Source organism: Bradyrhizobium sp. WSM4874, assembly GCF_055811835.1.
In genome coordinates this window covers 82,582-136,868 of sequence record NZ_JBVVPR010000020.1, presented here as the reverse complement: position 1 = coordinate 136,868, position 54,287 = coordinate 82,582, and the positions used below count along the sequence as shown (strand labels likewise).

Sequence of the window (54,287 nt, the reverse complement as noted above, 5' to 3'; positions counted from 1 at the left end):
TTGCACGCCCGGTTCGGCGAGAGGGGCGCAGAAACCATCCGTCGCAAGACGGACAGGCGCTGTGCCCCTACTCTACCTGTTGTGTTTCGAGCCCGCGACCACCGCGGCCTCGATGGCGGTCTAAAGGCCGAAGACAATCGGCGACGCACCCGCTCGCGGGCCGGAGCGCAGCGGAGGACGTCGTTGCGGCGACTTTCTTGCCTCGCGAGGAATGGGCAAAGCCCAGGGGAAGAAAGTCGCAGCAACGGCGTTGCGGCTCAGACGATCGAGGCGTAGCCGGTCTTCGGCCAGATCAAGCCATCAAAGAGGCCACGTGGTCTGCGTGCTGAACGGCAATCTTGAGGAGAAGACTGGCGAATCTCGGTTCTGCTGAGCAAGGGATTGGTACGGTTCAGCGCAGAAAGAGAAACAATCTGCCGCAAAGGGCGATATCGTCCCGGAACGAACGATCGAACGGAGCGCGCCGCTCCACCGCAGCTATGTGGGCCAGACAGAGACCGGTACGGCTTGCTTAAGCGCCCCGAGGAGGAAACGCGGTTACCTCTCGCTCAAGCTCGTCGACCCCTCGTTCAACGTGACGCCCTGTGCCGTCTTGCTCGGCCGATGACGGCGACGAAGCCTCACCGCTCGTGCGCGGCGGCTGTGAGAACTGGTTCAGGCGCATTCTCCACTACCCCGGCCGACTCCGACGGGAGGGTGCCCGCGAACACGGTCAAGCGTGTCCATGCCGAGCCGCCGATGCAAACCGCTCCTAGGCACGCGAACGCCTCGCGCCAAGCCAATGAAGGCACCCCGATCTGCGACAGGGCAAAAATCACCTGATAGCCGGCGATCGCTGCGGGGACCGTGAATACGGTTGCGATCGCGACGCGCAAGGTCAAGGACCGACTAACGGCAACGGCGACCTGACCAGCGGCAAGCGTCAGCGTGCCAGAAGCAATTCCGATAAGCAGTGCGCCGAAGACGCCCGCGCCATGACGAAATGCCAACATCCCGACACTGAGTGCGACGAAAAACGGCAGGGCATACACAGCGAGCGCAAAGATCGCCCAGCAGAACAAGCCAATGCCGAGTGTGTTGAGAACAAGCCCAAGCGCGAGCATGGTGGTGGCTCCATGTGCACAGATGTACCGGTCGCGCCTTCCACCACCACCACGGCGCAGTTTCGGATGTATTGTCGAAACGAGGCGGAGTTGCGGCGTGCAACTCCACCTCGGCGTCTTCGAGGCGACGGCGCTCATGCGCCGCCGAACTTCCAGACCGGGATGCCGAGCCGCTTCGCCTTGTCGGCGAGATTGTCCTGAATTCCCGTGCCCGGGAAATGCATGACGCCGATCGGCAGGAGCTCGAGCAGTGCATCGTTGCGCTTGAACGGCGCCGCCTTGGCGTGCTTCGTCCAATCGGGCTTGAAGGCGATCTGTGGCACCTTGCGATTGGTCGCCCATTTCGCAGCGATCAGTTCAGCGCCTTTCGGGGAGCCGCCGTGGAGGAGGACCATGTCGGGGTGCTTGGCATAAACCTTGTCGAGGCGATCCCAGATGAGGTGGTGGTCTTTGAAGTCGAGTCCACCGGTGAGTGCGATTTTCGGTCCTGGTGGCAACATGACCTCAGTCTCGGCGCGGCGTTTTGCTGCGATGAAGTCACGGGAGTCGATCATTGCTGCGGTGAGCGTTCGGTGATTGACCAATGATCCCGACCGAGGACGCCAGGACGAGCCGGTGTGGACCTCAAATCGGTCAATGGCCTGATCCCGGAACAGTTCCAGGCAATTGCGGCGCTCGATCAGCGTAATGCCTTCGGCCGTGAGGCGCTCGAGTTCGACCGATCGCACTTCGGAGCCGTTCTGCTCGCGCTGGCTCTTATGCTGCGCTTGTTCGTTGTCATCGAGTTGGCGTTCGACGCGGTCGACGGCCCGATGGAACAGGTTGACGGTCGACCACAGCAGATCGTCAAGGTCCGGCTCAAGCCGCGTGTCATTCAGGGTCGCAACCAGGGCGTCGAAGATATCGGCCACGGCTCCGGCGATCTTCTTTCCTTCGGGAAGCGGTCTCGGATCGGGCTGATCGTCAAAGGGACGGTAGCCGAAGAGCTGTAACTCGGTGAGGACGTGGTCGGTCGGAGAAGAAGCATGCGGCGGTTCGATGTCGTCATGGTCGGTCATGAGAAGAGGTCCTTTGCCGGATCGGCCGCGACCATCGCGGCCTTCGTGGCGATCCTCTGACGGCAAGCGGAACGGGCCAGCACCCGAAAGGGCCGAAGCGGCAGCGGAGGATGGCGGAGGCCGGCTATTTTGCTTCGCGATGCAAAGCGCGTTGGCCAACCGCATGATGTGTCTTCACATCTCGGGCGCGCGGCGGAAAATAGCCGGACGCAGCCATTGCAGGCTCGGGCCGCTTGCCGTCCGATCGCCCTCTAGAAGGCCGTGGTCGCGTCCTCTTCCGCATGGTCCTCGCCTATGAGCGGCCTATCAACATCGATCGAAGCCCGGGAGCTATTCCGCCGCCATCGTTGACGAATGCAGGAAGCGGACGACATCCTCTGGTGCGAGCTGAAGCCGCAAGGCTGCTCGGAGGGCATCGAGACCGAAGACATGCAGATCTTCGTTGAAGTCGCCCAGCCGCGGCGATAGCGGGATCACTTCAATGCCGGCGTCTTCCGCGCGCTGCGTGAGAACCGCCTGCACAGCATCCCCTGCAGCATCAGCATCGCGCGCGATATAGAGCCGGCGCAGGCTCGACGGGAGCACTATGGCTGCGAGGTGATTGGCCGATAGTGCAGCAGCCATCGGCATAGTCGGCAGCACGTAACGTAGCGAAAGCATGGTTTCGATACCCTCCCCCGCAGCGAGCACGTCGTCCACCACGCCGAACCGAACGGCATTGCCGAGCAGGTCGCCCATGGCGCGTCGTGGGGTCTCGATCGGAGCCTTGCCGAGCCGCACGCGATCAAAGCCGTCCGGGTCAAGCCAGGTGCGATGTACGCCAGTGATCCGCCCATAAGGGTCCGTGACGCAGGCAATCATCGCCGGCCAGGTCTCGGGCGGCAGATGGTCGTCCGACCGATAGTAGCAGCGTGGATGGAAGCGCAGACTGCCACCATGGTGGATGCGGTCTATTCCGCGACGCTGCAAGCACCTCTCGGCTACCGTCCCTTCAATCGGTCTGGACATCGCAAAGAGCCGACGAGCCGCCTGTTGTGATCCGGTCGGCGCTGGCGAACGAACGGGTTTCGCGGTCAGTTGCTGCTCAGAACGAGGAAGCTTGAGAAAGCGCCTCGCCTCCTCGGCGACCTCACGAAAGTCTCGCAAGGCCAAGCTCTCGCGGATGATGTCAAGGAGATCACCATGCTCGCCGGTCGCAGCATCGGTCCACTTGCCGGCGGGGCCCTTCGGTGAGTCCTGAAGCCGCACGAACAACGAGCGGCCCGGGGTGTTATGGACGTCGCCGACCAACCAGTACCGCCCCGCCCGCTTACCATTGGAGAGATAGTATCGGCACACCGCCTCGGCCTCGCGCGCGAGGCGGCATGCCAGCTGAGAGGCACCGCGGGACATCACGCGGCCTCCCGCTCGCTGATGCGCGCGACGGGATAGTGCTCGAGCACCTTCGCCAGGATCGCGACGCCGCTCGCGTCCGTGGGCACGAACATGCGCAGCTTCCAGGAAATGATCTCGCCGAAGAGGCCGTACGCCCGGAGGCGGTCGCGCATCGTGTCGTTGAACCCAGACAGTTCGATGCGGTATGGGCCCATCACCCGGACGCGGCGGAGTTGGAGTCCTTCCGCAAGCTCGAGGACGGTCCGACCCTCCACGAGCGCGGCAAAGGCAGCGTTCGGCGTCAACACCGGCGCGTCCGCCGCAAGGACGTTCGCGACCCAGGTCGCCGAGACCTTGCGGCCGATGATCCGCTCGCCCGCATCGGTCTGAAGCCGATAGACGCGGGTCGATTCGTTCGGTAGCCGCTTCCAGATGGGTAATAGCAAGCCGGCCACGACATGGATCGTGCTGTCCGTGAACTCTGGGATCTCGGCTAGCTCCGCGAGCCAGGCCGCGGCGAAGCGTTCGCGGTCCGCCTCGATCCAACGGCTTTCCGCCATCATTCTTAAGGAGACGCTGTGCTGCTCCATCGGCCGGATCAGGCGGACGCGCCGCTCGATCTCGCCGTCGTCGAGCATGGTGCTCGGCGCCGCGACCTGCACGGCGGCTCGTCCCGAGCGCTCATTGACCAGCAGGACGGAATTGCGATCGGAAAGACGACCAAGAGCATCATCGAGGCTCACGGGATGATTACGCTGGCGCTGGTTGATCGTGAGCAGCCGGGTTTCGGCGCCAGTACCGGGATGGACATAAATCGTCCGCCGGTCGGCGACGACAAAGCTTTCGGCCCGGAGCGTTTCCAGCCCGACGTCATAGCTGCCCGATGAGATCGCGCCCTCGATTCGGGCGGTCAATAGCTGTTCGAACACGGTGAACAGGATGTTCTGAAGCTCGATCGTGAGCGCCAGCAACCTGTTCAGGAAAGTCGTGATCGGCGGCAGGTCATCCCTGAGTCCATTGGTGTCCGTTAGTTTCAGACCGGTCGCATCCTCGAACCTCTCGAGCGAGCATCCCTCGACCTTGCCGCGCGCCAGCAGCGTGTAGAGCTGCCGCAACGCGTCGCGGCCGTACTGGCTTTCGAGATTGTCCTCCGGCCGGAACAGGCCCTGGCCGCCGGTCTGGCGCTGGCCGCGCGTGATGGCGCCCAACGTGTCGAGCCGGCGGGCGATGGTGCTCAAGAAGCGCTTTTCGGCCTTGACGTCGGTTGCAATGGGACGAAACAGCGGCGGCTGCGCCTGGTTGGTCCGGTTGGTGCGGCCGAGCCCCTGGATCGCGGCATCCGCCTTCCAGCCGGGCTCAAGCAGATAGTGGACCCGCAGGCGGTGATTCCGCGCCGACAGCTCGGCATGGTAGCTCCTCCCCGTGCCGCCTGCGTCGGAGAACACAAGGATCCGCTTGACGTCATCCATGAAGGCCGAGGTCTCGGCGAGGTTGGCTGAACCGGCCCGGTTTTCGACGACCAGCCGGTCGCCCCTGCGAACGATGCGGCGCGAGCGGCCGGTCACCTCTGCGACCATATCGGTGCCGAAGCGCTGCACGATTTGATCCAGCGCCCCAGGCACCGGCGGCAACGAGGCGAGCTTCTCGATCAACCGATCGCGACGTGCGACGGCCTCCCGGCTCTCGACCGGTTGGCCGTCGCGATAAACGGGTCGGGAGCAGAGGTTGCCCTCCGAGTCCGTGAAGAGCTCGTAGAGCTGGACCGGAAAGGAATGGGCGAGATAGTCGAGAACATACTCGCGCGGGGTGATGTCGACCCGGACGTCGCCCCACTCCTCGGTCGGGATCCCGGCGAGTCGGCGCTCCATCAGCGCTTCGCCCGTCGAGACGATCTGGATGACGGCGGCATGGCCGGCGTCGAGGTCACACTCGATCGAGCGGATCAGCGACGGCGTCTTCATCGAGGTCAGGAGGTGGCCAAAGAAGCGCTGCTTGGCGCTCTCGAAAGCGGATCGCGCGGCCGATTTAGCCTGGGCGTTCAGCGTGCCGGTCTCGCCGGTGATGTTGGCGGCCCGCATTGCCGCATCGAGATTGTTATGGATAACACTGAACGCGCCGGCGTAAGCGTCGTAGATGCGAACCTGCTCGGGCGTAAGCTGGTGCTCGACGAGCTCGTACGCGACGCCCTCGTAGGATAGAGACCTCGCCGCATAGAGACCGAGCGCCTTGAGGTCGCGCGCGAGCACCTCCATAGCCGCGACGCCGCCCTCCTCGATTGCCTCGACGAACTCGGCCCGGGTCGCGAACGGGAAATCGGTGCCGGCCCATAGTCCCAGCCGCTGGGCGTAGGCTAGATTGTGCACGGTCGTGGCACCCGTCGCCGAGACATAGACGACACGGGCATTCGGCAGGGCGTGCTGGAGCCTCAGCCCCGCGCGCCCCTGCTGAGAGGCCGCCTGGTCGCCGCGCTCGCCCTTCTGGCCTGCCGCGTTCTGCATCGCGTGGCTCTCGTCGAAGACAATCACTCCGTCGAAGTCGGAGCCCAACCATTCAACGATCTGCCGAACGCGCGAAAGCTTCTCGCCGCGCTCATCGGTGCGCAGCGTAGCGTAGGTGGTAAATAGGACGCCTTCCGAAAGCCGGATCGGCATGCCTTGACGGAACCGAGATAACGGCGTCACGAGCAACCGCTCCATGCCGAGCGCGGACCAGTCACGCTGCGCGTCTTCGATCAACTTGTCGGACTTGCTGATCCAGACCGCGCGGCGGCGGCCCTTGAGCCAGTTGTCGACAAGGATGCCCGTGACCTGTCGTCCCTTGCCAGCGCCGGTGCCATCGCCCAAGAACCAGCCGCGCCGAAAGCGAACAGCATTGGCTGCATTGTCGCGTACGGCCGCCACAGCATCAAAGGTCGCATCCACCGTCCAGGACCCCGCCAGAAACTCGGAATGCGCCTCGCCGGCATAAATGACGCTCTCGAGCTGAGCGTCCGACAGGATGCCATCAGCCACGACATGGACCGGCAGATGTGGCCGGTAAGACGGCTTCGGCGGCGCGACCGAGGCCATCGCGGCGGACTGCACCAGCTTGGTCGGATGCGCATGCGCGTCCGGAATACGGATCGCCTGCAGTACGTATTCCTCATAAAGCGCGTCGGTCAGTCGAGCGCCTTCCGGAGGTGTCCAATCGACCGTCTCATAGGCGAGTTCGACGCCCTCTGGCGCTGCTGGGCTCGGAGTAGACGATGGGCGTGGCGCAGAGGCGCCGATGGATCGTGATATCGCAGGGCGCCAGATGGCGTCGATCACGACCGGCGCGACAACAGGCAGCCTCGGGGGCACATGCTGGGTCACCCAGTCAAGCAAGGTGGCGACATCGCTGGCCATGCCAAGTGAAGCGGGAAAGACATTCGGATCTGCGGCAGGCTGCTTGTCGATCACAAGCAGCCTTGTGTCGGTCTGCGTGCCGTGTTTCGCATAGACCGCACCATCGATGGCGGCACAAAACACCACTCGCCCGCGCTCCTGGAGGCGAACGAAGGCATCCCGCCATGCCGGATTGTCCGGCGCAAGGCTCGCGCTGGTAATGGCGACCAGACGTCCACCGCCGCAAAGACGGGCCAAGGCTGAGGCGATGTGCCGGAGCGCGGCATCCGCCATCCGCCGATCGACGTTCGCCAACGCCGAGAACGGAGGGTTCATCAGGACAACGCTCGGTACGACACCCGCATCGAGATGATCATCGATCTGCGCGGCGTCGAACCGCGTGACCTCAAGTTTAGGAAACAGTTGTTCGAGCAATGCCGCGCGGGGCTCAGCCAGCTCGTTCAATATCAGGGCCCCGCCGGCGAGCTCGGCAAAGACGGCGAGCAAGCCGGTCCCCGCAGAGGGCTCCAAGACCCGGTCGGACGGCGTGATGCCGGCCGCGGTGCATGCGGCAAGCCCTAGCGGGATCGGCGTTGAGAATTGTTGAAGGGCTTGGCTGTCCTCGGAGCGTCGCGTGTGGGTCGGCAGACAGCGCGTGATTTTCGCGAGCATGGGCAGCATCGCGGCCGGCGAGCCAGCCTTGGTCCGGATAGCCGGGCCGAACTTGCGAAGGAACAGGACGGTCGCCGCCTCGCAGGCGTCATAGGCGGTCTTCCAGTTCCAGGCGCCAGAGGCGTCGGAAGCGCCGAAGGCAGCTTCCATGGCGCCGCGCAGGACAGCGGCATCGATGCGACGGCCGCGCTCGAGATCAATCACGAGCTGTCGCGCGGCCCTGACGGCGGCGGAGGTGAGAGTTGCAGCGGCACGCATCGAGAGCGGCGCGGCGGCAGCGCCGCCGGCGAGAGATTCGGTCATGACAGGGTTCTTTCGGAGAGCAGGAATGGGTCGAACCATCAGGCGCTCTCCTCAAGACCCGACGGCTCAAACCCTTCCCGGCCCGGCTCTCCCTCTCAGTCCTCGCCCATAAAAATGGGGACCGGCGCGGCACACCGGTCCCCAAGCAATTGCTGGACGGCCACAGCCATCCTGTTCTAGATGTCACTCAGCCGCATCGAGCTGTTGCGGATCATCGTCGCTCGCGTTCTCCTGATCCTCATCCTCGGCGAGGAATTCGGGCAGCGGGCCCGCTTCACTCTCCTGCTCCACTGACGCCGCATTGGGATCGACCAGACGCAGCGGCTCCGGCAACCAGCCCGAACCATCGAGAAGACGCTCAGCCTCCTTGGCCATGTCGGCCTTCTTCAGGTGGTCGATCAATTGTGCGGAGGATTCGCCTCTTGCTTCCCGCACCGCCTCCAGAATGAGAGGCTTGGTGACGCGGCCGAGGTAGTTATCGACGGAGGGCTTCCACCCCGCTTGAACCATGTCGAGGTCGACAGCACGTGCGAGCACATCAGCCTGGTCGAGTCGGGTGCGGACACCGTGGGCGGAGACGCGGCCCTGATTGTAGCGGTTGGCCGGCTCATAGACGGCATTGACCGCAAATGACGCACAGTGAGCGAACAGGGATGCCTGCGCGGCGCCGTCGAGGGCTGAAAGAGCATCCCAGAGATCGCTCTCGCCCTTCGGCAAACGTGCCTTCCAGGACTCATGCCGCGCCTCAACGGCCTTCGCAGACGCGCTTTCCCTCAAGCCCGGCGCTTGAGCCGGAAAGGTGGGCGTCCGAAGTCCGATCTCAAGGCAGCTGCCGGACGATGCGAACCGGTAAAAGGCCGTCAGCACGAAGTTATGCAGCACCGCCTGGAAGGCGATCGCAGGATTTTCTGCCAGCGCATCCCGCAATGCCAGCGTGCGATGCGCCGTCAGCTCGGTGATCAGCCGATCCGGCAGAGGTTTTGTCGCGTCCTCATCATCTTCTTCCGCGTCAGTCGCGCCGCTAGCCACGGCGATGACCGTGCGTTGGACGGAAGGACCAGCCGCCTTCCCCTCGACCGATTGTGTGTCGGCGGCCTGCCTGACATCAGGATCGTCTGCCGGCACGTCATCCTCCGGCCGGATGTACCCCCGATCGACCGAGAGGCGCCCTTCGGAATCGATGCTGACGAAGACGCCGGCGCGGGCGATCTCGGCCGGATCGTAAATCATCGGTCGGTCCTCGAACGCGGCCAGTGCCGTCTCGATTTCGCCGAGACGCTGATCGACCTCATCGGGCAACTCGTCGACATCCTGATAATCGGATTCAAGCCTGGCTTGCTCCACGTTGAGGGCGTCGATGGCGGCCTGCTCATCCGGGGAGAGGTCGACAGGTTCGCCCTCGATTTCGCGCAGCCCCCCGGTATGACCGTAGGGAAATTCGACGGCGACCGAAATCCACTTCCAGCCTTCGGCTGCAATCGTCTCGGCTTCGGCTTTGAGCTTTTCCGTGACGAGACGATCAAGCAAGGCGACGTCCTGAAGCCAGCCGCCCTCGTCGTGCTCGAACAGATCCCGCAGCACGCCGCCACCCGCGTGCTGATAGGCATCGAGGCCCACAAACTGCGCCCGGCGATCGGACCCGCGCACGGTGTTCTCGGTGAGCATGCGGCGGATCTGGTATGGCTCGTCATAACCCGAACGGCTGACGTTCTCCCAGACTTGCTCCTGCCTGACGTGGTCGGCCGTCACAGAGAAGGCCATGAGCTGCTCGAGGGTCATGCCGTCTTCGGCATAGACCTCATGCAGCTTCGGCGAGACCGACGCCAGGCGGAGGCGCTGCTTGACGATCGCCGGGTTCACGAAATGGCGCGCGCCAATGTCTTCCTCGGTCATGCCGAGATCGCGGAGAGTTTGGAAGGCCCGAAACTGATCAAGCGGATGCAGGCCGATCCGCTCGTCGTTCTCCGCCACTGAATCGTCCTGGGCGATGCCCCCTTCGCGAACGACGCACGGCACCGCCTGCGTCTTGGACATCCGCTTCTGTTTCACCAGGAGTTCGAGAGCGCGATAGCGCCTGCCGCCCGCCGGCACCTCGAACATGCCGGTCTCGTTCCCATCTGCATCAACGACGGCCCGGACACTCAGACTTTGCAGAAGCGTACGCTGCGCGATGCTCTCGGCTAGCTGTTCGATCGAGACACCGGCCTTGACGCGGCGAACGTTCGACTGGCTGAGTACGAGCTTGTTGAACGGAATATCCCGGGAAGGCGACAGCGTGATCTTTTGTACGGCTTTCGTCATTTTGGCTCTCCACGACGGGCGGCCGTGAGACTCTCTCTCGGCTTCCAACCCGTCGCGAACAGCCTCCCCTCCTCTCACTCTCGCGCGGCGACTAGGCCAAGCATCATGCCGCCTCGTGGTCGGCGACAACCGAATCCGGCGACGCGGGCTCCATGGACTCGGGAACGAAGCCGAGCAAATAATCCGCGGCCTTGCTCGCCTGCGAGGCGGCTCGCACGATGGCGCGATTGTCTTCGCGCAGGACTTCGAGCCAGGAGCCGATATAGTCGGCATGGCGCACGGTTGGGACGATCCCGAGCGACGCGCAGCTGAACGCGGAGCTCAACTCGGCGACCAGTTCTTCGAAGGCATATTTCTTGGTACCGTAGGATCCGCTCTGGTCGCGGTTGAGCCGCGAGGGATGCCCGGTCGCATGACCGAGCTCATGCAATGCTGTGCGGTGCCAGTTGATGGGTTCAAAATAGGCCTGCGGCGGCGGAACCTGAACATAGTCTTCGGCTGTTGCATAGAATGCGCGATCTCCACCGATCCGAAATGGAATTCCGCTGGCCTTGATGAGGGCGTCAACCGTGGGTTCAATCAGGCCAGCCGGCGGTGGCGGAGCAGCGGTTGCGATGCCGTCTGGCAGTTCCTCGCACTGATCGACGTTGAAAACGGTAAATCGTTTGAGGAATGGAATCGCCTGCGCGTCTTCGCCGGCCTCCGCAGCGCGCCGTTTTTCGTCATCCGGCACGAAACGATCAGCGTAGACGACTGTGGTGCCTCGCTCTCCCTTGCGAACGTGGCCGCCAAGCGAGAGCGCCTGTCGAAATGTGAGCCAACTTTGCCCGGTAAATCCGCGTTCGATCACGGCTCCCCAGAGGATGAGGATGTTAACGCCACTGTATTGCCGGTTGGTCGACGCATTTTTCGGCATGGCCAGCGGCGCTTTCACCGCGGCCGAACCCCAGGGCTGAACCCAAGGGACGCGTCCGGCCTCGAGCTCGGCGATGATCTTGTCGGTGATTTCGTTATAGAGGTTCGACCGGTCCTGGCCGGCGCGCGCGCAAGCAGTACGGTTTGACATCGCGGGTCTCCGCGACGGGCGCCACGAGCCTCTCTCGCAGCTTGTAACCCGTCACGGAAAAACCCAGCCTGCACTCTTACTCTGAGCCTCTAGCGCAATCTGCCTTAGGCCGCAGGCCCGATCAGGCGTGCGCCCAAGGGCGCATCGCCTCAACGGAAAATGGCACCCGGAGAGCGTGAGCATAGCGACCCGAAGGGGCACGCGGGTCCGAGTGCAGCGACGAGACCGGTTAAAAGGGCACCCGGGAACGGGGCAGTGATAGCGATCGCCGCAGGCGGGCCCCTTTCCCGAGTGCCCCCGGCGAGGAGCACCAAAGGCCTAGCGCGAGGGATCGAAGCCGCAAGGCCGAGACGCTACGCGGCTCGGTTCACGAGAGCCCGGTGCGGCCCCGGCCGCGCGCGCCAAAACCTGAGCGAACGTGATGCAGGCAATGATACGAGAACCGCCCGGCATTCTCACAGGAGTCTCACAATTATGGAAGAGAGGCCTGTGGGCCGAGCGAAAGCGAAGATCACTCGCGGACGCGGCGAAAGAGGCACCCGCAGGAGGGTCAGCATAGCGCCTACGCGTAGCGGCGGGACCCGGGACCGAGTGCAGTCGTGAGACCCGTTAAAAAGACACCCGAGCTCGGGCATCGATAGCGACGCCGGAATGCAATGACGGCGCGACCCGAGAGCGAGTGCCTCCGGCGAGCGACTCAATACGGCTTCACGTCTCCTTGGTATCAATTTGCTTTTGTGATACCGTCTCACTCGTGCGCATGTCTATGCACGGCGTGGGCATGTTCACTGGAGCCAATTCTTATAGAGGACGACATGGCCAAGAAAGCGAAGAAGGCAAAGAAGACCGCGAAGGCAGCTACCAAGAAGGTGGCAAAGAAGACTTCAAAGAAAAAGAAGTAGTCGTATCGGCTACTGATCTGGTGCCGTCTCCGGGTCGCAACCCGGATGAAAAGCGAGACCTTCCAAAGGATATGAAGCGTCCTTTGCAGCCGTTCGGTATCGCGGCACGCTAAGATAAGGCCGGACCTTTGTGCAGGTGGCTGCTGCATAAAGGTCCGGTTTTTCGTTTCTGCCCGCAAAGCGTGATCTGCTCGTGCGCGAGGGATCGAAGCCGCAAGGCCGAGACGCTGCGCGGCTCGGTTCACGAGAGCCCGGTGCGGCGACAGCCGCACGCGCAAAACGGACAAGGAGCGACCACCTGAGCTCGGACGTCTGAAGCATCGGGAAAACGGCTTCTTCAGTTCGTTCTTGCCCACCCGAGCGCCCGGCCATAGCGATGGGGAACGTCTGCGGGACTAAACGATTCGTCTCAGCGTGGGAGAACCTTTGAATGCTGATGACCAAGCAGAGACGGCCGCCGATCCGCACCTTGCGCGGTTGGGCGGTCCACGTGCTTCAGGAAGCGGGCGCTATTCGCGAGTGCGAGGAGCACGGTTGGATGCAGGATCGCGCCGATCCCCATGCACGGGAACTGGCCTTTGACATCGCCCGTGGCGCCCCGCCGGCAGGCGTCTCCCCCGATGCAGCGGTGGCCGAAGTGCGCGACTTGCTCGACTCGATTGGCGACACCTGCCCGGAGTGCCCTCCAGATTAGAAGGGCTGGTGCTGGACCAAAAAATGCCAGCCCGGCTTTCCATATCAGCGGGCCAGCCTTTTCTCCACGCGCTTGCGGGAATTACCGACCTTCTTGACGGCCTTCTTCACCGCAGAGGCCGAGCGGCCAGTCTTCTGTGCTTCATACCGGACTTCGTGGTCCTGCCCTTTCGCGACCCGGGCGCGATCCTGTTTGCGTCCACGCGCGGTCTTCTTCTTCGCTGCGGCCATCGGCTCGTCCTCTTTAGAAGTGATGGCAATGCAACGCTGCAAGGATTCACGGGTTCCTTTCCTTGTAGGCCGCATCTCAGTGGCCACAAGGATGACCATGGACGATTGGCGCCCATCCATCGAGCAGCAGACCGTCCCAGGAAATGACGCCGTCATCCCATCTCGACGCATGCTCGCGGTACATCGAAGCCCAATGAGGGCTCCATTCGATGATCTGGTCGTTGAGACCATCGTGCACGCGACACGTCATATCGGGATCGAACGTGTCCATCGAGTTCATGCCGGATGTCCGGGATCGACGTCCTCGGGCGTCTTCTTTTCCAGCTGAGGTGTCATCCTCGTCGGACTTTCCTTGCTGGTTACGCCGCGCGGACCCAGCTGATCGCTCTGAATGTCGTCCTCGGAGCGTTGGGCTCCACGCCATTCGCGGGCTTCTCAGGCATCATTCCATCCGAGCCTTGTCTTTCAGGTCGCGGATCCGGATCTCGGCTTCCTCCTTCGAAGTGACGATCTCCGATTCATCCGGCACCCGAGCGATCGCGCTGAGCCTCTTGAGCTCGGCGAGTTGTTCTGCAGTTGGTTTTTCCATCTTCGAATCCTTGAGCGCCTGCACGACGGCCTTGTCGTCAAGCACCTCCAGCAGCTGGTTTATGGTTTGCTCGCAATCTCTGGGGCCAGGCTCGACATATCGGGCCAGGATGCCCTGAGCGTCTTCCAGGGCCTTCGCAACTCGCCGTTCCGGATCCATGACCGGTACTCCACATACTCACGGGAAAACGCCGCTATGAACGGCCCGTTCCTTTGCTCAGTCCCTTGAACGAGCTGGCTCGAAGGAGCCCTTCGGAGGTGATGTCGCGGTACTCGATGTCGGCATAGAACTTGGGTTCGACCCACGTCGCCTTCGGCTTCCTGATGGTTTTCGTCAGCCTCTGCTTCGGGCTGACTACGGTATCGAGCGCCTTGCGGATATGCGCCGAAGTGGTCCGGCTCCATCCCGTGCCGACCTTCCCCATGTAGACGAGATCCTTGCCTTCCTTCTTGCCCAGATAGAGTGCGGCCACGCCAGATGGGTCCTTGATGAAACCGACCACGGGAAACTTGCCCTTCTGAACGACCTTGATCTTCTGCCAGGCTTCGACCCGCTCCGATCGGTACGGCGCATCCACGCGCTTTGAGATGATGCCCTCATAGTTCAACTTGCTGGCGGCAACGAACAGCGCCTGCCCGTCCCCTTCATGGTGTTCACTAAAGAAGATGGGCTCCTGGAGCTTGTGGTCCTCGATCAACTCCTTGAGCAGCCTTTTCCGCTCAAGCTGCGGCTCCTTGCGCAAATCCTTGCCATCGAGCCACAGCAGATCGAACGCGAAGAAGATCAGGCGGTCCTGGTCGCCTCTGCCGAGGTCCGCCTGCAGCTCGGAGAAATTGGTGCGACCCTCATGGATGACGACGACTTCGCCGTCGACAATGGCCTGCCCCTCGATATCGAAGGCGGCAGCTATTCTCGAAAACTTGCTGACCCAGTTATAGCCGTTGCGGGTGTAGGCCCGGCGATCGTCGCCGTCGATTCGGAGCTGGATGCGGTACCCATCGTATTTGATTTCGTGAATCCATTGGGATCCCGAAGGTGCCTTCATCTTCAGGGTCGCCAGTTGGGGGCTGATGAACCCCGGCATCTGAGGAGCTTCTGGCTTCTCGGCCGGAGGCGCCGCTCTTGTACGCTTCGCCACGCTACGCAACTCACAAAAAACCCGCCGCTGGGATGGGGCCGGTGGCGGGCAGTTTACTTACCTTACTCAACGAGTCTCGCAACTTCGAAGGTGGCGAGGAGTTCCTACGATCTCGCTGGTTCTCAAGCTTTCGAATATGAGCGACCCGGCCCGCGTTTAGTGCAGTGCCAAAAAGGCCAATCCCTGTCGCATCGAACTCCGGTCGATAGCGGGCGTTTACCTGGCATGTCAGACGCATTCGATTACTTTCGGGCCTACGCGGTGCGAGCTCTCTGCAAAGCGAGATCCATGCCGACAGGCAGGATGAAGCATCTGCAGCTGGTGGCCGGACGGATCTACAATCTCCTCAAGAAGGAAGCTGCCTACGGCCCCAATATCCAGCACCTGAACGATTTCCGCGCAGCCCAGGAGCTTGAGAGCTCTCTCGATCGCCAGCCAAGTGGCCGCTCCGGCGGTCGCCTTACTTCGGCGGCGCCGCAAAGCGTCGACCGGGAGGCTCGCTGATGCCTTCGCTCGACACTCGCGGTGTAGCAAGTCTCCTGCGAGAGTACGCGCAGCGTACCGCCCTGCGAGGCGGCAATCCCTACAGGGCGAAAGCCTACTCGCGAGCCGCAGATAGCCTGGCGACCCTTGCCGTTCCTCTGGACGTGCTCATCGCCGAAGACCGTCTTACGGAGATCCCGGGCGTCGGCGACGCGATAGCCGACATCATCACCAAGCTTCACAAGACGGGCAATCATCCCAGCCTCGAAAAGCTGCGGAAGGAGATCCCCGGGGGCGTGCTTGAGCTGCTGGCTGTACCGGGTTTGCGTCCGGAGAAGGTTCTGCGGCTCTACCAGGATCTCGGTGTCACCTCCCTCGCGGAATTGGAGGCCGCCGCCAAGGACGATCGCATCAAGAAGGCGAAAGGACTCGGTGCCGCGATGCAGACCAAGATCCTGCAAAATCTCGCAATCGCCAAAAGCGGAGAAGGCCGCCTTCACCTGCACCGAGCCGCCGCCTTGCTCGCGCACGCGAAGGAATCCATTCGCAAGGCACGCCCCGAACTCAAGCGCGTGACGATCGCTGGCGATTTCCGTCGAGGCTGCGAACTCGTCGCCGACCTCGTCATCGTTGCGGAGGCTGCCAAGTCGGACGAGACAGCGATGCCATCGTCCGAACGACTGCAAGTCCGGGTGTCCGACCGCAAACATTTCGGCGCCGCCCTTCTCTTCGCCACCGGCTGCGCCGCTCACATCGAGCAGCTCCAAGCCTTGGCCGCCGAGAAGGGCATGCGGTTGGACGCTCACGGCCTGCACAAGGGCCGCACACTGATCGCCGGCGAGGAGGCTGACATCTACCAGGCTCTCGGGCTGCCCTTCATCGATCCCGAGCTCAGGGAGGGCCGCGGCGAGGTCGAGCTGGCCTTGAAGGGCAAGTTGCCGAAGCTTGTGACCGACAAGGACCTGCGCGGAATCCTGCACTGCCACACCGATGCTTCCGATGGGACAGAGACCCTGGAGACCATGGCGAAGGCGACCCGTCAGCGCGGCTTCGAGTATTTTGGCGTCGCCGACCATTCCAAGTCCGCCCATTACGCCGGCGGTCTCTCCCTCGAAGAGATCGTGCAGCAGCACAGGGAAGCCGACCGCCTGAACAAGCGCTTCGGTAAGGACTTTCGGATCCTCAAGGGCATCGAGTCGGACATTCTGGCTGACGGGTCGCTCGACTACGACGACGAGGTGCTTGAACGTTTCGACTTCATCGTCGCCAGCATCCACGGCCGTTTCAAGCTGGACCGCAAGGCGCAGACCCAGCGCCTGCTTCGGGCCATTTCCGATCCTCACACTACCATCATCGGCCACATGACCGGGCGGCAGCTGCAGCGGCGGCCGGGCTATGAGATCGACATCGAGAAGGTGCTTCGGGCATGTGCAAAGCATGACGTAGTTGTCGAGATCAACGCGCATCCATGGCGCCTCGACCTGGATTGGCGCTGGCACCGGGCTGCGCTCGAGTTCGGCTGCATGCTGAGCATCAATCCGGACGCGCACTCGATTCCCGAGCTCGACCACATGCACTGGGGCGTCGAGATGGCTCGCAAGGGCGGCGTACCCGCCGACCGGGTCCTGAACGCGATGCCGCTTCCCGAAATCGCACGCTACCTGCGCCAAAAGCGGCGTTCGCTCGCCCGCGCTGCCTGATGTCGCACCCGCACGACCTCTCACTCGAGGGAAGGGTGGTTGCGGTAGCCGCCGATCGCGGCCACCACTTCAGCAAGCCGCCACGGGAACGGATCGTGCTGGTGGAAGGTCACGGTGTCGACGGCGATGCCCACGCCGGCGCCTTCGTCCGGCACCGATACCTCGCCCGTCGCCAGCCCCGGCTTCCCAATCTGCGGCAGGTTCACCTGATCCCATCCGAGCGATTTGCGCACCTCCGGGAAGCTGGCTTCGCAGTCGCAGCGGGAGACCTCGGCGAGAACATCACCACGGCCGGACTGGATCTCGAACTGATGCCGCTCGGGACGCTGATCGAGCTCGGGCCCACGGCGATCATCGAGTTGACAGGCCTCCGCACGCCCTGTGTCCTTATCGACCGCTTCCGAGCTGGCCTGAAACGGCACGTGCTGTCGTCGGCGGAAACAGGGCCTCCATTCAAATGCGGGGTGCTGGGAGTGGTTCGGGCCGGTGGAGCGGTAGCGGCCGGCGACACCGCGCGGGTGCGCCTCCCGTCCACCTCCTTTGAAACCTTGCCGGCGCTGTAAGAGCCCGGCGTACAACTCGGCCGATCGATGGCCGAATCGAAAAGCGCTCGGTGGATCGCGCTGGCATGGCCGCAAACAAGGTAATGGCGGTACGCTTGGGGCTGGGGAAGCAATCGACGGTCCGGGACTATCAAGCCGCCCAGCTTCGCTGGCGGCTTTTTCTTTGGCTCGACCGTCCCTCAAGAGGCATTCGCCCTCGCTCGTTCACGGGCCTCACGGCGACGCTCCGGCGCTCGCGGCGACGCTTGGCACGATCGGCGGGCTGCCGCAGAGGAGGAACGTCCGTCGCGACCTCCATTGCAGCTGTAGTCTCCTCGACCACCGATGCCTGGCTCGGCTCGGGTGCAGCAGGGCGGGCTTCCATGAACTCCAGCGCCGCCCGTCCTTTGGACGTGATCTTCCAACCGCCGCTGGTGCGTTCGACCAGCCCTTGTGACCAGATGTCGAGATCCGGGACCCGCGCCGCGAGGCGTCTGGTCCGGTCCGCCCAATCGCGTCCGCTGGTCGCCAGGATGGCCATGTCCCTCTTGAGGTCCTCCATCACGGCAAACCCATCCGGATATGCCACCAGGATCTTGAGGACGGTCACCTGGAAGTTCACGCCCGCTCCTCCGGATCAGCGCCACATCGTGGGCGCGTGCGAGAGGGCATCGCGAGCGACCTGCTTAAGAGCCTCCGGAGAAATCTCGCCCCTGGTAGCGGCCTCCAGAATTTTCGAGGCGACGTGGGTCCGTGCGCCGATCTCGCGCTGCGAGACGCATTCGCAGACTTCATCGAGGACCGCGCGCAAAAGCGCGGTGGTTGCCGTGTCGAACATGAGGTGCCCCCAAGAGGGAAAACCCCATCCTAACCGATCTTGCTGGCTTGTGGATTCAGGAATGTTAAACTTCGCTGCAAGTACAGCTTCGAATTGGCGAGCAGAATTGTCACAACGGCGGCTCAGAGCGCGGGCAGCGCACCCGGTGACGTTGCACGCCCGAGCTTTGGGACCTGGGCTCGGCCATCTTCTTTAAGTGTCGCCGGAACTCACGATACATTCCACTCGTTCCTCCCCATCTCTCGTCCCGCCGCCCGTCCATGGCTCGAAAATCAACACTGCCCCTTCGCCTGCAGCCGATGCTGGCCACCCTGACCGATTCACCGTTCGACGATCCCAATTGGGTCTTCGAGGATAAATTCGATGGTTTCCGCATGGTCGCAGAAATCCGGGGTGGTCGGGTCGCGCTCTACAGCCGCAATGGAAAAATCATCAGCCACTCCTATGTCGAGGTCGCGAAAGCACTGGAAGGCGTGAAGGCGGATGCTGTGATCGATGGCGAGCTCGTCGCGATCGGGAAGGACGGCGTATCCCATTTCCAGTTGCTTCAAAACGCCCTGCGCCACGAGGCTAAGCTTTTGTACTGCGCGTTCGACCTGATGTTCGCAAATGGTGAGGACCTGCGTGCGCTGCCGCTCCTCGAGCGCAAGAAGCGGCTTAAGGCCATCCTGCCGCACCACAAGCTGATCGCGTTCAGCAACCATCGCAAAAGCAGCGGCACAAAGTTCTTCGCAGAAGCCGAGCGGCGACATCTTGAAGGCATCATGGCCAAGCGCGCCGACAGCCCGTACGCGTCCGGACGCCGGACCGCCGACTGGCGGAAGGTGAAGACTGCGCAGCGGCAGGAGGTTGTGATCGTCGGCTTCACGGCGCCGAGGCGAACCCGGCCCTTCTTCGGCGCCCTTGTGCTGGCGGTACGCGAAAGCGATGCGTGGCGGTACATCGGCCACGTCGGCACCGGCTTCAGCCACCAAGTTCTCGAAGAGCTTCACGACAAACTCATGAGGCTCAAGATTGCCAAGTCTCCTTTTCCTGCCAAGGTAAAGGATGAGCAGGTGACGACCTGGGTGCGTCCTGCGTTAGTCGCGGAAGTGAAGTTCGCAGAATGGACAAGCAAGGGCGAGCTGCGCCAGCCGGTCTATCTCGGCCTGCGGTCCGACAAGAAGGCCAAAGATGTCGTTCGCGAAAAGAGCTGGTCGCGAGAATAACTCCGAGACGAAGTGGACGACTTGGAATTCAGCCGGCTTCGCGCTCGGATGCCGAAGGCCATGGCGGCAGGGGCGGCAAGCCGAGAGCCTTGCGTACAGGTCCGAACGATTTTCGGTGTGCTGCGCATGCTCCGAGCCTGGCGAGCGCCTCATAATGAGCCGGCACCGGATAGCCCTTGTGATCCGCGAAGCCGTAGCCGGGGTGTCGCACGTCGAGGGTCCGCATGACGGCGTCGCGCTCGACTTTCGCGAGGATGGAGGCGGCGGCGATGCTGGCGGACTTGGCGTCGCCTTTGATGATAGCCTGCTGAGGAATATCAATTTCCTTCAGCCGCTTCGCATCGATCAGCAAGTGCTGCGGCGTCAGCCCTAGCCTCCGGACCGCGCGCTGCATGGCCTGGATGCCTGCCCAATAGATGTTGATCGCGTCGATCTCCTCGACCTCGACGAACGCCACATACCAACTGACTGCCTTTTCCTTGATCTCCTTCGCGAGTTCTTCGCGAGCCGCCGCGTCAAGTTTTTTCGAGTCGTCGATCCCAACTATCCGCGTGCGGGGTTTCAGGATCACGGCGCTAGCAGAGACCGGCCCGGCGAGAGGGCTCATTCCAGCCTCATCCACGCCTGCCACGGCATGATGGCCGCTTTCCCAGAGAGAGGTCTCGAAGCGGAGCATCTTGCGGAGCCGCTGCCCTTCGGACCTATTTTCATAGCGCCGTTTATCGATTGCAGCCAGGATGGCACGCGCTCCCGCGCGGCTGTCGGCCCGCAAGATCTGCTCCACGCTGGCCTCAAGCGGTCTTTTCTCGATGACATAGCGCTGACGCAAAACCTCAAGTGAATATTGGGACATCGCGGCTTTGGTGGAGAAAGGCTGTGTGGGAGGCGTGTCGGTGAACTTTGTGGCGATTGTCTGAAGCACCTATCCCGCCTGATTGCCTGCGCAACGCCCTCTCGAAGGAACCGGCCGGCTCTCATCTGGGCTCGATTCCGCGCCACCTGCACCGCGTCCATCAGCCTCAGAGGAACCAACTCGTGTGTTCATCCCGAGCAAGGCCAGTACGTCATGCAAGCGCCAGGAAAGGTGGCGGGCGGCGAAGCCGAAGCAACGGCGCATAGGGCCGTGGAAGAGGTTAAGCGAGCGCTCGACTAGCGCGGTTACCACGCGATCGCCTCTTCTCCGTCGCCGCCCACCCCTCGCCGCGCCATCTCAGCCTGCCGACCAAATGATCTCACGTGACATAGTCGGGTGGGATTTGCCATCCGCCAGAGCCTGCCGCGAGGACGACGTAGTGGCCGTCCGGCGTCACCGAATGCTTTACGACATACCTAAGCCGATTTCCGCTGCGGCTTGGCCGCGGGCTTCTTGGCCGCGGCCTCCTTCGCCGGCTTCTTGCCTGCGATCGGCATCAGCATTTCCTTCTGCCCGGCCGTCGCTTTGCGCGCCTTCTTGGCTGGCTTCTTCGGCGCCTCTGTCGCTGCCGCCTTTTCGTCGCCAATGCTCTTGCGCAGCGCGTCCATCAAATCAACGACATTCTCGCCACGCGGTCGCGCTTTCCCGGTGATGGGTTTGCCGGCGCGCTTCTGGTTGATGAGATCGATGAGGGCGGTTTCGTATTGGTCTTCGAACTTGTCCGGCTCGAAATGGCCCGCCTTCTGATTGACGATGTGTTTGGCGAGATCGAGCATGTCCTTGGTGACTTTGACATCTTGGATGTCGTCGAAATACTCGTCCGCGGACCGCACTTCGTAGGGATAGCGGAGCAACGTTCCCATAAGGCCTTTGTCCAGCGGCTCCAGCGCGATGATGTGCTCGCGGTTCGTCAGCACAACGCGTCCGATGGCGACCTTGTTCATCTCGCGGATGGTTTCGCGGATAACAGCGAAGGCGTCGTGCCCTACTTTGCCATCTGGAGTCAGGTAGTAAGGGCGGATCAGATATCGTGGATCGATCTCGCTGCGGTCGACGAACTCGTCGATTTCGATCGTTCGCGTCGATTCCAGCGCGACGTTCTCGAGCTCCTCCTTGGTCACCTCGATGAATGTATCGGTATCAACTTTGTAGCCCTTGACGATGTCCTCGTTGTCGACCTCTTCGCCCGTGTCGGCGTCGACCTTGGCGTACTTGATCCGATGGCCGGTCTTTCGGTTCAGCTGGTTGAACGAGACTTTTTCGGATTCCGAGGTGGCCGGATAGAGCGCGACCGGACAAGTGACGAGGGAAAGACGCAGGAAGCCTTTCCAGTTAGCGCGCGGGGCCATGCCGGGGGAACTCCGATACTGATATCGGACTCAAGACGAACGACCGGGCTTGGTTCCGACATCCCGACCCGCCCCATAGGAGGATTTTTCTCAGCGGCTGCCTGGTCGGACTCGACATTTGTTCTTGTTATGTTCTATTCGGGTATGACCGACCGACCCGCGAGCTGGCGCATGCCGACCCCGCAACAGATGGAAAAATTGGCCGCTGAAGCCGACCGTAGACGAACGCCGTCCGCTGCGGGTCCAGATGCCCCGCTCCCGGCCGAATATTGGGAATCGGTCCTCAAAGACCCTCGCACCGGCGCGACCGTGGCCCAGGCCCGACAGCAACGGCTTTCGGAAATCAAGGGCCATGTGCTGCGCGTCTCCTGCCGCCGCTGCGAGCGGACCATGGAAATCCAGACCGCCGATGCAGTCCGGTTGTATGGCGGCAACGCGATCTGGAAGGACGTCGCGCAGCGGCTGCTCGACAAGACCTGCCAACAGCGCACCGGCAGGCATGAAGAAGACGGGTGCTGGCCGGCGTTCGAGAAGCCGTAGCCCGCTGGATTGCCGATCCGATCTCTTTGCGCCTGGATGTCCGGATGGCCCCGAAGTATCACCCTACGCCCCTGTCGGGCGGCGACCGCAAGGCTCTGGCAAAAGAGCTCGGCAAGGCGCGCGCAATGGCGAACATCCTGGCGACCCAATCGGCGGAGATGCGGGCCAGAGGCGAGGCAATGATCCAGCAAGCCGACAGGCTACTTTGCGAAAGCTGGAATGAGCGAATGTGGAGTGATGGCGAGCCGATCGATCCGTCGCCAACCATCGACCAGGCCGTGAACGGGGGATTCGCTTGGCTGGAGATCAGATGCGCGCGCTGCAAGACGCCGAGCGACGTAGACCTCGCGGCGATGAAGCACCCGCCGACGACCTTCGTGCACGATCTCGCCAGCCGACTGCGCTGTCGCAAATGTGCCAAGGCGGGCCGGCGTCCATCCGCGACTCTGCTACAGTTGACGTGGCAGCCGCGCCACCCTCGAACCGAATCCTGACCGATGTGCAATCTTTATTCGATCACGACCAACCAAGCCGCGATCAGCGCGCTGTTCCGCGTCGTGAACCGATACGTTGGAAATCTGGCACCGATGCCGGCGGTTTTTCCCGACTACAAGGCACCGATCGTACGCAACGGGGCCGAGGGCCGCGAACTCACCACAGCGCGGTGGGGAATGCCATCGTCGTCAAAGGCGCTGATGGACGCCACCAAGAAACGCGCGGAGAAGCTGCAGTCCAAGGGCAAAACCGTCGATTTCAAGGAGCTGCTCAGAATGGAGCCGGATGGCGGCACGACCAACATCCGCAATGTGAAGAGCAAACACTGGGCGCGCTGGCTCGGCGTCGAAAATCGCTGCTTAGTGCCGTTCAACTCGTTCAGTGAATTCAACAAGGCCGAGGGCGGCGATATTTGGTTTGCACTCGATGAGACTCGCCCCCTCGCCTGCTTCGCCGGTATCTGGACCAACTGGACGTCTGTCCGGAAGGTCAAGGAAGGTGAGACGACCAACGACCTCTTCGCGTTCCTCACGACGGAGGCGAACGCCGAGGTCGGCGCCATCCATCCGAAGGCGATGCCCGTCATCCTGACGACGCCGGACGAGGTCGAGACCTGGATGACCGCGGGTAGTGATGATGCCCTGAAGCTGCAGCGACCGCTTCCGGATGGATCGCTTCGGATCGTCGCTCGAGGTGTCAAAGAAGATCCGGCGGGATCCGCGACGTGACGGCGGCCGACATGGTACAGGGTGGCCGCGCGGCTCGGTTCATGAGCGCGCCCGCCCCGCAAGTCGCGCTTGCGAATGGTGCCAACCGGTCGGTGCAGTGTGCAGGGGCGTTACCTCTCGGCGCAAGCCACCGTTGCCCTTGTATCTTCTCGCAACCCCGAGTTAAGTTGGGAAACCTTTTCAGAGCCGTATTTTCGATCACATCAATTCAGGGCATGTCGCGCATGAGAACTCTTTTTAGAATCGCTGGGTGCAGCACTACCCTGGCCGCATTGGTCTTTTCAACACTCACGACAGCCAACGCCGCCGACGATTGGACGATCAGCGGAATGGTGCTTAGCCCCAACGGCATCATCTCCGATGGCGCAATTGCCATCTCAAAGCAAATGATCGCCGCTGTGGGTCCGCGTGCGTCGATCCCGTCTTCTTCCTCGGCCGTCAAAGTCCCCGGCATAATCCTCCCAGGCTTCATCGATCTGCACGACCATCTGACATGGAACGTCTTGCCACGGTGGATCCCAGCGAGGAAGTTCAACAACAGATATGAATGGCAGGATACCGCAGAATACGACCGGGCCTTGGTGGCCCCACACAACATAGTGCTTGCTGACGCAGCCTGCGAAACCGAGATCTATGCCGAAATCAAGGCCCTTGCGGGCGGCGCGACGTCCGTCCTTGGTGGATTGCTTGCGGAGGTCAAACATCCAGACAACGCGAAATGCGTGGCCGGCCTAGCCCGTAACCTGGATACGGCTTCGGGCATACCGTTCAACAAGCCGAACCCTGACCCGAAAGACTCCGTTTGCCCGACCGATGCGACGATCGACCGTACGGTGCTTGATGTCATGGAGAATGACGTCTTCCCGCTGGAATTGACGCATGGCCGGATGGATTTCCTTCTGTGCGAACTCAAGGCAGGGACACTGCGCGGGATGGTCGTCCACCTTTCAGAAGGCGCACCGACTGATTCCGCGGCTCATCGCGAATACACCATGCTGAGCAAGGAAATCCTGCGGCAGAAGGACTTGAAGACCGGCATCGAGTCCGCCATCGAGCGAGAAGGCCTGATCCTCATACATGGCACGGCGCTGCGCGACCAAGATTTCAAGGGCATGAAGGAAAGTAAGGTTGGCTTAGTGTGGTCTCCACGCAGCAACGATGAACTATACGGCTCGACGGTTAACCTCGCAGCCGCTCATCTAGCGGACATCGACATGGCAATTGCTCCGGATTGGAGCCCGTCTGGCAGCGCTGGGATGCTCCAAGAGATGGGCTACGCCGCGCGGCACTACGGCGTGAAGTCCGACGACCTTATCAAGATGGCCACATCAACGCCGGCGAAGATGGCGCGCATCTCAGACTATGTCGGTAGCCTTGCTCCGAGCAAGTTCGCGGATTTCGTCGTCGTCAACGTCACAGTCGATCCGACAAAGGCAACTGCCCTCGACCCTGTTGTTAAGGCCACTCCTGCCGACATTGCATTGGTCGTGGTTGGCGGCCAGCCAATCTACGGCGATCCTGCACTGCTGACCCAGCTGCTACCGACTGGAACGGCGGTTGATCAAGTGACCGTCTGCGGTGCAACGAAGGCTATCTATCTCGGCCAAAGCGAAGCAGGCGTACGCGGCTGGAGCGTGGCAGAAATCAAGAAGGCGCTAAATGCAGCTCTTGCGAAAGGAAGCTCGAGCCTGCCTGACATTGAGTGCGACTGATCATCGTCATGGGGTCTTCACTCGAAGTCATTGCAGCATCGGTTGGTTCTTACAACGGTGCTTACAAGCAAGCGCTCAACTGATCTGTCGGAGGCAATCTCATGCGAAATGCCGTGCATATATATTGCGCCATTGTTGTGATGTCGCTGCTTGCGACGCTGGCCGCCGCTCGTGGCGACCAACTCACGTTTTCCACCTGGAAGGCGACGACACCGTTCGAGGGTCCTAGGACCTCGCATGCCGCGGCTCTTTTCAACAACAGGATCTATATCCTAGGAGGCCTGTATGCTTCGGGGAGCAACTTCACCCTGTACAACGATGTTCAAACTGCACTTTTAGGGAACGACGGTGCGATCTCTCAAGGAGCATGGGCGAAGACAACCCCCTTCGTCGAGCCGCGCTCGGGAATGGGCGTAGCTGTCCACAAGGGGTTCATCTACGTCGTAGGCGGCTTTTCGAATAAGGGGACGCGTGCCGACGCTCAGTACGCTCGCGTGATGCCCGACGGTATGCTTGGGTCGTGGACTACCAGTCCCAACCAGCTCGCTATACCTCGTTCTAATCTCGCGTTGCAGATATTCGCCACGACGTCGGGCACGAGCTATCTCGCGGCGATCGCCGGCGTCGGCGAGGTTGGCAAGGATACCGTTCATTTCGATACGATCGAGACCGCAGAGATCAATTCCGATGGCTCGCTCGGCCAGTGGAAACTATGTCCATTTCATCTCAAAGGTGGCCGTTCAGCTCCAGGCGTAGCTGTGAACAAAGGCGTACTTTATGTCGTTGGAGGATGGGGTGACCTGCTAATTGAAGACGTTTTTAGCGATGTCCAATATGCTTCAATCAGGGATGACGGCTGTCCTGACGCTTGGCACACCAATGCAGCCAGACTGAACATGCCGCTGTACGGTCATACAATGACTGTCACGTTAGCGGCTGGGAGGCCGTCGCTCGTTGTGCTCGGCGGTAATGCCGGACAGGGCAACTACTTTAACAACGTGCAATTTGCCCCCCTCGCGCCAGACAGTGAAACCGGGCGGTTTGTGTTCGACACACATCAATTCGCTGTGCCCCGCTGGGGCCAGGCCACAGTGCAATACAACAATTTTCTCTATGTTCTGGGTGGGTCGCAACGCGGAAATGGCGATTATCTGAACGATGTCCAGTTCACCGTCATGGGCAACCAGTAAGACTTAGCTCCCACTGAACGTGTTGCGTGCATCGCGTGTCACCTTCCACGGTAGACTAGAGATTTGCTGCCTTGGGTCCATGCGGAAGCGCCGCCCCACCCGCACTTGACGGAAGGGAGCCGCCCCGTCGCGCGGGCGCCGGCCGGCGCTTTGCCCTGGCGCGCGCGGCAGTGCCCTCAGAAGTTTCGTGGGAATGCTGGGGAATTCGGCCGAGATGTAGACAAAGCGGCAGAGTGAAAGAATCAAAAGAGGCACTCGGAGAGCATGAAGCATTAGCTACCCGAAGGAGCAGCGGTCCGATTGCAGCGACGAGACCGGTTCAATAGCGGCACCCAAGAACGGGCAGCGATAGCGGTCGCCGCAGGCGGGCACCTTTCCCGGGTGCCCGGGCGACGAGCTCCTCAGTCCTTGCGCGAGGAATCCAAGCCGGATGGCCGAGACGCGAAGCGGCTCGGTTCACGAGAGCCCGCTGCGACAGCAGCCGCACGCGCGCAAACGGAGCAACTCCGCCTAGATTAAACCCAGCGGATCTAGATTTCCTCGCGCGCATGCGTCTGCGCATCATAAATTCTGATCTGAAGCATGGGAAAACGCCTCTTGAGTTCTTCTCCACCTGCTCTGGCGCCGTCTCTGGTCGCAAATTCGGCTTTGAGTCGGCCGTCCACTTCAAGCCCATAACCAGAAGCCGGCAGTTCACGCGTGGCTGCAACCATTTCATTCCCATTGGTGAGGTAATTGGGAATGATGGGTAGCGTGAGTTGCCCAGACCACGCTAGAGCCACCTACGCAGCAGTGACGATCGGTCATCGCACGTTGTGGATCGATCCTCGCCGCGGAGCCCATCAAGGATGGGCATTTGCATCGGCTTATTTCCGTTGAATCGTTAGCTGCGAGACGTGCACCGGGCGAAGAGCTATCCACAGGCTCCGATGCCTCGCACGATCGCATCCGATAGAGTGCACTCAGGCGCGCACGGAGCGCGATTTCATCTAGTGGCCATGAACATGACCAACCCCTGACCCTGTCCGAAATGGCGGCTGTGCTCGAGCAATCGCCGGACTATCGCGTTTTGCGCCGGCTCATTCCGCGATCAGAATTCGCTACGAGCAACGGTGAAGCAGTCAAGACAGCTCTCCTGCTGGATGTCGAAACAACCGGCCTGAATCCGGCCCGCGATCAGATTATCGAGCTCGGAATGGTCAAGTTCGCCTACCTGCCGGACGGCCGGACCACCCGAGTTCTCGATACCTTCAGCTGCTTCAACCAGCCGTCGGTGCCCATCCCCGCGGAGGTTACGGCTCTCACAGGGATTACCGACGAGATGGTCGATGGCCACAGCCTTGACCCGGATCGCGTTGCCGCCTTTGCGGCAGATGCTGTTGTCGTCATTGCTCACCGGCCGGGTTGGTGCAGACTTTGAACGGAAGACGAGCCTCAACGGTCAACGTCAGAATTTCAGAACGGTGGATTCCAGCTTGAAGTGGCGCTTTACAAGCTCTGCAAGCCGCTTGCATAGCAGATCGTCCGAGCCGATCAGTTTGGCAGTCGCCTGGGCGAGCGTCGCTTCCCCCACCGCGAGCTGCAGCAGGGCGGCACGCAACGCCGCGTCGACGCTTTCGTTGCTCCTAGCCGGACCGCCAAGGTTCGCGGAGATTTGCTCATAGGCCTTCAATATCCCCCGCTCGGCAGCCGTCGAAAGCGCTGTCTTGGGTTCGGTCACGATCAGTGCGTCGTTCAGACCTCGAAAGTCTCTGGAAAGAAGGAAGGCCAAAACTCTCCCGCGGCGTCGGCGCCATCTTGCCCAAGCTGCCCGCAGCCACCCGGCGCGGCGCACATCTTGTCGTGATGCTTTATGAAATCGACCTTCTTGCAGAAATGAAGGATCAGACTAGAGTCGAGTAGGAATTCCGCAGTGTGCTCCGAATTCCAATACCAGACGCCGCCGACCTGGCGCAGCGGCCCCTCCTTGGTGGGGTCGTAAGGGGTAACCGGGAGCTTGCGCAGGTCTTGGTCAGAGATCATGAAGCGATAGGCGTGGTTGTTGTATTTGCGAACCTCCACCCAATAGATTTGTCGACGCGCGACTATATCGGAAAAATTAAAAGTGAACTGGACGCAGCCATATCGTGAGCCTTTGTGCCAGTTGTTGGGAGATAGCCAGACGACCGTCGTGCGTGAATCGTTGAGGATACACTCGTCATAGATCAGTCCACGGGTGACCTTGCCATCAGCTAATATACGCAAGGCGGGCTCGGTGTGCGTAATATGATGCACGGTCGACAGCACCGAACAGGTGCCGGTGGCACCCGCAGCCGGCACCGTGCAAGAGTATGGCCTCCAAGGCTCGGTCATCGAATATCCCCTCTGCTGTGAGTGACACTGCCGGTCTCGGTGCGGCGCACCCGGCGCCCGCTTCAAGCGCCTCTAAAAACGACCTTAGATTATTCAGGTTGTGTGGTAAGCTGAACCACAACCTGGAAAAACGAACGTGTCAACCGACAGAATCCAGACCACACTAGCCGATAGAGCACTGGCACTCGCGGCCAATGTTGCCGTCTTCTACATCGGCCTGTATGTCGCATCGGGAAACCTGCTGCCGACCGGAGCGCTCGAAAGCGTATGGTTCTTAAGCGGCCTAGCGCTCTGGTTTCTAGCGTTGCTTTCGGCACCCTGGTTCGTGCCACCAAAAGACGCTCTCGCCAACGCCATTGGCGCGATGGCGATCCTAATTACGGCTGACTTCGGAGCGACCGGGGCTCTCAAGCCCCATCTTGAGGTCATGCGTTGGACTGCCGTGATCTACTGCCTTGCCTCTATGGCGGGAGCGATGGTCGCTCTGTTTATTCACGACAAGAACAAGCGATCCCCCGTCGGACGGTTTTTCTTTCGAGTGACCGACGCTTTCGGCCAGGGCGAGCTGCTCTACACGCCGCCGGCGCTGATCAGCATCATCGGTGCCTACCAGAACAGCCTGACCACGGTCGCCTGGCTGACGATGCTGTGGACATTGATCGCGATCGGCAGACCTTTTGAGCGGCTGATCGCCGCCTGGAAGCATTGGCAGGCGGAGAAAGCCAGGGTCATTACCTTCCCGACGGTAGGCGTCATCGAACGCATTGATCATCCCAATATCGTCAGGGTCAGGCTGTCGCGACACAGCTCGTGGAAGCCGGGCATGCTGCACACCGCCGCTATGTCAAATGGTGATCAGCACTACGTCATGGCTCTGTTCGCCCAGATACAGGGACTGGAAGTGATGGGGACCGGTCTTTGCGTGGCTGAGCTGCAGGAAAGGATAGTGCTGGCTGAAGGGGACGTCATCCAGTCGCACTCCCCCGAGAAGGCAGCGGAGTTTATAGAAAGCCTGAGCGGCACGGCCGGGTCCGTGCTGGTAGGGTTTACCGTCGAGAACTCGAACATCGGTATCTTGCGCTTCGAGGTCTCTGCCGCATCCGAGTTGGCAGAAGGCCAGGTCGTTTTTGTGCGCGTGAATGGAATGGATGTCTTTTACCAGATCCTCGACGCCCAGACGGCCGAAGAGAGCTTTGACCAGAACCCGCGCGGCACGCACATCGTGAACGCCGTGCAGTTAGGCTGCTATTCACCGGAGGAAGGCTTCACCAAGTATGGTTGGCTTTCGACCATGAACACGCCGGTATTCTGGGCGAAGGAACGCGTATTTCCCGCTCCCGTCGTCAAGCAGGGCGAGTTTCCGATTGGCGTCGTGCCATCAACCAATATCGGCGTGATGGCCAATATCGACGACTTGGTTCAGTTTCACACGGCCGTTCTTGGCGTCACCGGCACGGGCAAGACCGAACTGGCGCTTGATATCGTCCGCGAAGCCGCCAAAAACGATTTCAGGGTTTTCTGTGTGGACTTTACGGGAGAGTACAAGGCCCGGCTCGCCGAGCTGAAGCCCATTTTCCCCGCGCCGACGCAAAAGGAAACGGACGACCTTGAGCAGAAGCTGTTCGCTGTCGAAACGACACCCTACGGCGCACCCGCGGAGAAAGCTGCCCTGAAGACCGCGCTGACCCAAATCAAGGGCGGCGTCGACCAGCAGATCAACGACTTTCTGGTCGGAAACGATCCGCTGGCAATTCTGGAGTTGACTGAAATCTCGAACACTAAGGCAACGCTGAGAATCACCGAGCTATATTTGTCGACGATCATGGCCTGGGCCCGAGCCAACCGGCAGGCGCGCAAGATTCTCATAGTCCTTGAGGAAGCTCACACCATTATTCCGGAAACGTTCAGCTCCGGATTTGACAGCGAAACGCAGTGGGTCGTCAGTCGGATCGGGCAAATTGCATTGCAAGGTCGGAAGTACGGCGTAGGTCTTCTGGTCATCAGCCAGCGGACCGCGCTGGTGAGCAAGACGATCCTTTCCCAGTGCAACACCTTCCTGACGCATAGCCTGATCGATCAGACCAGTCTCAACTTCCTGGAGAGTGTGTACAGCACACAGCATGTTCGCTCGATTCCAAATCTTGGCCGCTTCCAATTTATGGCGGCTGGCAAGGCTATCAAAGCAGAACGCCCGATCCTTCTCGGCCGACCGTTCGATCAAACCAAAAAGGACGCAAGCGATGCGTTACGAAAGCCGCCGCCGGTAGCGGCAGCCGCTGCTGCAGGATAAAGCCACCGAGCTCATCTCTTGAAAACACGCGGGGGCGATCGTCGGTTAAGCGCCGTCGCTGTTGGCGTGTATTTTAAAATCGTAAATGCGAACGCACGATTTCACGCGCCGACCTGGGCTCATCCCAATAAGATGAGGAGGTCTCCTTACTCTGCAGCTTCAGCGGGTGGGCTCTTTAGCTCTGCAAATTTCGCCGCCATCGTGGGGTTACCCCGGGTCAGCTTCTTGATCGTCACGTCCTGCGCCTTGTCGTTCGCAAGGCGCAGGTTGCGATCCGTACCCATCAACGCATCCTTGGTCTTCTGCAGATGGTCGATGGACTTGTCGATTTCGGCGATCGCCGTCTGGAAGTTTCGAGAGGCGAGGTCGTAGTTCTTTGAGAACGCGGTCTTGAACGTCTCCAACTGGCTTTCAAACTGGGTGATGTCGATATTCTGCGCCTTAACCAGCGCCAGCTCAGTCCGGTATTTCAAGGAATTGAGCGAGGCATTCCGCAGCAGCGTGATCATCGGCAGGAAGAACTGCGGCCGGATGACGTACATCTTGGGATAGCGGTGGAAGACGTCGACGATGCCCGTGTTGTAGAGTTCGTTGTCCGGTTCGAGCAATGAGACCAGGATCGCGTACTCGCAGCCCTTCTCGGTGCGATCCCGATCAAGTTCCTTGAGGAAATCCTCGTTCCTGCTCTTCGTCGCGGTTTTGTCGCTCTCGTTCTTCATCTCAAACATGATCGAGATGAGCTCGGTGCCGGCTTCGTCCGCGTCGCGGAAGATGTAATCGCCCTTGCTGCCGCTCCGCGCGTCGTTGTCTTTCTCGAAATACGCCCGCGGGAAGGCCATCGAGCGGACCCGGTTGAACTCGGTTTCGCAGTGCTGTTCGAGGGTCTCGCCGACCATCTTGGTCGAGAGGCGGGCCTTCATATCCTTCAGGCGCTCAATGGCGTCGTCGCGATCCTTGATCTGGGTTTCGTACTTGTCCTTGAGGGACTGCTCAGAGAGCTGCTTTTCAAGCTGGACCTGCTTGATGCCGTTCTTCAGCTCATCGCGCTCTTTCTCGACGGCACCGACGGCTTCGGTCACGGCGAGCTTCTTCTCCAGCTCGACGGCCTGAAGCTTAGCCTTCAGCTCCTGGATTTCTTTTTCCTTGGCGGCTGTGATCTTGTGCTGCTCGCTGGCCAGAAGCGCTTCAGCAAGCTCCGAGGCCGCTTTCTTTTCGCGCTCGGACTCTGCCAACGCGTTCGCCAGCCTGTCCCGCTCTTTTTCGACGGCGCTTAGCGCTTCGCTCACCGCGAGCTTCTGCGAAACTCCACTGGCCTCGAGCTTGGACTTCAACTCCTGGATTTCAGCATCCTTGGCAGCGGCGGTCTTCTGCAGATCGCCGCTGACCTGGGCCTTGGCCAATTCTACGGCGCTCTGCTTGTCGCGCTCGGCCAGTTCCAGCCGTTCGTGCAGTTGCTTTTCAAAGTCGCCGTCACGGACCTGCTTCAGGATATCCGCATAACCGGACTCATCGACCTTGAAGGCCTTGGTACAGTGGGGGCAGATGATCTCGTGCATGGTTCCTGCCCGGCTGGGCGTTTCCTGTTTTCGTTGAAAAGCTGGCTGCGGGGCTCACAGAATCGCCCCCGCACATTTGAGAACAAAGTTAGAACAGGGCAATCTGGACGGTCAAGCGATGCGCATCGCTTCCGGGCATTTTACAGCCGGCAATCCACTGGTTTTCCCGCTATCGGGCGTGCCCCGCTTATCCAACCGGCAAACAAAGCGGCAAACGGCGCCTCGGAGTATTCCCCTAGGCGTTGTTTCTACTGAGCTATTTTGAGGTGGAGGACGCGGCAAATATGGACGTATCAGCGCTGGCCAGAGCCACAGAGGTTTTCTCGGTGCGCACGTCGTAAACCGCAAATGCGATTGCACGTTTTCACGGCGACGATGGAATAAGGAAAGGAAAGTCCATTTTCCTTTCCTTACGCGAACCGTCAGGAAAGGATGGCATCCTTAGCCCCTGGTCCGAACTCTGCCTCTCAACCAACGCGAAGCCAGCTCTTTGAACTCAAGCTTTGGCGCGGCTTGGCAAGTCCGGGCCCATTACCTGTCCCTCACAGCAGGCGGCGCAAAATCGCAAATACGACGGTGGTGCGCCTATCGAGATCACCCCTATATCTTCAATAAGGTAGCGATAACGCCTGATGGCGTATCTGAAACTTCGTGTTCCCCGCCCCCTAGAATCCGTGATATGGTTCGCCCATGACCGACAAGCGCAAAGGCTCCAGCATCAATTCTTCCTCCCGCATTTTGGGAGACAAGACTTTTGCGGCTATTTCGGCTGTCGAAGGGTTGAAGCTTGGCAAAGCTTCTAAGGAGCGCCTGTCAGCCCTCAACAAATCGAAGCTGACGCCCGCTCAAAAGCGAGCTGAGGTATTGAGGGCGTACGTCCAACCCAAAGGCCGCTAACCGAATTGAGCGGCTACGACGTATCCGACGACCCCTATTGCTACAAAGGCACGTCGGTCCTTAAGAACCGAGCCCGCCTCAGGGATGCGAAAACCCTGGATGCGTTTGAACTCGAAATGATGGCGCTGAGGTCGCGAGAGCCCTTGCCTGAGGGGCGCTTCACGCCAACGCATTATAGAAGCATCCACCACCATCTGTTCCAGGACGTTTATACTTGGGCAGGGGAGTACAGGACAGTCCGCACGGCAAAGGGCGGGAACTGGTTCTGCTACCCCGAACACATCGCCTCAAGCATGAACCAGCTGTTCAAGAAGCTCCAGCTTCCGGCGCTACAGCGTGGCACAACCGCAGAAGGCTTCTTAGATGCAGCCGCCGATTTTTTGGCTGAGCTCAACGCCATTCATGCATTTCGCGAGGGGAACGGCAGATCCCAATTAGCCTTCATGCATCTTTTCAGCCGCCATGTCGGCTACCCGCTCAACTTTGATCGAGTTGACGCCGAAACCTTCATGCCCGCGATGATCGCGAGCTTCCACGGTAAAATCGGTCTACTCAAAAACGAATTGCGGAAACTGCTCTGAGCTACTCGCCGGCCTGACGGGCCAGGAGTTTGCGCGCGCGGGCCAAGCGAGCTTTCAGGTCTTCCTGAAAGGCGGGGTCTTTGCGCCGGCTCTCGATGTGCTCGCTGATCGCGGCACGAATCACATCCGAAATGGCCCGCTGCTCGACCGATGCGACGGTTTCGAGCGCTTCAGCCTGCTCATCGGTCAGGCGAATGGTCATGGCTTTCGTGGTTTTCATGCGGGAAATCTGCACCTTAACACCGGGCTTGTCAAGCGCCACAGTATCGTGGTATCTTGGTATCAATCAATGGAGGTACCACAATGACTGAGCATAACGAAGCCGGCGCACCGACGAGCCGCGAGAAGGAGTTGGAAGCCTTCAGGGAGCGCCAGTTGCGTGAGCTGCGGGAGTTTGAGGAGCGCCAGAAGCTGGAGCTGGAGCAGTTCGAACGCCAGGAGCTGGAAGAGTTGAAGGAGTTCGAGGAGCGTCAGCATCCCTACGAGATCAAGATCGACCGCAACGAGTTCAAGGTGACGGAGCACTTCCTCACCGGCGCCCAACTGCGGGCACTGCCCAATCCGCCCATCGGCCCCGACCGGGACCTATTCGAGGTCGTGCCGGGCGGCTCCGACGAAAAGATCGCGGACACTCAGAAAGTGAAGATGCGCGACGGCCTGCGCTTCTTCACTGCGCCCGCGCAGATCAATCCGGGCCTCGTCTAAGGAACGACCGCCGTGCTGCCTTCACACGACATGGAATTTCTGAGCACCAAGGCCCCCGGCCATCAGGTCACGACTGAAGGCGGCGTCATCTGCGTCCTCGTTCCATCGTACCCGCTTCCGAAGGGGTTCGACCAGGAGGCCAGCGACCTGCTGATACGCTTGGCCCCTGGTTATCCCGATGTGCCGCCGGATATGTGGTGGTTCGACCCACCGGTACGCCGAGTGGACGGTGTTGTCATTCCAGCTACTGAAGCACGCGAGGGCCATCTCGGACGCCAATGGCAGCGCTGGTCGCGACACTTTACAGCGGGTCAGTGGCGCTCGGGCATCGACTCACTTCAAAGCTATTTCGCTTTGATCAGAAACGAGCTGCTCAAAGCGGCCCCAGGAGCATCATGACAATTACACTGGTCCTGACAGAACCGCTTTTCCACGAGATCGAGCAGACCGCCAGACTTCCGGTGGAAACGGCGGGCGTGTTGCTGGCGGGTATCGCCCGGGCGCCAAACGGCGACATCCGACTTCTCGGACGCGGGATGCGCTGGGTGCCGCAAGACGCCTACCTCGGGCGTGAAGGAGACCATCTGACAATCGCGTCACAGGGTTACGTCCCTGCCCTGGCCGAAGCCGAATGCATCGGCGCCATTCCGATCTGGTTTCACACGCATCCCGGCATGGTCGGTCACCCAACACCGAGCATGGCTGATCGCAAAGTCGACCAAGACATCTCCGACCTCTTCCGGCTGCGTTCGGGCTCGGAACTGTACGTCACGCTTATCGCGTCGCCGCGCGACGACGGGATCACATTTACCGGCGAGGTGCATTTCGGCGACGGCGGCAAAGCGCCGATCGAGCGCCTTTGGCGCGTCGGCGACAAGTGGCAGCTCATGAATTCTTTCAATTCGAGCGCGCCGCAGATCCCTGCGATCTTTGACCGGAGCGTCCGTGCGTTCGGCACCGATGTCCAGCAAACCCTCGGGGCGTTGCGAGTAGGGGTCGTTGGCTGCGGTGGCACCGGCTCTGCGGTCGCCGAGCAGTTGGTGCGTCTCGGCGTGCGGCATCTTACGCTGATCGACGCCGACACGCTGACCGAGAGCAATGTCACCCGAGTTTACGGCTCCACGCCTGCCGCAGTGGGCAAACCAAAGACGGAGATGCTGCAAAGCCATCTGACAGCGATAGCACCCGATCTCGACTGCCATACCGTGCCGGCGATGGTGACCCTTGAGAAAACGGCGCGCGAGCTGATCCCTTGCGACGTTGTCTTTGGTTGCACTGATGACAACGCTGGCCGCTTGGTTCTGTCGCGATTCTCGACCTTCCTGGCGACCCCCGTGATCGATTGCGGCGTGCTGCTGGGCGGAGATGGAGCCTTGGCAAGCATCAATGGCCGCGTAACCACCCTCACCCCAGGCGGCGCCTGCCTCGTCTGCCGCGACCGGATCGATCTTGCCCGCGCACAAACCGAGCTGCGAACGCCGGAGGAGCGGATACGACTTGAAAATGAGGGCTATGCGCCCGTCCTGGGAGGCATAGAACCAGCAGTGGTGACCTTCACGACCAGCATCGCTTCAGCCGCCATTAACGAGCTTCTGGAGCGCCTGATCGGGTTTGGACCGAGCCCGAGGCCGACGGAAGTGCTGTTCCGCTGGCACGAGAGGGAAATTTCGACCAACAACGCTGAGCCGCGGCCGGGTCATTACTGCAACCCGGAAAGCCATAAGATCGGCAAGGGCGATGGCCATCCCTTCCTCGAACAGGCGTGGCCCGGCGCATGAAGATTCGTTGGTGGCAGTGGCGATGGACCGACTGGCTTCCACCGCGCCTGGCGCGTTTGCCGCGATGGAAGTGGCTACAGCTCGTCTGGCTTCCTCAGTGGTTAACGGATCAGCCGCCGCTGTACTGCCTCGGTCAGGTCGAATCAGCCGATGAAATACCTGAGAGGCTGCCAAGCAATACCGCAGTCGTTGTCGGCGACGCCTCGCGACTGAAATGGATCGCGTTCGACTGTCCTTGCAAAAGCGGACACCGCATCATGCTGAACCTCGATCGCGGTCGCAGCCCGTTCTGGCAATTATCTACGGTTGAGGGTACTCTATCGCTTTCGCCGAGCGTGAACTACCATAACGGTCGGCGCAGATGCCATTACTTCATAAAAAACGGAAAAGTTGATTGGATGGGGGATTCATTTGGTGAGTGATAACGGTCAGGAGACCTTGCCGACGTCCGAAGCTGCGCCGCACAAGGCCGAGCGTCCACTTACAAAGACGCCGATGTATGCGGCAATGAACGCAGGCCGCTATCAGCGGCAGGAGCTCATCAAGCAGATAAACGCGTCCGAGGGCACAAAGCTCATCTGCTATGTTTCGAGCTTGGAGGCCGAGATCGATCGTAACGACGTCATGGGCTTTGTGGAGATGCTCCACAATATACGCGAAAATTCGGCGATCGACCTGCTTCTCAACACCGGCGGTGGTGACGTCGATGCCTGCGAAAAATTGGTCAAGCTGGTGTTGGCAAAAGCCGGCACGCAGCCATTCCGCGTCATCGTCCCCGACCTTGCGAAGAGCGCCGGTACCTTGATGGCGCTCGCTGCCAGCAAAATCATTATGAGCAATACTTCCGAGCTTGGCATGATCGATCCGCAGGTCTTCCTCAAGGACTCGCGCGGCAATGACCAGCCCTATTCCGTTATGGGTTATTTGGAGGCTTACGAAGAACACTGTGAGGCAATGCGCAGAAATCGTGACGATCCAATTGCCTTGCTTATGCTCGATAGCTTCGACGCCAGGACTGTTCAAAAATTCCAGGGCATTCGTGACCGCGTAAGAACGTTCGCCGAGGATATGCTCAAGCGACGCGGCGCGCCGAGTTCGACGATTTCTCAAGCCTTGATGAGCGCCAGCCAATGGAAAACGCACGGCCAGCCGATCGACTACGCCGATGCCAAGCAGCTCGGCCTGCCGATCGAATATCTCTCGCCGGAGGACGATCGTTGGAGCCGCTATTGGGAACTCTACTGTCTGCTTCGCCTTGAAACCCAGGAAGGCAAAAAGATCTACGAATCGGCCTACGCCTCTCAAATCGTCTAGACGCCTAGGACATCGGCCGCACGAATTGCATCGTCAGCGGCTGGTGCGCCCTGCCGTCATCCCAGCTCATTGTCAGCCAGTTGGTGGAGGCCGGGTACGCGATAATGATTCTTCCCGGCCGATATCGTGCACCGCGCAGAAACGGATATTTTCCTTCATCCGGAGGTTCGAGCAGCAACACAAAGCTCAGGCCCAAGATATTCAGCGCCAGCGCTTCGATATCTTCCTGTGCATTTGTGAGCGGCTGCAGCTGGAAGCGCTTATGGTTGAGGGCTCGGTCACCCGTATTCATGGTGCAGTAGAGCCCAGCACCCTCCGGCCAATGACGGGGATCGTCGAGCATGTCCAATAGCGTTGCGTCGCGCGAGAACGCGCCAGACAGCGGCGCCCTGCCTCTCGCGAGATTCTTCGAGACCGCCGCCGCCTTGGCCGTCTTGAGCAGCCATCTTTCCAGGTCGTGCCCGGAGATGAGGGCGTGCCTCGATCCCGCATCTTCCTCCAGGTACGATTTTAGCGAAAAGAAAAAATACTTGGCGGCATCATCGAGTGGATGAAGCGCGCTGTTATGCTTGGCGCAAAGGCAATTCGTTCGCAAATTGTTGGGCGCGAGGATCTTCTCCTCATCCAGCGCCAACCATGGAAGGCCGCCGACCGAAAACTCGCCGTCGCCCATCAGAACCCGGATAACCGACTCCGAGATGATGTGCTCGCCCGAGATCGGAGCAACGCACGAACCCAGGTCGCGCATATAGCATTTGGCGACGCTTGACGCCGGAGGAAGCGCTTTGAGGCCAAGGACGGTGGACGGCTTGTGCCAATCTTTGCCGTTGAAGCAGCAGCCCCGCCCGGGCCTGGTTGAACCGCAAGGGCACGGGCCATTCAATACGGCTTCTCTTTTCCGCCTGGCTTCACCCATGGCCGTTCAGGGCTTTACCCGACTGTTGTATATCGCGATCCAAGCCTCGTGCTCGGCCTTGAGATTTTCGACCAGGGCCTTCACGGTCGCGTCGTTAATAGACTGAGGCTTCCCGTGACTGAACTCGTTCCGGCGCTTGTGAATGTCGCTCAGCAGATCGGCAACCGCCGCAAAACCTTGGTCCCGGAGATCATCGAAATAGGTAGTGCCGAAGAAAATCTTGTACAGATCGAAGAGACGGCTTCCGATTCCAGAATAGCGCTTCAGCTGGTCCTCTAGAACGCGCTGTGGAAGCCTCCGCATCGCCGAGCGATGAAGTCTCTCGATCCGGGTCTCAAAGTACCCCCAGAACAGCAGTACGAGGGCAGCTTGCGCAGATGGACGCTCTACGCCGGCAGAGTGTGCAAGCGCTTGGAATTCGACAACCGGTCGCTCCCACTCACGCTGAAGCATCTGAAGATAGATGTAGTCCTCGTAGCGCCCCTCGGCGCCGGGGACGGTGAAAGCCAACGTTCTTCGACCATCCCGGGTTGTTATCGTCGATGAAAAGTGAACCGGTGGCGCACCGCACGCGGGGCACGGACCTTCGTGCCGGCGGATACCCGGACAATCGCCTCCACACAACGTGTAGCCCGACCAGAGGCTGATCCAAGATTTTCCTGCTAACTCGTCGCACCACATCTGATGATCCCCACCCACACCACAATAGCCTGAGATACCCGAAAGGCTAAGCAGGCTTTGAGCCCTGGCTCTGCGGCTCGCGTTAGGCGAAGCGCGCGCGCTTGGGGACGTACAGGACTTCGAGATGCCGGTCCGCAGGAACGACCACGAGGAAACCTACCTTCACCGGCCAAGGTGATTGGTCCTTCCAGCTATCGTTGCGAAGCTGGTGTTCGCGTATGGCACTGTAGACCGACGCGCCTCTCGTGCGAAGATCGTTCAATGACCCGTCCAAGTCCTTGGCGAATGCCAGGCGGGCCGACATGGCGACATCATCCACATCCATCAGATCCTGGAGGTAATCGCAGAATGCAGCCGCAAGCTCCTTGGCTTCTTCACTGAGGTCGGCGTCGATCGTGAAGGATACCGCATTGACGGTATCCGCGAATCCTACGGCCTCATCTCCGGAAGCGATGGCGTTTGCCTTGACCCGGATCTGGTCAGGGTGCTGATCATCAAGCTGCTTCTGTTTCAAGTCCTTGAGGTTATCGAAGAAGCTCAGGACACTCTCGATGAATTTAGGGTCATCGAAGATATCCGGATCGTCGTAGCCGAGCGCCTTGGCGATCGCGCGGCGTGACATCACGTTGATGGGCTGTCCGGATTCAAATCGCTGGACCGTCCGAATGTTGACGGGGGCGTTCGCGGCTAGCGCATCCTGGGAAAGGTGCTGAGCGTCCCGGACGCAACGGGCCCAAAAGCCGAGCATTTTAGGGTCAAGCAAGGTGGTGTTCATTTCGTTCTCCTTTGACCCAGATCATAGGCCTGGTCCGCCAGGGTCGAACACGGCAGAATGCCGACAGTAGCCGACAACAATCACCCAGGCCCGCCCGCCACCCTTTAAGCCATTGAAATATCTTTCGTAACGGCGCGTTCCGGTTGACCACCTTAAGTAGCCGCTTATTCTGAGGGCGAACGGGACGCTCGGTCGGAGGGTGGCCTGAAGACGGGAGCTGGGCTGATGGCCGAACAAAAGATGCCAAACGAATACTGGACCACTGCCGAGGTCATGAAGGGCATCTTCGAGACGAAGACGTGCCTGGCAAAGCCGCACTCGTCCGAGGCATGCGAGGGGAAGATCATCGCCGCGCATACCATTCCCTACGGTCAACTCGCTAAAATCGCGCCTGACAGCCATGTGTACGCCATTGGTGCCACTCTCGCAGACCTTGCCCGCTCGGAAGGGCAATTCACGATGAAGAAATACGGCATCCGGAATTTCTCGGTCTTGAACTGCTTCTGCGCCACGCATGACAAGAAGATCTTCGCTCACATCGAAGATGATGAGCTTGTCTTTGATGGCCATCAGCTGACATTGCTTCAGTATCGAACGCTCGCGTCTGAACTTTACCGGAAGGTGAGCAGCTATCAGTCGACTCTGCATCAGATCGAACAGCAGCAATCAAAGAAGCCAAAAGATAAAGAAGCTATAGAGTTTCTCAAAGCTCAGGCTATCAACGGGTTGTCCGCCGTTCGAGATATCGGAACAGCTTTCGAAGCATGTGCCACGGATCTGTTCGGACAAAAGTACGACCAGGTGAGCGCACTTGTCGTTCATTTTAAGAAGCTCCCCTCGGTCATGGCTGTGGGAAGCGTTCTTCCTCTATATGACTACAACGCGAAGCCTTTACAGCTCATCCACGATATTGAAGCCATCGCCGACATTGTCTGCTTCAATATCCTTGCGGCAAAGGACCACGCCGCTGTCATCATGCTCTGGCCCAAAGAGCAGCTCAAGATCGGTCGGCAGTTCGCCGATACGTTCATTGCACAAGACTCCTCGCAATACAGCGCCTTGGCGATCCAAACGGCGTTCGAGTACCTCGAAAATACGTGCGTGAGCAAGACTTGGTGGGACGAGCAGAAGCCCATCATTCACAAGATCCTCTTGAGCCGTATGCAGTCAGGTACCAATCCGCTCGAAGCACGAGCAGCTAGCAGCTTAACGTTCAGCGGCGTGAACTTTGATCAGTGGGACTATGACCGCCACGAGTTCCTGAATGCTGATTGAACGAGGCGCAAAACCGTAAATGCGATTTTACGGCTCAGAGCTTTCATCAGCGGTCTCTTGGATGGCTATCAACGCTTTTACCCCAATAGCCGTATCGGTGCAGAGATGTTGAGCAGACTCGCGACACCGCCGGCTACCTCAATGGCAAGCTGGACAACAGCTTGGCTACGACGGGGAATATTCACTACGCGGGTGGCACCACGGACCTTGTTATCGGCCAGAATAATTCGTATTCCCCAGGCGCATTATTCAATGGCGTTATAAACGAAGTAGGCATTTGGAACTGCTCTCAGCGCGAGCGAGGTTGCGACACTCTAACTTGCAGGGCGCGAGAAATCGTCGACGCGTTACAGCCAAGCAGAGCGCCGATTTCGCGCATGCCTCGGCCCTCCCGTTGCAGATCTTGCGCGTGCGCGATCTGTTGCTCGTTGAGCTTTGGCTTTCGTCCAAACCTCCGGCCTTGGGACTTGGCCCGCTCCCTGCCCTCCTTCGTCCTGGCCAGGATGAACGCTCGGTCGAGTTGGGCAAACGCCGACAACATGGTCAGCATTGCTGAAGCGGTCGGCGTGTTGGTGTTGGCCCAGGGCTCGGTTAGGGATTCGAAAGTCGCGCCCCTCGCCTCGATCTCGTGAACGATGTTGAGCAAATCGCGCGACGACCGCGCCAGGCGGTCAATGCGGGTAACTGCGAGCACGTCACCTGGTCGAGCCCGGCGATGGCGCGGGCAAGCTGTGGCCGATCGGCTCGCACGCCACTCATCTTTTCACTGAAGACCTTGACGGCACCCGCTGCCTTCAGCGCGTCGACTTGCCCGGCATGATCCTGCTCGGAGGTCTACACGCGGGCATAGCCGTATTTCACTATCTGTAATTTGCAACAGACTTACGCAACGGTCAAAGGCCGCAGCGAAACGAATGTCTATCCCTGTTGCATTTATTTTGACTTATGCAACAGCACGGTAAAACCCTTCGAAAGGATGGAAGGCGGGCGCTTTACGGCCGGGCATCGCCAATGGCTCAGATGGCACGTTATTGGTTGATGCTTGAGTGACGAATTGTGGACAGGATTTCGTACTGCCAGTACGCTAGCCCCTGAGCATCGTAGCGTTGCGGGCCTGGAAGGCGTTCTCCGATGTTGGATGGAAAGTTTCTCGACAGTCTCCTCGAAATCTCTCGCACGTCGCTTGATGTCGGGAAGGACATTCCACCTGAGAAGCCCGACGAGCAGCGCCGGATCAGCGGAGTTGAGCTATCGGACTGGCTGGCAGCTCAACGAGCGACCTAACAACCTACTTTCTCCCCTGCAAATGCCAATACGCGTCCTCGGACGCGATCGGTAAATCGCGCTGCGCGGTCAAGTTGCTGCGTGGCTGGCGGGAGCTGTCGCGGTCATGGTTGGTCGGCGGATAAACGCGCATGTGCCTCATCCGACGGGCTCGGAAGGCCCCCCAGGCGATGCATTGCTGCGATTCGTTCGTGCTCTTGCTCGCGCTGCGGCGATCGCGGATTATGAGCGTCAGCACCGCACAACGGACGCGAGTAGCGACTATGAAGGCGGCGATCTACGCAAGGTTTAGCTCGGATAAGCAAACCGACCGGTCGATTGAGGACCAGGTTGCTCTCTGCCGCGCCATTTGCGAGCGCGAAGGATTGATCGTCGTTGGCGTTTATGATGACCGCGCGATTTCCGGCGCGAGCACCTTGAACCGGCTGGGCTGGCAGCGCCTGATGCGCGACGCCAAGGCCGGTAAGTTTGAGGTTGTCGTTGCTGAAGCGCTGGACCGCATTTCCCGCGACCAGGAAGACCTGGCTGGCATTCACAAGCGCTTACGCTTCGCTGGCATCGACATTCGCACGGCACAGGACGGTATTGCTGGCGAGATCCATATCGGTGTGAAAGGCCTGCTCGGCTCGCTCTATCTCAAAGACCTGGCGCAGAAGACCCGCCGCGGGCAAGCCGGTGTCGTTCGCGATGGTCGTCACAACGGTGGGCGCAGCTACGGTTATCGCCCGATCCCCGGGAAGGCGGGAGAGCTGGAGATTGATGCTGCCGAGGCGACTATCGTCCGCCAGATCTTCGCTGACTACCTTGGCGCAAACTCACCACGTGGACATCGCGGCTACCTTGAACAAGAAGGGCGTACCTGGTCCGCGGGGCGGTGCCTGGAATGCATCGACCATTGCGGGCAGCCGCAAGCGCCTGAACGGCATTCTGCAAAACGAGCTGTACGCCGGGCGCATCATCTGGAACCGGCAGACCTTCATCAAAGACCCGGAGACCGGCAAACGCATCAGTCGCGAGAACCCCCGCGAGCAATGGATGACCGCCGGGGCGGAGCACCTGCGCATCATCGATGCGGAAACCTGGGCCAAGGTCCGGGCCCGGCGGGAGGACCGCGGCGGCCCAAAAGGAGCGTATGCTACTCGGCCGAAGAACCTGCTGTCCGGTCTGGTCAAATGCGGCTGCTGCGGGTCCGGCTATGTCGTCGGCGGCAACGACAAGCGCGGATCGCTCCTGGTCTGCACGCGCATGAAGGAAACCGGGCTCTGCGACAACAAGCGCACGGTGCCGCGCGTAGCGATCGAGCCATGGTGCTGAAGGGCATTGAGGAACAACTGGCGGCGCCCGAGCTGATCGCCGAGTATGTCCGAGAGTATCACCGGATGTCGGCGAGCTGCACGGCTCAACCGCCCACCGGCGCCGCGATCTGGAAAAGCGGCTGGGTAACGTCAACGGCGCAATCGCTAAGACGGTGGACGCGCTACTGGGTGAAATACCCAGCCGCGCCCTCCGCGATCGTCTGACGGCTCTCGAAGCACAACGGGATGAGATCGAGGCAGCCATCGCCGAGGTCGTCCCGCCCGCGGTGGAATTCCATCCGAACGCGGCAAACGCCTACCGCGAAAAGGTGCACAGCCTGAAGAAGACCCTGGCTGAAGCGGACGAAGAAAGCCGCTTGGCGGCCCATGAGGCCATTCGGGAGATTGTCGAGAAAGTCGTCGTTCATCCACGGGGCCGGTACAAACCCGTGCAGATCGACATTTACGGCCAACTCGCCGCCCTGCTCAGGATTTCCGAGAGGGCGGCCGAACCCCTAGAGTCTAGGGAAGCGTTGGTTGCGGGGATAGGATTTGAACCTATGACCTTCTGTTTATGAGTCTGAACGTCGACTCCAACCGCACCAGTTTCGCACCAGAAACAGCGCGAACGAACCGTGACGAACACTATCAAACCCGAACGAAAACGAAGGAAAATCAACGAGGGCGATCGATAGTCTGCCGCTCATAACGGTCTGGTTGCAGGTTCGAGTCCTGCCGGGCCCACCAACGGTTCGACCATTTCTTTCGGCTGCTTCGCGCCGTCTACGGTGGGCCACTAACTCTCAATTGTCCCCATACAGAGGTTGACTTATATCGTAAACACAATCAGCGTGCGATCTTTTAGGGGATTTAAAATGAAGCTATCTGCATGCATTGCGACTTCGCTAATCATTTCAGCTGGCATCCCCTCGATGGCCGGCGCTCAGCAATACCTTCTCAAACCCAGCGACAGCGGCAGCAACGGCGTTCAAATCGTCACCGGCTCGTGGAGTGAAGAGCGGCACTCCGACAAGACTTACATGGCGTTCAGAAAATTTCGAGGAAATAGAAGTCTCGGAGAATTTGACTACTACTATCAATTCCGCATTGCCCCACAATTTCGCACCACGTTCATCGAGTGCTCCAAAGCGCCCTATTTCAAAAGGTTGGCCAACGCTATTATAGGCACCTCGGGTGCGACGCTCGTAACGGCAAAATTACAAGTTGCTTATCATTGGACGCCCGGCCAAGAAGTCCAGTTTTTAAAGGACCCGACTCCTCTTTTTGTCGTTGCGACCGGATCCAAATCAGACAGCATTGTTGCGGGCAACGGCTGCTTTTTCGATGTTACGCAATCTCCGACATTTCCCCTACTGCGTTACGCAGGCGGCGCCAACGATTCAAACTACGATGACTTCGATCTTAAGTTCAGCGTGAGCGGAGGAGAAGTTCTCGACCTAAGCGTCGTGAACAACGTCGCCACCGCTTTCGGATATTTCAATGCGGCATTTGCCTGGAATCAGATGACTAAAGCAGCAACGAGCGCACTTCAGTCAAGCGCGCAAGCGTTTCAGGATGCGGTATCAAAAGCCGGGACTTTCAATTCATCCGCGGCAAAGAACTACAATCTGAAACAAAATGGTTTGCTTCGGGTGTCAATACCAACCCTGTTTCCCGGCAGCGACATGGTCATTTACAGTCGGCGCCAGGCTTCCATTGCGTTGGATACCTCCGAAGATTTGGTGAGAGTGGATAGCGTACTTCAAAAGGACGACCTCGCCGCAAGACAGTGTTCTCCTAAAGACGTTGCACAGGGGGCATGCACCGGAACGAAATCGATCATCGACTCCCTAATGGCTAGTTCTTACGTTAAGGCAGCTGATGACAAAATTACGTATAAGATCGTCAATCCTGGACTGCCCGAAAAGCAAAAGCTGATCTTCGACGTCTGCGAAGCTGTTCGGACGCATATACGATTGAACATGCGCTTGAGCACCTTGGACGAAATGATGGTAAGGTGGGCCCTTACTAAGGACTTACGAAATGCATTGAAGGACCCCGGCAAGACGGCGGCCATCTTAAGTGCCACGAATAAGACAATTGATGAAATCAAGGGGTCTTGCTGGAACGACGGCGATGAAAAAACCGTCAACGGCGTAGCAAAGCTGATGGGAAAAACGCTGGAGCAATGATTGTTCCGAGAACGGAGGACGACGACCTAACCGGACAGATTCCCCTTAAAGCTCGTCTTTTATTGTGGCTTGGGCTTTGATTAATTGGAAGTTGACGGCCTGCCGTGCCAAAATCTTACCGACTCATTTCGAGCATTTGGGGGCGCGCCAGTGGCACTCAAGAAGAGGGCTAGGGGTGTTCGGCAGCGAAAACGGGAGCCTTTGGTTCACCGGCATCTCGAAAACGTTTCCCGAAATCTGCTGGAAAAACATCCAGAATTGGTGCGAGAATTTATTGGGCGTAATGCCGGAATTTACGCGCTCTTCCGAAAGGGAAAACTATACTATGTCGGGCTTGCTACGGCGCTTCGCGGTCGCCTCAAAGCGCATGTAAAAAATCGCCACGGCAATTCGTGGGATAGCTTTTCAATTTACCTCACGATTAAGGACCAACACCTTCGAGAAATAGAAGCACTTCTGTTGCGGATCGCAAAGCCGCCGGGTGCGCGGCAGAAGGGTAAGTTGGCGCAGTCTGTGGATATGCGACGACGCATCGCTCAAGCAATTCGTCGCAAGCAAACTAGCGAGGTTTCCTCCCTCTTTGGGAGGGGTACGGCTCCTATCGCTACGCAAACTACCGGCGTAGAGAATGACCTCACCAGACTCTTTCCGCAGGGCGCTCGCATCAAGGGCACGTTAAGAGACGAGGTTTTCCGTGCACGTGTCCGCAGAAATGGCACGGTTCGTTTTAGGAACGTTACTTATAAGTCATTGTCTCTAGCTGCAAAGGCTGCCATCAAACGGCCCACGAACGGTTGGTGGTTTTGGCAGATCGAACGGGGACGCGGAAACTGGGTCCGGCTCACTAAGATTCGTAAGGCCGGAACGCCCGTGTACGTCCGTTGAGGGGCGCAACAACTGCCGCTCACTGAAGTCGCTTCGCTGGTATAGCCGTGAGTGGTGGGCTGTGCCCTTGCAGCAGCTAGGCGGCGAGCCGACTCCTATCCAACGTCGGCAGGCTGTTCGAGCAATAGCTGTTCAGCGTTTTGAGGGACCTGTTTAGAAAGCGCGCCGAGCTCCGCTTCAGTTAACACCGGCGCAGACCGCATCTGATCTTTCGCCTGCACCGTGGACACGTCGATCTCTGCAAACCGATTTTCCATCTTCCGGAAGCGCGCATAGCAGCCTATGTCGATCGCGAAAGCTTGATAATTTCCGGGAAGAGATTTGTGAGTGAGCGCCGACCCAGCCTGATGGATAATTCGATAGTCGAGCAAGGGATTGAAAAGGCTTTTCCATTCCTCTTGCTGTTGCATAACCTTTTCCGGAACTAGGAAGATGTTCGTCTTCTTAGTCAGACAAAATTCTCGCAGCATGTAGATACCTGCGATTAATAAGTCTTGCTCGTCGGCATGACTATCCTTCTTCAATTCCTCGATGCGCCTCTCGAGATTGGACTTACTTAAGACGCGAACTTCGTCTTTGCCAACGGCTTCGCCATCGTGCGCACTCATTGCTTCCAAGAACAGAGATAAAACGTCTCGCGGCACGCCACCACCGGCCATGACTAGCCGATCGAAACCTTCGCCTTTGAACAGCTGAGATAGCTCTTTTTCGTCCATCTCGGCTTGCCGGCCGTACTCCATCAATATCTGCCAGTTTTGCTTCGACGTCCGTTTGAAGTCACTGAACGTGTAGTCAATGTTTACAGGCTGAAAGTCGTGGCGCTCCTGCGCCCCAATCGGCTGCCCTTCCCGATCAGCAAACAGCGTGGAAGCATGCCGCATCGTGGCAATCTTAAAGAAGATTGGAAGATCTTTGCAGAGCCTATGAATGTAATCAACGACGAATGCCTGATCCGCTCGCTTCAGATGATAGAGATCGTCGATCTGCAACAAGATAGTTTTAACGTTCGAAGACAGCTCGAAAAAGGCTCGCAAGCTTTTTTTAAGTTCGGGCAACCATCGATCGAGATCCTGCAGCTTCTCTCGATGATGTTTGAATGCTCGCTCGATCTCGCTCTTGCCCTTCTTGGTCGCGTTGGCACCGATCTTAGTTCCTTGTCTAAACTCAGCCCTGCTGCCAACTCACTCGCCGCGCTCGATTTAACATCCTCATCGACTGTGTCGGGTTCGCTGTGCATGCTTTTTAGCTTCTTTATGATTTCTCCGAGAAGCTTCTTCTCTTTTTTTCCGAACCATCCGCTCAGATGCGTGTCGATATCGGTAAAAAGTGAGACCAGTATTTCTATGAGGACGTTCGGGAAACTATGCCGCTTGAAATCTTCACAATTGAGATAGATGGCCCTGACATCAGCCGATAGTGCGGCGGCCGATGCGTGCAACAGAAGCGTCTGCCGCAACCGCGACGAGCAAAAATCGTGTGGTTCTGTCGCGCGCTGGCGTCCTCAAGCGCGTGGCCCACGTTGATGTAATTGATACGTTCGCCGCCAAGCCGGACGCGCAGGCCTTCGGTGATCAATTGACGCAGCCGCGCAAGTTTATGTTTATCGACCATTGCATTTCCCCCAATATCTCCTTGTACGCGAGTCTCACGCCAAAACAACTTAAGATCACGAACGAGAAGATTTCTTTCGACCTGTTGAGCACGCCTCGAGGATACCCGGAAAGCTGCGCCATCTGTCGCCGCACGATCAGTCGCCGATCTATGCTCCTGGTGCACGCACAAGGGCGCCCTCATTATAGCGAAGGTGCAGATAGCGCTAGGACATACCACTGCAACCGGGTTCCGGTGACAGCACTGTCACCGTAATTCCAGGTTCAAGTCATGCCGGGCCCACCATTCTTCGCCCTTCGGCCTACGCGTGGCGCAGCCGCGCGGAGAACGAGGGCGAAGCGTGGTGTCCGGCGTAGCTTGAACGAAGTGAGAGCGAAGACGGACGAACTGCTGCGAAGCGGGCGAAGGCGGGCTATAAATTCAACTGCTTGAGCCGTTACGAAATTTTCCGGTGCACCTTCCGATTTTGTTGGTGCCAGACACGACCAGACTCACCACACTCCCCGTTGCGACACGCCGTGTCCGCGAGCGCATCCAGCGGCGAATATGTGGCGCCGGTTCGGCCTCTCTCATGTCGGGACTGATGATGCGAAAGCTTCTGGCGATTTTGCTGATCTCGTGCTGGGCCAATTTGGCTTGCGCACAAAAGGCCGACCTCGTTGTCACGAACGCAAAGCTGGTGACGCTGGATCCCGCATCGACGATCGCGCAGGCTCTCGCAGTCCGCGACGGCAAGATCGTCGCAATTGGCGGCAACGATGCCATGGAAGGCCTGATCGGGCCCGCCACGCGCCGTGTCGACGCGGGTGGACGCACCATCATTCCGGGATTGATCGATTCCCATATTCACGCCGTGCGCGCCGGCCTCACCTACGCAACCGAGGTCAACTGGATCGGCGCAAAGACGATTCCCGAGGCCATGGAACGCCTGCGCCAGGCAGCACAAGCGCGCCCGGCGTCCTGGATCATCGTGGCCGGTGGCTGGAGCGAATTGCAATTTGCGGAGAGGCGGCGGCCAACCCTCGCCGAGGTGATGTCGGCCGTTCCCGACAATCCGGCTTACATCCAGCTGTTCTATTCGGCGGTGCTGATGACGCCAAAAGCGCAGCAGGCGCTCGGGATTTCCGCGGATCAGTTGCCGGCCGGTATCACGGCCGCATCGGGCGACACCACGGGCTGGCTCAACGGCTCCATTGTCAGCATCTCCGCGCTGTTCGATCGGCTGCCGAGGCCGAATTTCGAAGAGAATGTCGCCGGGACCCGGCAGTTCTTCACGGAGCTCAATCGTCTTGGCGTGACCGGGATCGTGGATCCCGGCGGCTTCAGCATCTATCCCAGCCATTACGCCGCCCTGCAAAAGCTCTGGCGTGAAAAATCACTTTCGGTTCGGGTTGCCTTCAGCCTGTTCGCCCAGAATGTCGGCGCGGAATTCGAGGAGTACAAGACTCTCACGCCGTTCCTGCCGATGGGATTCGGCGACGACATGCTACGGTTCAACGGACTAGGCGAGCGGATCACCGGCGCCATGTACAACAACAATGCGCCCGACGCGGCCGCCAAGGACAAGTTCCGCGAGATCATTCGCTGGGCGGCCAAGCAAGGACTGACAGTCACCATCCACTGGCAGGAAGACAAATCCGTCCATCACCTCCTGGACCTCTATGACGAGGTCAACAAGGAGACGCCGCTCGCGCCGTTGCGCTGGTCCATCGCCCATCTCGACAACACCTCGCCAGAAACACTGGCGCGCATGAAAGCCCTTGGTGTCGGCTGGACCATGCAGGACGCGATGTATCTCGGAGGCGACCGTATCGTGGCGCAGGTCGGCGAAGCTGCGCGCAGCATGCCGCCCATCGTCACGGCGTTACGCATTGGGGTCCATGTCGGGGCCGGCACGGATGCACATCGCGTCGCATCCTACAATCCGTTCGTGGCGCTGCAATGGATGCTCGACGGCAAGACCGTCGGCGGACACTCGACGCGCGGCCCGGACGAAACACCCAGCCGCGAAGATGCCTTGCGCCTCTACACCATGGGAAGCGCGTGGTTCTGCTTCGACGAGACGCGACGCGGCACGTTAGAGCCCGGCAAGCTCGCCGACTTCGCGATTCTCGATCGGGATTTCATGTCCGTCCCCGTCGAGGAAATCGGCGCCACGGCGTCGCTGCTGACCGTCGTGGGCGGCAAGGTCGTCTACGCAGCGGATGCTTTCTCGGGCGTCAAATGAGAGCTGGAGGGCGACCGTGCCGCTCTCACGAAATCTCGGCCTTTGTCCATTGCAGCGACATTTGCTCTCGGCCCACACATGCAGCTTCGGCGGCCGAGCCGGATGGCATACCAATTTCGCCGCCTGCTATCCCTGCCGCATCGATATGGTGATTGCGCACTCAGTGAGCCCGCCCCTTTTGCGGGTACGAAGACTTTGAATTAAGTGCACTGTCACCGTAGTCCTCTATTGCAGACGTGAATGAAAATCTACTCGGCACGACGAACGTGTTCACCTCGTGCGCGGCTGCCTTTTTGAAGCCGTGACGGCGAGACCATCGCGGAAAACGCACATAGACCCATGCCGCATACCGGCCCATATTACCCAGGCATCACTTTGTTCGACGAGCAAGGGAGCCACCGCATGTACGCCAACATTCTCTTGAGCACGGACGGATCGGACGTCGCGACGAAGGGCGTTGAGCATGGCATTGCCCTGGCGAAGGCCTTGAACGCCAGGCTGACGATCATCACTGTGACGGAAGCACTGCCGATCGACTATGGGGGCGGACACGACCCGGGATGGATTCCGACGCAGGACGAGATCGATAGCTTTGACGCGGCCTGCAAGGTCCGCGCGGGCAAGGTGCTCGATCAAGCGCGCGCGATGTCGGAGCAGATCGGCGCGCCTGCAGAATTCTTGCACGTTCCGAATGCGCACCCGGCGACTGCGATCATTGAAACAGCCAAGCTTGGGGGATACGACCTGATCGTGATGGCCTCTCATGGACGACGCGGCCTCAGGAAGCTGTTTTTGGGCAGCCAGACATCCGAGGTCCTGGTGGACGGCAGCGTCCCGGTGCTGGTGGTGCCGAAGCCGGCATCAGTGTAGGGATTATTGGCACCACTCAGCTGATCCGCTGAACGACCGCACAAGACCGCTCTCCCGCGGCAGGAGCCATCCATGACCAGTGAAAAAGGCCCGAACATCAAGAAGAAGCAGAAATGCAAGAACTGCGAAGGCAAAGGCCTGCTCAAGAAGGGCGACAAGGTGGTGAAGTGCCAGCGCTGCAAGGGCACGGGCGTGCGGTGATGATGAGGTGATGACCTTCCCGCCGCGCTAATTCGCGCGGACGCCACCGGCAAAGTGCTTCTCGAGAGCACCGCACCTGACATCCTCGATTGGCACTTCCTGCCGCAAGGCGCGTTGCGGTCTTTTCAGGGAGGTGCAGATGACCAAGACCGACGCGCGAGGCGCAAAGACCGGGACACCGCCGGCCGGTTCGGCGGCACTCAACCCCGGCGATGAAGCCGCACCGGGAACGACGGGCACGGGCGAAGATGTGTGCCCCGATTGCCATGGCAAGGGGCGGATCGACGGCGCTCCCTGCGCCACGTGCGGCGGCAGCGGGACCGTGATCCGGGCTGTCGGCGGGGCCTGAGCAAAGCGCAGGACGCGGCGATTGAGCCGGGCTGTGACTCTCCACCGCGGCTTCATTGTTCCAGCAACGAACGGCCCGCATCCGTGTTTTCCGGATGCGAGACACAATGAGGCGCGCCATGACCAGGGATCCCGGACTGAAGCCCGACGACTTTCCCATCGAAGCCGACAAGGACAAGCTCAAAACACACAAGGGCGAGCCGGTCGCCTCGGCCGAGTCGGAGAAGATCGCGGATCAGATCGCCGAACGGCTGAACGAGCATGCCCACCAGGAAGAGCAGGATCGTTGGTCGGCTTAGGCACTTTGCCTTGCCGGCAGCAACCCGCAGATAGCAACGACTTTGTAGGAACGACCTGGGGGCGTTGCGTATTGGGCCGCGCCGGGTCCTTGCGATTCCGGCAATGGCGGCCTCGTCTCGAAGCCCCGCCCCCGCCGCAGGCCGGGGCCGCCTGAAGGGAATCGGCCCGTCGTCTCAGCCCGGCATTTCAGGGCCGTCTTGGAGGACTGCGCGAGAGACCATGGAGGCGCCCACACCAGGGATGCAAAACCCGCTTCGACAGGCGCGGCTCTACGGCTACCTGATCGAACGCGAGGGCGCGCTGTTTCATCCCGGCGGCAGCCACCCGCTGTGCAGCGCGGGCATGACGCGACGCATGATCGAGGCGGGCTGGCTGGTGAAGGCCGGCGATCGCTACGAGCTGACGCCGCAAGCGCAGCAACGGATCGCCCCGGGCGCGATGAGTCCGGGATGACTTAATCGTCGGTGGTGCGGCATTTCCGCTCCCGCGCAGGAACAGGTGCGTCCCCAAATCTTTGCCTCGGCACGGCATGTGACGACGTCAAGCAAAGGAGCGGACATGAAAAAGCTGGTTCTCGCAGGGCTCGTTGCGGCTCTCGCATTCTCCCCTTCCGCATTCGCGCAAGGCGGCGCGGGTGCGTCCAGGACCGGGTCGAGCATCGACTCCTCTGGCACCGGCGGCGCGACGGGAGCGGGCGCCTCCAGCCTCAACACGTCATCGGATAACAATGGCGGCGGCGCGAACGCACCGGCCAAGTCCTCCACGACGCGGCCAGGCGACAACGACACCAGGCAAACGCAAGGCGGCCAACAGGCCATGCCAGGTTCCGGCTCCACCGGAGCGAACCGCAAATAGGCGCGCCGGAACGATTGACCGATTGCGCTCACGCAAAAGGCCCGGATGATGATCCGGGCCTTGTCTCGTCACCACCAGGGATCCCAATAGGGCGGTGGAGCGTAGGCGTAAGGCACATAATAGGCCCGCCGCACGACGCGCGGTCCATAGTAGGCGTAGGGCGGACCATAATAGCGCGGGCCATAGTAGGCGTTGGCCGCCAGACCAGCCGTAAGCGCACCGGCAACAAGACCGAAGCCGATACCGGGACCTCCCCAATGGCCGTGCCAGCCGCCGCGCCAGCCATGGGCTTCCGCCGGCGAGGCCGCCGCCACAAACAGGGCCGAGATCATCGTGAGGACCAAAGCAAGTTTCTTCATGTGCGACTCCCAGAACTTGGAAACCGACCGCAAAACGCCAGACCGGAATTGAAGTTTCCGGGCGTTCCGGAAAACTTTGCAGCGAGCCGACGGACGCGAATGCGGCCGCCGGCAGGACGCGGGGGGGGGGGGGGGGCGGCCCCCCCGGCCGGGTTCAGTTATCTCCCCACATTGCGGTTTTTGGGGGTGGGGTTACAATGAGTTTTTGGGGCCGGGGGGTAGGGGGGGGGGTTGTGTGGAACCCCGT

58 protein-coding genes and 3 pseudogenes are annotated in these 54,287 nt (G+C 60.1%); 35 read left to right on the top strand and 26 right to left on the bottom strand.

The window, feature by feature from the left end:
* The first annotated feature begins 430 nt into the window (after nt 1-430).
* Nucleotides 431-607, top strand: a complete 177-nt coding sequence (locus AC0L3P_RS21555; RefSeq protein ID WP_473304822.1) for a hypothetical protein — start codon at nt 431-433, stop codon at nt 605-607.
* Between the two features lie 13 nt (nt 608-620).
* Here the strand turns inward: AC0L3P_RS21555 and AC0L3P_RS21550 are convergent, their stop codons facing one another.
* The 6 genes from AC0L3P_RS21550 to AC0L3P_RS21525 all read right to left on the bottom strand — a co-directional run bounded on the left by AC0L3P_RS21550 (nt 621) and on the right by AC0L3P_RS21525 (nt 11,242).
* Entirely contained in the window at nt 621-1,103 is a 483-nt protein-coding gene (locus AC0L3P_RS21550) for a hypothetical protein (protein WP_473304808.1), read from the bottom strand.
* Between the two features lie 134 nt (nt 1,104-1,237).
* A complete protein-coding gene (locus AC0L3P_RS21545) occupies nt 1,238-2,161 on the bottom strand; it encodes a DUF2493 domain-containing protein (protein WP_473304806.1) in 924 nt (307 codons plus the stop codon).
* 330 nt (nt 2,162-2,491) lie between these two features.
* Nucleotides 2,492-3,553: a DUF7146 domain-containing protein gene (locus tag AC0L3P_RS21540; RefSeq protein ID WP_473304804.1), complete on the bottom strand. Its 1,062-nt coding sequence runs from the start codon at nt 3,551-3,553 to the stop codon at nt 2,492-2,494.
* Complete coding sequence (locus tag AC0L3P_RS21535) at nt 3,553-7,875, bottom strand: strawberry notch-like NTP hydrolase domain-containing protein (protein ID WP_473304802.1); 4,323 nt, start codon at nt 7,873-7,875, stop codon at nt 3,553-3,555. Before AC0L3P_RS21535 ends, AC0L3P_RS21540 begins: the two co-directional genes overlap by 1 nt.
* A gap of 183 nt (nt 7,876-8,058) precedes the next feature.
* Nucleotides 8,059-10,176 carry a ParB/RepB/Spo0J family partition protein gene (locus AC0L3P_RS21530; RefSeq protein ID WP_473304820.1) on the bottom strand — a complete coding sequence of 706 codons (2,118 nt, stop codon included), beginning with the start codon at nt 10,174-10,176 and terminating at the stop codon, nt 8,059-8,061.
* Nucleotides 10,177-10,279: 103 nt separating this feature from the next.
* Nucleotides 10,280-11,242: an ArdC family protein gene (locus tag AC0L3P_RS21525; RefSeq protein WP_473304800.1), complete on the bottom strand. Its 963-nt coding sequence runs from the start codon at nt 11,240-11,242 to the stop codon at nt 10,280-10,282.
* A 781-nt stretch (nt 11,243-12,023) separates the two neighbouring features.
* Here AC0L3P_RS21525 and AC0L3P_RS21520 point away from each other — a divergent pair.
* Nucleotides 12,024-12,257, top strand: coding sequence for a hypothetical protein (locus AC0L3P_RS21520; RefSeq protein ID WP_473251272.1), 234 nt, complete (start codon nt 12,024-12,026; stop codon nt 12,255-12,257).
* A gap of 317 nt (nt 12,258-12,574) precedes the next feature.
* A complete protein-coding gene (locus tag AC0L3P_RS21515; protein WP_473304798.1) occupies nt 12,575-12,838 on the top strand; it encodes a hypothetical protein in 264 nt (87 codons plus the stop codon).
* A gap of 44 nt (nt 12,839-12,882) precedes the next feature.
* Here AC0L3P_RS21515 and AC0L3P_RS21510 read toward each other — a convergent pair whose 3' ends face one another.
* From AC0L3P_RS21510 to ligD (AC0L3P_RS21495), 4 genes are all read right to left on the bottom strand, one after another.
* Entirely contained in the window at nt 12,883-13,068 is a 186-nt protein-coding gene (locus tag AC0L3P_RS21510) for a DUF3606 domain-containing protein (RefSeq protein WP_219685431.1), read from the bottom strand.
* A 76-nt stretch (nt 13,069-13,144) separates the two neighbouring features.
* On the bottom strand, nt 13,145-13,348 hold the full coding sequence (locus AC0L3P_RS21505) for a hypothetical protein (RefSeq protein ID WP_007594562.1): 204 nt from the start codon (nt 13,346-13,348) through the stop codon (nt 13,145-13,147).
* Nucleotides 13,349-13,510: 162 nt separating this feature from the next.
* The gene (locus AC0L3P_RS21500) at nt 13,511-13,816 is read right to left on the bottom strand and encodes a hypothetical protein (protein WP_473304796.1); all 306 of its coding nucleotides are present in this window, start codon (nt 13,814-13,816) and stop codon (nt 13,511-13,513) included.
* A gap of 34 nt (nt 13,817-13,850) precedes the next feature.
* The gene (gene ligD, locus AC0L3P_RS21495; RefSeq protein WP_473304794.1) at nt 13,851-14,741 is read right to left on the bottom strand and encodes a non-homologous end-joining DNA ligase; all 891 of its coding nucleotides are present in this window, start codon (nt 14,739-14,741) and stop codon (nt 13,851-13,853) included.
* A 357-nt stretch (nt 14,742-15,098) separates the two neighbouring features.
* On the opposite strand from ligD (AC0L3P_RS21495), the gene AC0L3P_RS21490 reads away from it, so the two are divergent.
* From AC0L3P_RS21490 to AC0L3P_RS21480, 3 genes are read left to right on the top strand one after another with little or no spacing between them, the layout of a single operon-like run.
* The gene (locus AC0L3P_RS21490; RefSeq protein ID WP_375864892.1) at nt 15,099-15,299 is read left to right on the top strand and encodes a hypothetical protein; all 201 of its coding nucleotides are present in this window, start codon (nt 15,099-15,101) and stop codon (nt 15,297-15,299) included.
* Nucleotides 15,299-16,978 (top strand): PHP domain-containing protein, encoded by a 1,680-nt coding sequence (locus AC0L3P_RS21485; RefSeq protein ID WP_473304791.1) that lies wholly within the window; start codon nt 15,299-15,301, stop codon nt 16,976-16,978. Before AC0L3P_RS21490 ends, AC0L3P_RS21485 begins: the two co-directional genes overlap by 1 nt.
* The gene (locus tag AC0L3P_RS21480) at nt 16,978-17,541 is read left to right on the top strand and encodes an MOSC domain-containing protein (RefSeq protein WP_473304788.1); all 564 of its coding nucleotides are present in this window, start codon (nt 16,978-16,980) and stop codon (nt 17,539-17,541) included. Before AC0L3P_RS21485 ends, AC0L3P_RS21480 begins: the two co-directional genes overlap by 1 nt.
* Nucleotides 17,542-17,720: 179 nt before the next feature.
* On the opposite strand, the pseudogene AC0L3P_RS21475 reads toward AC0L3P_RS21480, so the two are convergent.
* Nucleotides 17,721-18,142 (bottom strand): annotated as a pseudogene (locus AC0L3P_RS21475) (hypothetical protein).
* Between the two features lie 15 nt (nt 18,143-18,157).
* Nucleotides 18,158-18,358, bottom strand: a complete 201-nt coding sequence (locus AC0L3P_RS21470) for a hypothetical protein (RefSeq protein ID WP_007594572.1) — start codon at nt 18,356-18,358, stop codon at nt 18,158-18,160.
* Nucleotides 18,359-18,618: 260 nt separating this feature from the next.
* On the opposite strand from AC0L3P_RS21470, the gene ligD (AC0L3P_RS21465) reads away from it, so the two are divergent.
* Nucleotides 18,619-19,566 (top strand): non-homologous end-joining DNA ligase, encoded by a 948-nt coding sequence (gene ligD / locus AC0L3P_RS21465; protein ID WP_473304786.1) that lies wholly within the window; start codon nt 18,619-18,621, stop codon nt 19,564-19,566.
* A 28-nt stretch (nt 19,567-19,594) separates the two neighbouring features.
* Here the strand turns inward: ligD (AC0L3P_RS21465) and AC0L3P_RS21460 are convergent, their stop codons facing one another.
* The gene (locus AC0L3P_RS21460) at nt 19,595-20,419 is read right to left on the bottom strand and encodes a ribonuclease HII (protein WP_473304818.1); all 825 of its coding nucleotides are present in this window, start codon (nt 20,417-20,419) and stop codon (nt 19,595-19,597) included.
* Nucleotides 20,420-20,895: 476 nt separating this feature from the next.
* The gene (gene ku / locus AC0L3P_RS21455; RefSeq protein ID WP_473304784.1) at nt 20,896-21,828 is read right to left on the bottom strand and encodes a non-homologous end joining protein Ku; all 933 of its coding nucleotides are present in this window, start codon (nt 21,826-21,828) and stop codon (nt 20,896-20,898) included.
* A 144-nt stretch (nt 21,829-21,972) separates the two neighbouring features.
* Between ku and AC0L3P_RS21450 the strand changes: the two genes are divergently transcribed.
* From AC0L3P_RS21450 to AC0L3P_RS21430, 5 genes are all read left to right on the top strand, one after another.
* Nucleotides 21,973-22,368 carry a hypothetical protein gene (locus AC0L3P_RS21450; RefSeq protein ID WP_473304782.1) on the top strand — a complete coding sequence of 132 codons (396 nt, stop codon included), beginning with the start codon at nt 21,973-21,975 and terminating at the stop codon, nt 22,366-22,368.
* Between the two features lie 44 nt (nt 22,369-22,412).
* Complete coding sequence (locus AC0L3P_RS21445; protein ID WP_473304816.1) at nt 22,413-22,862, top strand: hypothetical protein; 450 nt, start codon at nt 22,413-22,415, stop codon at nt 22,860-22,862.
* Nucleotides 22,863-22,865: 3 nt separating this feature from the next.
* Nucleotides 22,866-23,591, top strand: coding sequence for an SOS response-associated peptidase (locus AC0L3P_RS21440; protein WP_473304780.1), 726 nt, complete (start codon nt 22,866-22,868; stop codon nt 23,589-23,591).
* A 167-nt stretch (nt 23,592-23,758) separates the two neighbouring features.
* Nucleotides 23,759-25,303, top strand: coding sequence for an amidohydrolase family protein (locus tag AC0L3P_RS21435; protein WP_473304778.1), 1,545 nt, complete (start codon nt 23,759-23,761; stop codon nt 25,301-25,303).
* A 101-nt stretch (nt 25,304-25,404) separates the two neighbouring features.
* A complete protein-coding gene (locus AC0L3P_RS21430) occupies nt 25,405-26,493 on the top strand; it encodes a Kelch repeat-containing protein (RefSeq protein WP_473304776.1) in 1,089 nt (362 codons plus the stop codon).
* A 530-nt stretch (nt 26,494-27,023) separates the two neighbouring features.
* Here AC0L3P_RS21430 and AC0L3P_RS21425 read toward each other — a convergent pair.
* On the bottom strand, nt 27,024-27,206 hold the full coding sequence (locus AC0L3P_RS21425) for a hypothetical protein (protein WP_130212426.1): 183 nt from the start codon (nt 27,204-27,206) through the stop codon (nt 27,024-27,026).
* A 317-nt stretch (nt 27,207-27,523) separates the two neighbouring features.
* Between AC0L3P_RS21425 and AC0L3P_RS21420 the strand changes: the two genes are divergently transcribed.
* Entirely contained in the window at nt 27,524-27,913 is a 390-nt protein-coding gene (locus AC0L3P_RS21420) for an exonuclease domain-containing protein (protein ID WP_473304772.1), read from the top strand.
* Between the two features lie 27 nt (nt 27,914-27,940).
* On the opposite strand, the gene AC0L3P_RS21415 is transcribed toward AC0L3P_RS21420, so the two are convergent.
* On the bottom strand, nt 27,941-28,213 hold the full coding sequence (locus tag AC0L3P_RS21415; RefSeq protein ID WP_473304770.1) for a hypothetical protein: 273 nt from the start codon (nt 28,211-28,213) through the stop codon (nt 27,941-27,943).
* 14 nt (nt 28,214-28,227) lie between these two features.
* The gene (locus AC0L3P_RS21410; RefSeq protein WP_473304768.1) at nt 28,228-28,845 is read right to left on the bottom strand and encodes a hypothetical protein; all 618 of its coding nucleotides are present in this window, start codon (nt 28,843-28,845) and stop codon (nt 28,228-28,230) included.
* A gap of 136 nt (nt 28,846-28,981) precedes the next feature.
* Here AC0L3P_RS21410 and AC0L3P_RS21405 point away from each other — a divergent pair, with 136 nt between their 5' ends.
* On the top strand, nt 28,982-31,135 hold the full coding sequence (locus AC0L3P_RS21405) for an ATP-binding protein (RefSeq protein ID WP_473304767.1): 2,154 nt from the start codon (nt 28,982-28,984) through the stop codon (nt 31,133-31,135).
* Between the two features lie 146 nt (nt 31,136-31,281).
* On the opposite strand, the gene AC0L3P_RS21400 is transcribed toward AC0L3P_RS21405, so the two are convergent.
* Entirely contained in the window at nt 31,282-32,691 is a 1,410-nt protein-coding gene (locus tag AC0L3P_RS21400; protein WP_473304765.1) for a DUF2130 domain-containing protein, read from the bottom strand.
* Nucleotides 32,692-33,381: 690 nt separating this feature from the next.
* Between AC0L3P_RS21400 and AC0L3P_RS21395 the strand changes: the two genes are divergently transcribed.
* On the top strand, nt 33,382-33,588 hold the full coding sequence (locus AC0L3P_RS21395) for a hypothetical protein (RefSeq protein ID WP_271528077.1): 207 nt from the start codon (nt 33,382-33,384) through the stop codon (nt 33,586-33,588).
* 5 nt (nt 33,589-33,593) lie between these two features.
* Nucleotides 33,594-34,169 (top strand): Fic/DOC family protein, encoded by a 576-nt coding sequence (locus AC0L3P_RS21390; protein ID WP_473304762.1) that lies wholly within the window; start codon nt 33,594-33,596, stop codon nt 34,167-34,169.
* A gap of 1 nt (nt 34,170) precedes the next feature.
* Here AC0L3P_RS21390 and AC0L3P_RS21385 read toward each other — a convergent pair whose 3' ends face one another.
* The gene (locus AC0L3P_RS21385; protein WP_247439684.1) at nt 34,171-34,389 is read right to left on the bottom strand and encodes a DUF6290 family protein; all 219 of its coding nucleotides are present in this window, start codon (nt 34,387-34,389) and stop codon (nt 34,171-34,173) included.
* A gap of 83 nt (nt 34,390-34,472) precedes the next feature.
* Between AC0L3P_RS21385 and AC0L3P_RS21380 the strand changes: the two genes are divergently transcribed.
* Genes AC0L3P_RS21380 through AC0L3P_RS21360 form a run of 5 tightly spaced genes read left to right on the top strand, consistent with a single transcriptional unit; the run spans nt 34,473 to nt 37,966 of the window.
* Entirely contained in the window at nt 34,473-34,874 is a 402-nt protein-coding gene (locus AC0L3P_RS21380; RefSeq protein WP_473304759.1) for a multiubiquitin domain-containing protein, read from the top strand.
* Between the two features lie 12 nt (nt 34,875-34,886).
* Complete coding sequence (locus AC0L3P_RS21375) at nt 34,887-35,273, top strand: E2/UBC family protein (RefSeq protein ID WP_473304755.1); 387 nt, start codon at nt 34,887-34,889, stop codon at nt 35,271-35,273.
* The gene (locus AC0L3P_RS21370) at nt 35,270-36,652 is read left to right on the top strand and encodes a ThiF family adenylyltransferase (RefSeq protein ID WP_473304753.1); all 1,383 of its coding nucleotides are present in this window, start codon (nt 35,270-35,272) and stop codon (nt 36,650-36,652) included. Before AC0L3P_RS21375 ends, AC0L3P_RS21370 begins: the two co-directional genes overlap by 4 nt.
* The gene (locus AC0L3P_RS21365; RefSeq protein WP_473304751.1) at nt 36,649-37,074 is read left to right on the top strand and encodes a ubiquitination-like system serine protease family protein; all 426 of its coding nucleotides are present in this window, start codon (nt 36,649-36,651) and stop codon (nt 37,072-37,074) included. Before AC0L3P_RS21370 ends, AC0L3P_RS21365 begins: the two co-directional genes overlap by 4 nt.
* Nucleotides 37,067-37,966: an SDH family Clp fold serine proteinase gene (locus AC0L3P_RS21360; protein WP_473304748.1), complete on the top strand. Its 900-nt coding sequence runs from the start codon at nt 37,067-37,069 to the stop codon at nt 37,964-37,966. The genes AC0L3P_RS21365 and AC0L3P_RS21360 overlap by 8 nt, the downstream gene beginning before the upstream one ends.
* A gap of 4 nt (nt 37,967-37,970) precedes the next feature.
* Here the strand turns inward: AC0L3P_RS21360 and AC0L3P_RS21355 are convergent, their stop codons facing one another.
* The 3 genes from AC0L3P_RS21355 to AC0L3P_RS21345 all read right to left on the bottom strand — a co-directional run bounded on the left by AC0L3P_RS21355 (nt 37,971) and on the right by AC0L3P_RS21345 (nt 40,338).
* Nucleotides 37,971-38,714 (bottom strand): hypothetical protein, encoded by a 744-nt coding sequence (locus AC0L3P_RS21355; RefSeq protein WP_473304745.1) that lies wholly within the window; start codon nt 38,712-38,714, stop codon nt 37,971-37,973.
* A gap of 174 nt (nt 38,715-38,888) precedes the next feature.
* A complete protein-coding gene (locus AC0L3P_RS21350) occupies nt 38,889-39,392 on the bottom strand; it encodes a hypothetical protein (protein WP_473304743.1) in 504 nt (167 codons plus the stop codon).
* A gap of 253 nt (nt 39,393-39,645) precedes the next feature.
* Nucleotides 39,646-40,338: a hypothetical protein gene (locus AC0L3P_RS21345; protein ID WP_473304741.1), complete on the bottom strand. Its 693-nt coding sequence runs from the start codon at nt 40,336-40,338 to the stop codon at nt 39,646-39,648.
* Nucleotides 40,339-40,563: 225 nt separating this feature from the next.
* Here AC0L3P_RS21345 and AC0L3P_RS21340 point away from each other — a divergent pair, with 225 nt between their 5' ends.
* A complete protein-coding gene (locus AC0L3P_RS21340; protein ID WP_473304739.1) occupies nt 40,564-41,613 on the top strand; it encodes a hypothetical protein in 1,050 nt (349 codons plus the stop codon).
* A gap of 289 nt (nt 41,614-41,902) precedes the next feature.
* Here the strand turns inward: AC0L3P_RS21340 and AC0L3P_RS21335 are convergent.
* A pseudogene (locus AC0L3P_RS21335) lies at nt 41,903-42,411 on the bottom strand (recombinase family protein).
* Nucleotides 42,412-43,028: 617 nt separating this feature from the next.
* On the opposite strand from AC0L3P_RS21335, the pseudogene AC0L3P_RS21330 reads away from it, so the two are divergent.
* The 6 genes and pseudogenes from AC0L3P_RS21330 to AC0L3P_RS21305 form a co-directional block, all read left to right on the top strand.
* Nucleotides 43,029-43,532, top strand: a pseudogene (locus AC0L3P_RS21330) (recombinase family protein); the annotation flags it as partial.
* A gap of 205 nt (nt 43,533-43,737) precedes the next feature.
* Nucleotides 43,738-44,211: a recombinase family protein gene (locus AC0L3P_RS21325; RefSeq protein ID WP_473304737.1), complete on the top strand. Its 474-nt coding sequence runs from the start codon at nt 43,738-43,740 to the stop codon at nt 44,209-44,211.
* Entirely contained in the window at nt 44,202-44,417 is a 216-nt protein-coding gene (locus tag AC0L3P_RS21320) for a hypothetical protein (RefSeq protein ID WP_473304824.1), read from the top strand. The genes AC0L3P_RS21325 and AC0L3P_RS21320 overlap by 10 nt, the downstream gene beginning before the upstream one ends.
* Complete coding sequence (locus AC0L3P_RS21315) at nt 44,366-44,770, top strand: hypothetical protein (protein ID WP_473304735.1); 405 nt, start codon at nt 44,366-44,368, stop codon at nt 44,768-44,770. Before AC0L3P_RS21320 ends, AC0L3P_RS21315 begins: the two co-directional genes overlap by 52 nt.
* Before the next feature lie 297 nt (nt 44,771-45,067).
* Nucleotides 45,068-46,384: a hypothetical protein gene (locus AC0L3P_RS21310; protein ID WP_473304733.1), complete on the top strand. Its 1,317-nt coding sequence runs from the start codon at nt 45,068-45,070 to the stop codon at nt 46,382-46,384.
* 150 nt (nt 46,385-46,534) lie between these two features.
* The gene (locus tag AC0L3P_RS21305) at nt 46,535-47,269 is read left to right on the top strand and encodes a GIY-YIG nuclease family protein (protein ID WP_473304730.1); all 735 of its coding nucleotides are present in this window, start codon (nt 46,535-46,537) and stop codon (nt 47,267-47,269) included.
* A 95-nt stretch (nt 47,270-47,364) separates the two neighbouring features.
* Here AC0L3P_RS21305 and AC0L3P_RS21300 read toward each other — a convergent pair whose 3' ends face one another.
* Together AC0L3P_RS21300 and AC0L3P_RS21295 are read right to left on the bottom strand one after the other, a co-directional pair.
* Nucleotides 47,365-48,324, bottom strand: a complete 960-nt coding sequence (locus AC0L3P_RS21300) for a hypothetical protein (RefSeq protein WP_473304728.1) — start codon at nt 48,322-48,324, stop codon at nt 47,365-47,367.
* Nucleotides 48,325-48,610: 286 nt separating this feature from the next.
* Nucleotides 48,611-48,880 (bottom strand): hypothetical protein, encoded by a 270-nt coding sequence (locus tag AC0L3P_RS21295; RefSeq protein WP_473304726.1) that lies wholly within the window; start codon nt 48,878-48,880, stop codon nt 48,611-48,613.
* Nucleotides 48,881-49,466: 586 nt separating this feature from the next.
* Between AC0L3P_RS21295 and AC0L3P_RS21290 the strand changes: the two genes are divergently transcribed.
* From AC0L3P_RS21290 to AC0L3P_RS21260, 7 genes are all read left to right on the top strand, one after another.
* Nucleotides 49,467-51,107: an amidohydrolase gene (locus AC0L3P_RS21290; protein ID WP_473304722.1), complete on the top strand. Its 1,641-nt coding sequence runs from the start codon at nt 49,467-49,469 to the stop codon at nt 51,105-51,107.
* Nucleotides 51,108-51,509: 402 nt separating this feature from the next.
* Nucleotides 51,510-51,977 carry a universal stress protein gene (locus AC0L3P_RS21285; RefSeq protein ID WP_473304720.1) on the top strand — a complete coding sequence of 156 codons (468 nt, stop codon included), beginning with the start codon at nt 51,510-51,512 and terminating at the stop codon, nt 51,975-51,977.
* A gap of 72 nt (nt 51,978-52,049) precedes the next feature.
* The gene (locus AC0L3P_RS21280; protein WP_007600646.1) at nt 52,050-52,178 is read left to right on the top strand and encodes a hypothetical protein; all 129 of its coding nucleotides are present in this window, start codon (nt 52,050-52,052) and stop codon (nt 52,176-52,178) included.
* 139 nt (nt 52,179-52,317) lie between these two features.
* On the top strand, nt 52,318-52,527 hold the full coding sequence (locus AC0L3P_RS21275; protein WP_473304718.1) for a hypothetical protein: 210 nt from the start codon (nt 52,318-52,320) through the stop codon (nt 52,525-52,527).
* Nucleotides 52,528-52,645: 118 nt separating this feature from the next.
* Nucleotides 52,646-52,825 carry a hypothetical protein gene (locus AC0L3P_RS21270; RefSeq protein WP_275172131.1) on the top strand — a complete coding sequence of 60 codons (180 nt, stop codon included), beginning with the start codon at nt 52,646-52,648 and terminating at the stop codon, nt 52,823-52,825.
* Between the two features lie 220 nt (nt 52,826-53,045).
* Nucleotides 53,046-53,279: a hypothetical protein gene (locus AC0L3P_RS21265; RefSeq protein ID WP_473304716.1), complete on the top strand. Its 234-nt coding sequence runs from the start codon at nt 53,046-53,048 to the stop codon at nt 53,277-53,279.
* 105 nt (nt 53,280-53,384) lie between these two features.
* Nucleotides 53,385-53,681 carry a hypothetical protein gene (locus AC0L3P_RS21260; protein WP_354210416.1) on the top strand — a complete coding sequence of 99 codons (297 nt, stop codon included), beginning with the start codon at nt 53,385-53,387 and terminating at the stop codon, nt 53,679-53,681.
* A gap of 68 nt (nt 53,682-53,749) precedes the next feature.
* Here AC0L3P_RS21260 and AC0L3P_RS21255 read toward each other — a convergent pair whose 3' ends face one another.
* Nucleotides 53,750-54,040, bottom strand: coding sequence for a hypothetical protein (locus AC0L3P_RS21255; RefSeq protein ID WP_473304712.1), 291 nt, complete (start codon nt 54,038-54,040; stop codon nt 53,750-53,752).
* Nucleotides 54,041-54,287: the final 247 nt, after the last annotated feature.

Coding starts and splice junctions, on each gene's coding strand:
- AC0L3P_RS21480 (WP_473304788.1), top strand. CDS start 16,978: ATGTCGCACCCGCACGACCTCTCACTCGAGGGAAGGGTGGTTGCGGTA.
- AC0L3P_RS21345 (WP_473304741.1), bottom strand. CDS start 40,338: ATGAACACCACCTTGCTTGACCCTAAAATGCTCGGCTTTTGGGCCCGT.
- AC0L3P_RS21380 (WP_473304759.1), top strand. CDS start 34,473: ATGACTGAGCATAACGAAGCCGGCGCACCGACGAGCCGCGAGAAGGAG.
- AC0L3P_RS21470 (WP_007594572.1), bottom strand. CDS start 18,358: ATGTTCGACACGGCAACCACCGCGCTTTTGCGCGCGGTCCTCGATGAA.
- AC0L3P_RS21265 (WP_473304716.1), top strand. CDS start 53,046: ATGGAGGCGCCCACACCAGGGATGCAAAACCCGCTTCGACAGGCGCGG.
- AC0L3P_RS21255 (WP_473304712.1), bottom strand. CDS start 54,040: ATGAAGAAACTTGCTTTGGTCCTCACGATGATCTCGGCCCTGTTTGTG.
- AC0L3P_RS21370 (WP_473304753.1), top strand. CDS start 35,270: ATGACAATTACACTGGTCCTGACAGAACCGCTTTTCCACGAGATCGAG.
- AC0L3P_RS21290 (WP_473304722.1), top strand. CDS start 49,467: ATGCGAAAGCTTCTGGCGATTTTGCTGATCTCGTGCTGGGCCAATTTG.
- AC0L3P_RS21410 (WP_473304768.1), bottom strand. CDS start 28,845: ATGACCGAGCCTTGGAGGCCATACTCTTGCACGGTGCCGGCTGCGGGT.
- AC0L3P_RS21270 (WP_275172131.1), top strand. CDS start 52,646: ATGACCAGGGATCCCGGACTGAAGCCCGACGACTTTCCCATCGAAGCC.
- AC0L3P_RS21550 (WP_473304808.1), bottom strand. CDS start 1,103: ATGCTCGCGCTTGGGCTTGTTCTCAACACACTCGGCATTGGCTTGTTC.
- AC0L3P_RS21425 (WP_130212426.1), bottom strand. CDS start 27,206: ATGGTTGCAGCCACGCGTGAACTGCCGGCTTCTGGTTATGGGCTTGAA.
- AC0L3P_RS21365 (WP_473304751.1), top strand. CDS start 36,649: ATGAAGATTCGTTGGTGGCAGTGGCGATGGACCGACTGGCTTCCACCG.
- AC0L3P_RS21460 (WP_473304818.1), bottom strand. CDS start 20,419: ATGTCCCAATATTCACTTGAGGTTTTGCGTCAGCGCTATGTCATCGAG.
- AC0L3P_RS21400 (WP_473304765.1), bottom strand. CDS start 32,691: ATGCACGAGATCATCTGCCCCCACTGTACCAAGGCCTTCAAGGTCGAT.
- AC0L3P_RS21485 (WP_473304791.1), top strand. CDS start 15,299: ATGCCTTCGCTCGACACTCGCGGTGTAGCAAGTCTCCTGCGAGAGTAC.
- AC0L3P_RS21510 (WP_219685431.1), bottom strand. CDS start 13,068: ATGGCCGCAGCGAAGAAGAAGACCGCGCGTGGACGCAAACAGGATCGC.
- AC0L3P_RS21500 (WP_473304796.1), bottom strand. CDS start 13,816: ATGGATCCGGAACGGCGAGTTGCGAAGGCCCTGGAAGACGCTCAGGGC.
- AC0L3P_RS21355 (WP_473304745.1), bottom strand. CDS start 38,714: ATGCGCGACCTGGGTTCGTGCGTTGCTCCGATCTCGGGCGAGCACATC.
- AC0L3P_RS21420 (WP_473304772.1), top strand. CDS start 27,524: ATGGCGGCTGTGCTCGAGCAATCGCCGGACTATCGCGTTTTGCGCCGG.
- AC0L3P_RS21395 (WP_271528077.1), top strand. CDS start 33,382: ATGACCGACAAGCGCAAAGGCTCCAGCATCAATTCTTCCTCCCGCATT.
- AC0L3P_RS21535 (WP_473304802.1), bottom strand. CDS start 7,875: ATGACCGAATCTCTCGCCGGCGGCGCTGCCGCCGCGCCGCTCTCGATG.
- AC0L3P_RS21490 (WP_375864892.1), top strand. CDS start 15,099: ATGAAGCATCTGCAGCTGGTGGCCGGACGGATCTACAATCTCCTCAAG.
- AC0L3P_RS21275 (WP_473304718.1), top strand. CDS start 52,318: ATGACCAAGACCGACGCGCGAGGCGCAAAGACCGGGACACCGCCGGCC.
- AC0L3P_RS21285 (WP_473304720.1), top strand. CDS start 51,510: ATGTACGCCAACATTCTCTTGAGCACGGACGGATCGGACGTCGCGACG.
- AC0L3P_RS21320 (WP_473304824.1), top strand. CDS start 44,202: ATGGTGCTGAAGGGCATTGAGGAACAACTGGCGGCGCCCGAGCTGATC.
- AC0L3P_RS21525 (WP_473304800.1), bottom strand. CDS start 11,242: ATGTCAAACCGTACTGCTTGCGCGCGCGCCGGCCAGGACCGGTCGAAC.
- AC0L3P_RS21515 (WP_473304798.1), top strand. CDS start 12,575: ATGCTGATGACCAAGCAGAGACGGCCGCCGATCCGCACCTTGCGCGGT.
- AC0L3P_RS21430 (WP_473304776.1), top strand. CDS start 25,405: ATGCGAAATGCCGTGCATATATATTGCGCCATTGTTGTGATGTCGCTG.
- AC0L3P_RS21445 (WP_473304816.1), top strand. CDS start 22,413: ATGGCCCCGAAGTATCACCCTACGCCCCTGTCGGGCGGCGACCGCAAG.
- AC0L3P_RS21520 (WP_473251272.1), top strand. CDS start 12,024: ATGTTCACTGGAGCCAATTCTTATAGAGGACGACATGGCCAAGAAAGC.
- AC0L3P_RS21340 (WP_473304739.1), top strand. CDS start 40,564: ATGGCCGAACAAAAGATGCCAAACGAATACTGGACCACTGCCGAGGTC.
- AC0L3P_RS21310 (WP_473304733.1), top strand. CDS start 45,068: ATGAAGCTATCTGCATGCATTGCGACTTCGCTAATCATTTCAGCTGGC.
- AC0L3P_RS21530 (WP_473304820.1), bottom strand. CDS start 10,176: ATGACGAAAGCCGTACAAAAGATCACGCTGTCGCCTTCCCGGGATATT.
- AC0L3P_RS21385 (WP_247439684.1), bottom strand. CDS start 34,389: ATGAAAACCACGAAAGCCATGACCATTCGCCTGACCGATGAGCAGGCT.
- ligD (WP_473304794.1), bottom strand. CDS start 14,741: ATGCCGGGGTTCATCAGCCCCCAACTGGCGACCCTGAAGATGAAGGCA.
- ku (WP_473304784.1), bottom strand. CDS start 21,828: ATGGCCCCGCGCGCTAACTGGAAAGGCTTCCTGCGTCTTTCCCTCGTC.
- AC0L3P_RS21505 (WP_007594562.1), bottom strand. CDS start 13,348: ATGAACTCGATGGACACGTTCGATCCCGATATGACGTGTCGCGTGCAC.
- AC0L3P_RS21280 (WP_007600646.1), top strand. CDS start 52,050: ATGACCAGTGAAAAAGGCCCGAACATCAAGAAGAAGCAGAAATGCAAG.
- AC0L3P_RS21540 (WP_473304804.1), bottom strand. CDS start 3,553: ATGTCCCGCGGTGCCTCTCAGCTGGCATGCCGCCTCGCGCGCGAGGCC.
- ligD (WP_473304786.1), top strand. CDS start 18,619: ATGGCTCGAAAATCAACACTGCCCCTTCGCCTGCAGCCGATGCTGGCC.
- AC0L3P_RS21440 (WP_473304780.1), top strand. CDS start 22,866: ATGTGCAATCTTTATTCGATCACGACCAACCAAGCCGCGATCAGCGCG.
- AC0L3P_RS21260 (WP_354210416.1), top strand. CDS start 53,385: ATGAAAAAGCTGGTTCTCGCAGGGCTCGTTGCGGCTCTCGCATTCTCC.
- AC0L3P_RS21295 (WP_473304726.1), bottom strand. CDS start 48,880: ATGGTCGATAAACATAAACTTGCGCGGCTGCGTCAATTGATCACCGAA.
- AC0L3P_RS21450 (WP_473304782.1), top strand. CDS start 21,973: ATGACCGACCGACCCGCGAGCTGGCGCATGCCGACCCCGCAACAGATG.
- AC0L3P_RS21545 (WP_473304806.1), bottom strand. CDS start 2,161: ATGACCGACCATGACGACATCGAACCGCCGCATGCTTCTTCTCCGACC.